The organism is Deinococcus marmoris (genome assembly GCF_001949125.1).
Taxonomy (GTDB): domain Bacteria; phylum Deinococcota; class Deinococci; order Deinococcales; family Deinococcaceae; genus Deinococcus; species Deinococcus marmoris_A.
In genome coordinates, this window is record NZ_MSTI01000065.1 from 1 (window position 1) to 40,404 (window position 40,404).

The window sequence follows — 40,404 nt, forward strand, 5'->3', positions numbered from 1 at the left end:
CCTGCTCAGCACCGTGGTCATGAAGAACCCATGTCGGTCATGATTCCAGCCTTCTACCTAGCGGTCTGGCCGGGTATTTTTCCAAATAAGGATTCCGCTTGCACAGTGGTGAAAGAACTGGGAAGCCCGACTGAATGGAGAAGGAAAGACGGTGACGGAGAGGAGTGGAGGCGCTGGAGCGAACGGAACGGATGGGCCGGAACCCGTTTTTCTCCTGCTCACTGCCTTGTCCAGAGCAGCGCCCATGACTGGTACAGCTCGCAGAGAGGACGCTATTCCTCTGCGGCGCAGCTCTGCGAGTCCCGTTCGTATTTCCAGGTGTTTCCAACATTTTTCAATCGGAGTCCATATGAGATGCCAGATGACCTGATGTTGAACGGCCCCTCGCCCGCAGAAGGGGGAAGGGGCCGTTCAGTCAGCTCTGCCGCTCAATACCGGTTGAAGTAGTCCTGAATCTTGTTCAGATCAGATGTTTTGGTCAGTGCCAGCATCAGCAGGATTCGGGCCTTCTGCGGATTCAGCGAATCGGTGGAGACATACCCGTTCTTGAAATCGTCTGGAGAGGGAGCCACGGTCCCGCTGCCCGTGCGGGTGGAGCGCGCGATGACCACGCCCTTGGCGACGGCGCTAGCGATGCTGGGCTTGGAGGCCGTCGAGATGGTGCCGTCCCCGGTTCCCGCCACAACGATGCCCCGGTCTCCCGCTGCGACGGCGGCGTCGTACATTGCGCCGCCGTTGCTCTGGTAGCCGTAGACGATTTCCACCGGGGGCAGGCTGGTCAGGTTGGTCACGTCAAATTCGGAATCTTTGGTGTGGACACGGGCAGGCTGGTTGTAGAAGTACGCCTTGCCGCCCACAAAGGCCCCCAGATACCCCTGCTCTGCCGACTTGAAGGTGTCCAGGGCAGTGGTGTTGGTTTTGGTGATAAACCGCGCCGCGCCGATGCGGTCATTGAGCAGCACCATCACGCCCTTGCCGCTGGCGTTGGGATCGGCGGCGAGTTGCACCGCCTCGTACAGGTTGAACGGGCCGTCGGCGCTGAGGGCCGATGACGGACGCATCGAGCCGACGACCACCACGGGTTTATCGCTCTTGACCACCAGATTCAGGAAATAGGCGGTTTCTTCCATCGTATCGGTCCCGTGGGTCACGATCACACCGCTGACGTCGGGCGAGGCCAGCAGCACATTGATACGTTTGGCCAGCGTCAGCAAAATCTCCGGGGTCACGTCCTGACTGCCGGTATTGGCGACCTGTTCACCCGTCACGTTCGCCACGTTGTTGACCTCTGGCACGGCGTTGATCAGGTTGTTGACCGTCTGGCTCAGCGAGTAATTCACCACCTGGGTATTGGACGCTGCCGAGGACGCGATGGTGCCGCCCGTCGCCAGGATCACCACATTGGGCAGGTTGGGCTTGGGCGCAGGTGCGGCAGCTGGGGCCGCTGGCGTCGCGGGCGCGGTCTGCGCCAGTGTGGTCAGCGGAGCGGTCAGAAGCAGCAGGGCGGCAGTGCAGAGCAGGGTGTGGCTGGAACGGGTCATGACACTCCTTGAAGTGGTGGCGCTGAGGTGGAACCGATGAGGGCGGAGGTGAACGGAAAGAAATTGCGTGGCAGACTTCTGAAAATCTCCTAACTTAAAGCTGCGATAGTTCTTTTTTTGCGTCTTGTAAAAATTTCTTTTGACAAAATGTAGACCTGGGGAAATCATAGCCGACGAATCCGGAAGGCTATGGACTCGTGGCCAGGAAACCTATACAGGCTGCGGAACGGCGCGGATGCCTGAGCAGCGCCTTCGCGTTCCGCCCTGCACTGCATTCTCATCAAGGTTGCTTCGGGTATACTCAGGCTAACTTATGGCCTCAGACTCTAAACATCGCCCGGTGTACGTGATCTCGGTGGCGGCGGAACTGGTGGACATGCACCCGCAGACGCTGCGCCTGTATGAGCGCAAGGGCCTGATCCGTCCGGGCCGCAGCACTGGCAAAACCCGCCTGTATTCCGAGCGCGACATCGAACACCTGCGTGAGATCCGGCGGCTCACCCAGGAACTGGGCGTCAATCTGGCAGGCGTCGAGGAAGTGATGCGCCTCCAGCACGAGCTGGATGACCTTCAGGGGGAATTCGAGGCCGAGATCACGCGCATCGAGGACGAGTTGCGGGACCGCGCCCTCGCGCTGCCCAGCAGCGAGGGTGGGCGCACCGATCCCCGGGACCGCCCGGTGTACGTCATCTCCATCGCCGCCGAACTGGTGGATATGCACCCGCAAACGCTGCGCCTGTACGAGCGCAAGCAACTGATCAGCCCAGGCCGCAGCAGCGGCAAGACGCGCCTGTACTCCGAGCGCGACATCGAACATCTGCGCGAGATCCGGCGGCTCACGCAGGAACTGGGCGTCAATCTGGCAGGCGTCGAGGAAATCATGCGCCTGCGCCACGAACTGGACGGCGCACGCTCGAATCTGGAGGGCAATGTGCGCCGCATCCAGGACGATCTGAGTGAGCGCATGACCAGACTGCGGACCCTGCCCTCCCCGGAAGACGGAGAAAGGGAAGACTGATCGGCTGGGAATCGTCTCTGTCCTGCGAGAGGGTACGGGCGGCGTGCAGAGTGGCGGGAATTGAATGAGGAGCCGGGTCTGGACGTTAGAAACGTTACACTTCTGAATGTGTTCAGCGGTCCTGCCCACCCAGAGACGTCTCCCGATGGCAACGTGCCAAGCTGGGGCGCGGCGCTGTCTCTGACCCGTGATTTCATGGGGATACCCACTGCGGGAGACGCTACCGGGGTGCGCTGTTGGCCGCCTTCTAGGGCCGTTTTCCCTATAACAGTTACCTGTTTTTCCACCCTGCAAGCCTGCTCTGAGGCCACGCCTTGAGGGAACTGTGGGTCATCGGGGACGTTCACGGCGCATATGGCAAGTTGCGGGCCATGCTGCTGCGCGCGGGGCTGATCGACTTCGATGGCGGCTGGACGGCTGGGGACGCGCATCTGGTCTTTCTGGGCGATTACGTGGACCGGGGGCCGAAGGGCATCGAGGTCATCCGCCTGATCCGCAGCCTGGAAGTGCAGGCCGCCGAATTCGGGGGCGCGGTGACGGCGCTGCTGGGCAACCATGAGGTCATGTTCATGGCGGCGCTGCTGTTCCGCCGCAGCGATCCCAAAGACGCGCTGGGTTTCCACGAATACTGGCAGAACAACGGCGGTCAGGAGCGCGATCTGACGCTGCTGGACCCCGGCGATCTGGCATGGCTGGAAGCCCGGCCTGCGGTGGCCCGGATCGATTCCTGGCTGCTGGTCCATGCCGACAGCCCGATGTACCTGCGCCTGGGCGAGAGCGTCGCAGAGGTCAACGATCATGTTCATGCCCTGATCCTCAAACGAGACGCCGACGCCTGGGGTGCGTTTCTGAATACCTTTGCAGACCGTTTCGCCTTCGCGCTGGGGGGCGGCGAGAAGGCAGCCCGCCGGATGCTGAAAACATTTGGCGGGGACCATCTGGCGCATGGACACACCCCCGTCTACGTGCTGCTCGACGAATACCTGCACGGCCCGACGCTGGGGGCAGGCGCGCCCATTCCCTACGCTGAAAGGCTGTGTGTGGCGATGGACAGTGGCATGGCCTACCGCGACGACGCTGGATTCATCGCCCGGCTGGATGAGGGAGGGATTGCCGAGGTGATCTCGAATCCGGGTGGGAATCCGCCGTACTGAGAATCAGCCGCACTGGGGTGGACTTCGCCCAGAACGCAGCCTCTACGTCTGGTGGTCCGCGTGATCGCGGCACAGGAAGGTGCCCAGCAGGTACTGTTCGCCGCCTTCCCGGTTCAGGTACGGCGTGATCAGGGCCATCAGGCCGCGCTGGAGGGCACGCGCCTCCTGCGGCGTGGCGCGGATCAGGTTCCAGCCGGAGAGGATCAGCGTGGCGTCGTCTGCCAGCGGGTCCCAGATCTGCCCGTCCGGCGAGGCGATCTCGTAGTACGTCTCACCCGAGGGCAGCGCGCCAGTGAGTGCCCCCCAGTCCGGGGCAAAGCCGTGCCGCACCGAGGCCGCGAAGCTGCGCTCGAAGCGGTGCAGTTGCGTCAGGCGGTTGCGCTCGCCGATCTCCTCCAGTCCCAGAACATGGAAGGGCACGAAGAATGTCGCGGGGGCGCGGTAATACCGGATCGCCCGGCCCGCCCGCCGCTGCTGCCGGGTTTCTTCCAGGAGACCCAGCGCCACGAAACGCGCGACGATTTTGTAGGTGGCCGTGATTCCCAGTCCCAGTCGGTGCGCGGCTTCCGAAATGCATGCCTCGTGGCCCATGAACGGCGCGAGGCGGCGCAATTCGTCACGGCTGGTAACCACCTCTGCCTGTCGCCGGTCCGTGATCAGGGTGTATGCCGGGCTGCTTCCCTGCTGGGCTTTCATGGCAAGCAGCCTAGCTCCTAGCCTGGAGGCATGAAACGCCTGCTGCTGTCTGCTGCCCTGAGCCTGGGTTCCGCTTTTGCTGGAGGAAACGAACCCGGCCCGGTCACCCAGGCATTGACCCTCGATTTTGGGGGTCAGGCCACCCACGCCGAACTGCTGCGCCCAGATGGGAAGGGGGCGGCCCCGCTGGTGCTGCTCGTGCAGGGCACCGGCCCCGAGGACCTGAACGGCAGCTTCCAGAGTTACGGCGGCAGGGTCCAGGGATCGCTGGGCACGCTGGCGCAGACGCTGGTCCGGCAGGGCTTCGCGGTGATGCGTTTCGACAAGAGGTACGCGGCAGCCACCTTCGATCCGAAAACCGCCCAGGCCGCGCAGGAAAGTTACGCCAAGCTGACCATGAAAGACCTGCTGGCCGACGCGGGGACGGCTCTGGAAACGGCGAAAAAGCAGCCGGGCATTGACGCGAAACAGGTGTTCATCTACGGCTGGAGCGAGGGCAGCGTGGTGGCGGCGTCGCTGGCGCAGGCGGTGGGCGCGCAGGGCCTGATCGTGCAGGGGCCGGTGGTGAATTCCTTTGCCGACGCCTTTACCCGCCAGTTCGAGCGGGTGGGACTGGCCTACCTGAAACCCTATGCCCCGGATGGCAAGATCAATCTGAAGGGTGTGGTGGCCTCGCTCTATGGCCCCGGCTCGGCCCTGGCGAGAACGCAGGGACAATTCCTGTTGGCCCGCGACAGCACCCCGGATGTGCCTAAACTTGCCGCCGTGCTGGACACCAACGGCGACGGCGGGATCGATCTGCGTGCCGAGGCATTGCCGATGGTCCGGGCGTTCTATGCCCAGAGCGTCACGCAGTCGCCCCTGTATGCGCCCGCCACGACGCTGCCCACGCTGGGTGAACTGGCCCCCACACTCAAAATTCCGGTGCTGATCTTGCAAGGCGAGAATGACGGCAACATCGATCCAGCCAGCACCCGGCAGTTGAACAGCGCGCTGGCCGCCGCTGGCAACACCAATCACACCCTCAAGCTGTATCCGGGGCTGGGCCACAGCCTCGGCCCGGCGAAGGACCTCACGCTGGACGACTTTGCCCCGATGGCGCGCGGGCCGATGAACGACATGGCGGCGTGGCTGCGGGCGAAGGTGCGCTGAACATTCTGGGCAACGGGTAAAACTTCCGCTGCACAGGGTTCCGGGGTGGTGACGGCGTCAATTGCCGCACGACTCCTGAACCTTGTGCCGGCAAAGGGAGATGCGGCGGTAGGCGACGGACACTGCCGCGTTCATCTGGTGTCCATGCCTCCAGACCCCTGTTCCCGGAAAGCAGAAGAAGAATAAGGGCTTGACAAATGCTCTGGGAGACCGCACACTGGCTGCATCTCAATGTAATCGTTTGCAATCAGTTTCCGCCGTAGGGAGCTGCCAATTTGATCTACCTCGTTCCCATAAAGGTGTAATCGTTTGCTATGTCGAGCATCCAGGATGTCGCTGCCCTTGCCAAAGTCTCCACGGCCACCGCCTCGCGCGCGCTGAGCCGCCCGGAGATGGTGGCCGACGGCACACGCAAACGGGTCATGAAGGCCGCGCAGCAACTGGGGTATCAGCCCAATGTGCTGGCCCGCAGCCTGCGCCAGCGCGAGACCCGCACGATTGGCCTGATCGTGGCCGACATCCTGAACCCCTTTCACGCGCTGCTGGCCAAGGGCGTACAGGATACCGCCGAGGAGCAGGGCTACGTGACGTTCCTGTTCAACAGTGACGAACAGCCGGAAAAGGAGGCGCGGGCCATCGATACCCTGCGCGGGCACCTGCCACAGGGCCTGATCGTGGTTCCTACCAGCGGCACGCGGGAACACCTGAAAACCCTGCCGAACTTGCCTGTGGTGGAACTGGACCGCGTGAGCGGCAATCCGCAGGCCAGCACCGTGACCGTGGACAATGTCGGCGGCGCGCGGGCGGCCACGGACCACCTGATCGGGCTGGGCCACCGCCGGATCGGCCTGATCGTGGGCCAGCAGGACATCAGCACCGCCGTGGAGCGTCAGGCGGGCTATCACGACGCCCTGAAAGCGGCGGGCCTGTCGCCGTGCCCAGAACTGATGCGCTCCGGGCAGCACCGCGAGGACGACGGCTCACGCGCCGCCACGGAACTGCTGTCCATGCCAGCCGGGCAGCGGCCCACTGCCCTGTTCGTGGGCAACAACGAGATGACCGTGGGCGCGGTCCTGGCCGCCCGCGAACTGGGCCTGCGGATTCCAGAAGACCTGTCCATCGTGGGTTTCGACGATTCGCGCTGGGCGCAGACCATGTTGCCGCCGCTGACCGTGATCGCGCAGCCCGCCTACGAGCTGGGCGTCCACGCCTGCGAGCAGCTTTTTGGCCTGCTGCGCGGGGCAGGCCGTCCAGCGCATCTGCAACTGTCCACCGAACTGATCATCCGCCACTCCACCGGGCCACCGCACCGTTCCTGACGCGGCCCGATTCGCAACGCTTCACGTCCGCCCTCCGGTTCCTTCGCCCCCATTCAACAAAGGAGATCCACCATGCGCTCAGTTCAAATCAAGAAGGCCAAGTTCGTTTTTGCTGCCGTTGCCACCGCCGCCGTCACCGTCACCGCCGCACTGGCCCAGAGCAGCCAGCCGGTCATCGGCCTGATCACCAAGACCGACACCAATCCCTTTTTCGTCAAGATGAAGGAAGGGGCGGGCGCGGAGGCCAAGAAGCTGGGGGCCAAGCTGCTGACCGGCGCGGGCAAATCCGACGGCGACAACGCCGGACAGGTCACAGCCATTGAGAACATGGTGGCCGCCGGGGCCAAGACCATCCTGATCACGCCCAGCGATTCCAAGGCCATCGTGCCTGCCATCGCCAAGGCCCGCGCCGCAGGCGTGATGGTCATCGCGCTGGACAGCCCCACCGAACCCGCCAGCGCCGTGGACGGCCTGTTCGCCACCAACAACTATCAGGCGGGCATCCTGATCGGGCAGTGGGCCAAGAAGACGATGGGCAGCAAGAAGGCCGTGATCGCCACCCTCGACCTGTTCCCTGGGCAGCCCGTGGGCATCGCGCGCCACAACGGCTTTCTGGAAGGCTTCGGCATGAAGGGCGTGACCAGCAAGACCACCGCGCAGATCAATGCGGGCGTGGCCTGCGCGCAGGACTCCTTCGGGGATCAGGCCAAGGGCCAGACCGCGATGGAAAACTGCCTCCAGAAGAATCCCGACATCAATCTGGTCTACACCATCAACGAACCCGCCGCCGCCGGGGCGTATCAGGCCCTCAAGGCCATCGGCAAGGAGAAGGACGTGCTGATCGTGTCGGTGGACGGCGGCTGCGCGGGCATTCGCAACGTCGAGGCCGGCGTCATCGGCGCAACCAGCCAGCAGTACCCCCTCAAGATGGCCTCGATGGGCGTCACGGCAGGCGTCAACTACGCCAAGACTGGCAAGAAGGTCAGCGGCTACACCGATACCGGCGTCACCCTGATCACCAACAAGCCCGTCAGCGGCGTCAAGAGCCAGGACGGCAAGTTCGGTCTGGCGAACTGCTGGGGCAAGTAAGGTTGAGCCGACCCTGACCTGTCACTCTCTCTGACCTGATCTCTGACCTGATTTCCCAACTTCTCCGGGCTACGGCACGCGGCCTCTCTGCCGCCGTGCGCCGTGGCTTTATGCCTTCCCATCCCAGGAGAACACCCTTATGACTGCATCTCCCGTTTCTGAAAAAGGTCGGCGCGGCTTCGTCCTCCCCAGCCTGAGCGTGCTGGGGCCACTGATCGCGCTGCTGCTGGCCTGCATCTTCTTTGCCACGCAGTCGGACCGTTTCCTCACCTCCCAGACCCTCTCGCTGGTCCTGAGCCAGATCTCATTCGTGGCCGTGATCGCCATCGGGCAGACGCTGATCATCCTGACGGCTGGGATCGACCTGTCGTGCGGGTTCATCATGGCCCTGGGCAGCATCGTGATGACCAAATTTGCCGTGGACTACGGCGTGCCACCCGCGCTGGCAATTCTGTGCGGCCTGGCCGCGACCACTGCGATTGGGGCGCTGAACGGCCTGCTGATCACCCGCCTCCGGTTGCCGCCGTTTATTGCCACACTGGGGATGCTGGGCATCGTGCAGGCCATCACCCTGATCTACTCCAACTCGCAGACGGTCAGCGGCTTGCCCAATGCCCTGAACTTCCTGGGCAGTACCTTCAAAATTGGGGGGACGCCCTTTACCTTCGGCGCGGTGCTGATGCTCGTTCTGTTCAGCGTGGCGTGGTTCTTCCTGACCCAGACCTCGCCGGGCCGTCACCTCTACGCGCTGGGCAACAACCCCGAAGCCGCCCGCCTGAGCGGGATCGCCACGACCCGTCTGCTGATCAGCGTGTACGCCACCGCCGGGTTGCTGTACGGCGTCGCCGCTTTGATTCTGGTGGGGCGTGTCGGTGCGGGCGACCCCAACGCCGGGCAGACCGAGAACCTGGAAAGCATCACCGCCGTTGTGCTGGGCGGCACCAGCCTGTTCGGCGGGCGCGGCAACGTGATGGGAACGCTGCTGGGCGCGGTCATCGTAGGCGTTTTCCGGGTGGGCCTCACACTCTCGGGCGTCAACAGCATCTATCAGGTCCTGATCACCGGCATCCTGATCATCCTGGCCGTCGCCACCGATCAATTCTCCAGAAGGAAGGCCTGATATGACCGCCGCACAGCATCAACAGCCCGGCCTGCAACCCTCCGTTTCCGCTCAGCCGCTGGTCATGGAGGCGCGTGGGCTGATCAAGCGCTACGGCAGCGTGACCGCCATCAACGGGGCAGACTTTCAGTTGCGCGCGGGCGAGATTCTGGCCGTGATCGGCGATAACGGCGCGGGCAAATCCAGCCTGATCAAGGCACTGTCGGGCGCAGTGGTTCCCGACGAGGGCGAGATTTTTCTGGACGGCCAACCCGTATCGTTCCGCAGCCCCATCGACGCCCGAAAGCAGGGCATCGAGACGGTGTATCAGGATCTGGCCGTGGCTCCCGCCATGACCATCGCTGAGAACCTGTTCCTGGGCCGCGAGATCCTGCGCCCTGGCCCCATCGCCCGCCTGCTGAAGATCATCGACAAGAAACGCATGTTCGAGGAAGCCACCGCCTACATGTCAGACCTGCAATTCGCCATCAAGAGCATGTCCCAGCCCGTCGAAACGCTGTCGGGTGGGCAGCGGCAGGGCGTGGCGGTGGCCCGCAGTGCGGCCTTTGCGCGCCATGTGGTGATCATGGACGAGCCGACGGCGGCGCTGGGCGTCAAGGAAGGCAACATGGTGCTGGACCTGATCCGCAAGGTGCGCGACAAGGGCCTGCCCGTGATCCTGATCAGCCACAATATGCCGCACGTCTTCGAGGTGGCAGACCGCATCCACGTCCATCGCATGGGCAAACGCGCCGCCGTGCTGAATCCCAAGAACATCAGCATGGCCGACACCGTTTCGGTGATGACTGGAGCGCTGCGGCCAGAGGATTTGAGCGCAGAGATGCTGGATCACTGAGCGATAAGCATCCCCTCTGACCCGCGCCGCCTGGACTGGGGCGCGGGTAAACTGTAGTTATGACCGAACCCGCTTACCGCACCTATACCGAGGAGGAATACCTGAACCATTCCGGCCCGGAAAAGGTGCGCTGGGAGTACGTGGACGGCTTCGTCTATGCGCAGGCGGGCGCGAGTTTGCCGCACAACCGCATCTCCACCAATATTCAAAGGGTGTTCGCAGCATCTTCATTGGACGGTTCGTGCTGGAGCTACGTGAGTGACCTCAAAGTTCGTGTCGTCCGCGACGGCAACCGCCGTTATTACCTTCCCGAGATCGTGGTGGTCTGCAACTCGAACATGGTGGGCGACGTGGAAACGCAGCCCTGCCTGATCGTCGAGATTCTCGGCGCCAGCACGCGCAATATTGATCTGACCTTCAAGGTCAGCGACTACCAGCGCATCGAGGGTTTGCAGGGCTACCTGACGGTAGACAGCGAGGCGCGCGGCGTGATCTTCTACCGCCGCACGCCGGAAGGCTGGCAATTTGAAACTGTGGACGAGTCGGTGGAGCTGCCCTGCCTGGGCCTCACGCTTTCAGTGCCCGAGACTTACCGCAACGTGGGTCTCTGACCCGCATCGATATCGCAGGCCCGCGCCATCTTCCTCAGTCGCCGGACCCCTGGTACGCCCGCCGCAACACTTCCGCCACTTCCGGGCGCGTGAATTCGGGCGGCAGGTTCTCGCCCGCGCGCAGTTTCTCGCGCACTTTAGTCCCACTCAAAACGAGGTGATGTGACGCGTCGTGCGGGCAGGTGCGGGGGCTGACCAGTTGGGCGCAGGACTGGCAATAGAAGGTGTGTTCAAACTTCAGGATGCGGATGCCCAGTTCCTCAGCGGAATAGGCGCTGAAGATGTCCTGCGCGTCGTAGGTGCCGTAGTAGCTGCCCACGCCCGCATGATCGCGCCCGACGATGAAATGCGTGGCCCCGTAGTTGCGCCGCGACAGCGCATGGGTGATCGCCTCGCGTGGCCCGGCGTAACGCATGGCGGCGGGGTAAACGCTCAGCAGGGTGCGGGCCTGCGGGTAATAGCGGTCCAGCAGCACCTCGTAGGCTTCCACGCGCACGTCGGCGGGCACGTCGTCGTTCTTGGTGGTGCCCACCAGCGGGTGCAGCAGCAGACCGTCCACCAGTTCCAGCGCCACCTTATGCAGGTATTCGTGTGCCCGGTGGATCGGGTTGCGGGTCTGGAAGGCCACCGTGGTGCGCCAGCCACGCGCCTCGATGACGGCGCGGACCTCGGCGGGCGTGCGGTGGTGCTGGGGAAACGCGCCGCGCGGCACTTCAAACAGCGTGACCGGTCCGGCCAGATTGATCTCGCCCTGCGCGTACAGCGCCGCCACGCCGGGATGGGCGGCTTCCTCGGTGCGGTAGACCTCGCGGGCCTCCCACTGCTTGCGGGCCTCGAATTGCTCCTGAACGTCAATCAGGCCCACCGCCGTGCCGTCGCGGGTCAGGACCACGCGGCCCCGCAGGTCACGGGCCTCGGCGCGGCCCACCGGCAGCGTGATGGGCAGGCTCCAGGGTGTGCCGTCCGCGAGGCGCAGGTGTTCCACCACGTTCAGGTAATCGGCCTCGCCCAGAAAACCCGTCAGCGGCGAGTACGCGCCCGTCGCCAGCAACTCCAGATCGGCGGCGCTGCGCTCCGACAGTTCCAGCCGGGGCAGACCTTTGAGTTCAGCTTCTGAAACGCGGTTCACCTGATGGACCAGCGTACCGCCCAGCGGCGTGGGAAGGGTGGTGACAGGGAAGGGCAGGGTGGGCATGATGGTCTCCTGGGCAGATCAGAAAGTGGATGAAAGAGGTCAACTGTTGGCCGAAAAAAAGGGATCAGAGCTTGCCGTCGCCAGCCCACAGCCCGCATTCGGTCTTGCCCTGTCCGGCCCAGCGTCCGGCGCGGGCGTCCTCGCCGGGGCGCACGGCGCGGGTGCAGGGCCAGCAGCCCACCGAGAGGAAACCATCGGCGTACAGCGGGTTGACGGGCAGATCGTGTTCGGCGGCGTAGGCTTCCAGCTCCTGCCGCGTCCACTGGGCCAGCGGATTGATCTTGATTCGCGAGCTGCCTTCCTCGACAGACGGAATCTTGGCGCGGGTGGCGGCCTGATCGCGGCTGCGGGCATTCAGCAACGCAGAGGGATTCTTGCGCCGCAGATACTCCTGAAGCGGCGCAACTTTGCGGGCCGCGCAGCAGGCGTCGGGATTGGCGGCGTACAGCTCCGGCGGGGTGCGCCCGTCCTGCGCCGAAGCGCCCGCGTTCAGCGTCACGAATTCCAGCTCGGAATACCGCGCCGCCAGTCGGTCACGTGTCTGCAAGGTTTCGGGGAAGTGGTAGCCGGTGTCCACGAACACCACCTGCCCCCGGTAGCCCGCTCGCACCGCCAGATCGATCAGGACGACGCCATTTAAGTTAAAGGCGCTGGGCATCAGCAGATCGGGGTGGGTCTGGATGGCCCAGTCGATCAGGGCGAGCGTTTCTGACGTCTTCCCGCCTGTGGAAGAGGCTGACAGAGGGCGCAACTCAGCGGCGAACCTGCCCACGCCCGCCGTCATCCTTCCCCCAGCGCCTGCAACAGCCTCCGCAACCCTTCTTCCACGCTGATCTCATCGGTTCGCAGATGCAGGTCCGGCGTCTGGGGGGCCTCGTAGGGATCGCTGACCCCAGTGAAGTGTTTGATCTCGCCCGCGATGGCTTTCAGATACAGGCCCTTCACATCCCGCGCCGTGACCACTTCCAGCGGCGCATCCACGAACACTTCCAGCGTGTTGGGCAATTCCGCCAGCACCTCGCGGCGGGTGTCGGCGTAGGGGCTGATGGCGCTGACCAGCACGGTGACGCCGTGTTTTGCCAGCAGTCCCGCCACGAAAGCGATGCGCCGAACATTGGTATCGCGGTCCTCGCGCGAGAAGCCCAGGCCCTTGCTCAGGTTCTCGCGCACGGCGTCGCCGTCCAGCAGTTCCACCGCCACCCCGCGTGCCGCCAGTTCGGTGTGCAGCGCGGCGGCCAGCGTACTTTTCCCCGCCCCGCTGAGGCCAGTGAACCAGACCACGCGCCCCGTCTTCACTTCTTCAGCGTAGAGCGTGCGCTCCAGCGTGGCGGTCATGCGCCCACCAGTTCGCGCTCATTCAATCCGGCGTTCTGCTCGGCCAGCACGGTATCCGGCAGGAAGTGTTCGTTGCCCCGGCGGTCTGCATATTCCACGAAGCTCTCGCCCTCAGACTTGTTGGCCTTGAAGTCGCTCAGCACCTTGTCGGTGTACTCGGTCAGACGGACGGCGGGAACGATGCCCTTGAGCTTGGCCCCCGTCCGCTGCGCCTGCCCGATGCTGCCCGCCAGATGCACGTTGTAGACCTCTTCCTCTCCACGCAGCGCACCCATGAACCCGAGATCGGCCACCTGGTAGCGCGTGCAGGCGTTGGAGCAGCCCGTCAGGTTGATCACGAACGGCACGTCCAGATCGCTGTGCAGCGGCTCCAGCGTGTCGATCATGCCTGCCACCCGCGCCTTGGTCTCGGTGTGCGCCAGTCGGCAGAACTGCGTGCCGGTGCAAGCAATGGTGGTTCCGCGCAGCGTCGCTTTGGGCGCGAGGTCCAGCCGTTCCAGCTCGGTCACCAGCGCGTCCACGTCTTCTGTCTTTACGTGCGGAATCATCATGTTCTGGAAGGCGGTGGTGCGGACTACGCCCTTGCCGTAGCGCTCGCTCAGGTCCGCCAGCGCCCGCGCTTTGGCCGGATCGATGCGCCCCACAGTGGTGGTCAGAACCACGTAATTCAGACCGTCGTGCTGCGGGTTGACGCCCAGCACGTCGCTGCCGCCGAAGCGGGCCACCGGGGCAGAGGGGCCGTCGCGCAACGGGCGGCCCAGGTACTCGGTCTCCACGATCTCGCGGAACTTCTCCACGCCCAGGTCCTTGATCAGGTACTTCAGGCGGGCCTTCTTGCGGTTCAGGCGGTAGCCGTGATCGCGGTACGCCCCAGCAATCGCGCGGCCCACCTCCACCACTTCATCGGGGCGGACAAAGACACCCAGCCGTTTGGACAGGTGCGCCACCGCGCCCAGGCCGCCGCCCACCCACACGTCGAAACCCACCTCGCCCTCAACCGTATGGGCCAGAAAGCCGATGTCGTTGACCAGATGGATGCCTTCCAGCTCCGGGGTGCCCGTCAGGCTGATCTTGAATTTGCGGGGCAGGTCTTCAAAATCGGTGTTGCCGCTCAGGGTGCCTTCCATCGCCAGGGCCAGCGGGCGCACGTCAATACGTTCGCGGGCGTCCAGCCCGGCCAGCGGCGAGGCGATCACGGCGCGCACGGTGTCGCCGCAGGCCCCGCGCGTGTGCAGGCCCACGGTGTCCAGCCGGTCCAGAATCGCAGGAATGTCCTGAATCCGCAGCCAGTGAAACTGGAACGCCTGCCGGTCCGTCACGTCCAGCAATCCGCGCCCGTAGTCCTCGGCAATGCCAGCTACCACGCGCAGGGCGCCCGCACTCAGCTCGGCGGTGGGCACCTTGACGCGCATCATCAGGAAGCCGTCCTCCTGTGGGCGCTGCGGGTAGACCCCGGCCCACTTCAGCAGATCGACTTTCTCCGGGTCAATCGCTCCGGCGGCGGCGTACTGCGGGATCAGGTCAAAGATCTGGAAGGGCGGCAGCTCTTTTTTCAGGGTTTCGATGTCGGACATGGGGAGACCTCGGCGGTGGAGAGAGGGTGAACTGGGCACGACGGCGGGGACGGACTTCGGCGGTGAAGTCCGGGCTGAGAAAAGCTGGAGGCTTTAGGGGTTTTAGCGGCTCAGGACGGCGTAGCGCAGGCGGCGGTACTGGAAGTACATCAGGCAACCCACACAGATTTTCTGGCTCAGGTTCAGGCCCGCCAGGGCGATGACCATCAGGCCCAGGCCCAGGCCCAGCAGCGGCAATCCGGCCAGCCCGCTCAGGCCGGAGGCCAGCAGAAACACGCCGCCCACGCCCTGCGCGAAGTGGTGGGCGCGGGGGTCTTCCTCGACGACTTCAGGGCGCAGCCCCAGCCGCCGCCCGAACATTCGGTAGGCTGCCCGCAGCGGCGAGAGGTCCGGGCGCACGGCCCCCAGCAACATGGCCGTGCCCAGCAGCAGCGTCAGCACGCTCAGGCCGGAAATCAGGGCCACTAGCGTCACACCGATCACGCTGTACTGGTTGAATTTCAGCGCACTCAGGTCCGTCTGGGCAGGCGTGAAAGGGGCGCGGACGGGGGGCGAGGTCATCATCGATCAAAAAGGTAATCTTTTATTGATGATAAAACAAGTCAACTGGTGCCGGGTGAACTAGACGGGGCGAAATTCTGTGCCAGTTGGGTGGCTGGTGTGACCACGAAGACAGGCGCTGCATCCGGCCAGTCCACCTTCTAGCCCAGGCTCTCGCTGCCGGGCGTGCGGTTCATCAGCAATTCGTGCAGCCGGTTGGAGTTGTGGCGGCGACGGTGCCGCTCGTCTGGACCTGTGGCGTCTGATCTGTGGCGTCTGGACCTGCGGGGGCCTGCGGGCATTACACTCGGTCCCGTGAAGACGCACACCGTACAGGTCGGGGACGTGACCCGTGAACTGCCCATCGTGGAGGTCGCCCCCGGCGTCCATGTGGCGCTGTTCAACATGCTGGGCGACACCGAGGTCACCGAGGCCGCCGGCAAAGAACTGGCGAAGTTGCTGCCCGCAGACATTGACGTGCTGGTCACGCCGGAGGTCAAGGCGCTGTCGCTGGCGCATGTCATCAGCCGCGAGACGGGCAAGCCGTACATCGTGATCCGCAAGACCCAGAAGCCGTACATGGTGGACCCGGTGGCGCGCGAGGTGGTCAGCATCACCACCGGCATTCCGCAGTTGCTGGTGCTGGACGGTTTCGACGTGCCCAAGGTCCGGGGCCGCAAGGTGGCCATCGTGGACGACGTGGTATCCAGCGGCGGCACCCTGCACTCGCTGCGCCAGATCATCGACGAGGTGGGCGGCGAGGTGGCCGCCGTGCTGGCCGTCTTTACCGAGGGCGAGGAGCGCGAAGAGGTCACGGCGCTGGGCCACCTGCCGCTGTTTCCGTCCGAGTGACCAGTCGAGGCTGACGGGCTAAGCTGGGGCCATGACCCAGGCCAGACAGGAAGTGACGGTGAAGATCGGCGGCGTGACACGCACCCTGCCCAGCGCGCGGGCGGGCGGCATGGGCCGCGTGCCGCTGGTGGAATTTATCGGCGACAGCGAATTTACCAAGGCGGTGGCCGAGGAAATGGTGGTCATGATCCCGCCCGGCACCGAGGTGCTGCTCACCGTGGTGACCAACGCCCTGCCGCTGGCCCACGAGCTGAGCCACCTGAGCGGCCTGCCCTACGAGTGCGTGCGAAAAAAGCGCCGCCCCTACATGCAGGACCCGATCATTCAGGACGCCCCCAGCATGACCCTGGGCGTGGCCGAGACCTTCTGGCTGGACAGCCCGCACGCCGCACGTCTGAACGGCAAGAAAGTGGCCATCGTGCAGGACGTGATTTCCAGCGGCGGCACCGCCCAGACGCTGGCCCGTATCGTCGAACGTTCGGGCGGCACCGTCAGCGGCTATCTGGCGGCTTTTCGCCAGGGCGAGAGCGCGCTGAGCCTGCCTTTCAAGTATCTGGAAAAGCTGCCCGCCCGTATCTGAGGGTTAGGCCCATCCAGGCCAGCGCTGGCCCCCGACTTTCGGCTGACGCGCCACTGACCCTCTGCCGCTAGTCTGCCGGGCAGATGGTGGACTGGATTCAGAATCTGATGGACAGCCTGGGTTATCTGGGCATCGTGCTGCTGATGGTGCTGGAGAACGTGTTCCCGCCGATTCCCAGCGAGCTGATCCTGCCCTCGGCGGGCTTCGCGGCCTCGCGCGGTGACCTCAGCTTCGTGGGTGTGGTGCTGGCCGCGACGCTGGGCAGCGTGATCGGCACCCTGCCGCTGTATTACGTCGGGCGGGTCTTCAGCGAGGAACGGCTGGTGGAGTGGGCTGACAGACACGGCAGATGGCTGGGCCTGCGCGGCAAGGACGTCCGCAAAGCCGACGCGTGGTTTGACAGACACGGCCCGAAAGCGGTGCTGTTCGGGCGCATGGTCCCCGGCATCCGCAGCTTGCTGAGCCTCCCGGCGGGCATGAGCGGCATGGCACTGCCCACCTTCGTGCTGTACAGCGCCATCGGCTCGGCGCTGTGGGGCGCCCTGCTGACCGGCGCGGGCTACCTGCTGGGGGACCATTACGAGAAGGTGGGCGAGTACATGGCCCCGGCCTCCAAGATCATCCTGGCAGGGCTGCTGATCGCCGCTGCCGTATGGTTCGTCCGGCGCAGGCAGGCGGCCCGCAGCGGCGCGCAGCCGGAGCGTCAGACCGCCCTGAAAGAAGGGTAATCAGCCGTTCGTCCAGTAGCGCCACTGGTGCCCGCCCGCACACGCCGCCGTGAACTGCGCCCCGCTCTTGCTCAGGCGGGCGGATTGAGAGCAGGTGGGGCAGACGGGCTTGGCCGGGGTGTTGGCGTCACAGGCCGCGCACTTGAAGTAATAGCCGTATTTGCCGTACTGGATAGAGAGTTTGTCGGAGTGGCACTGGCGGCAGTTGGGCGTCTGGGCTGGTTCGGGCAGGGCAGGCGCGGCCACGGGTAGGCTGTGGGGTGGGGAGACCACGCCCGCCAGTCCTCTGGGGGCTGAAGGGCGAATGCTCGGCGGTTGGGGATGGGCGGGTGCCTGTTCCGGCGCATCTGCATGAGCGTCACGGCTGGCAACGTGCCGGTTGCGAAGAAAAGCCACGATGCGGGTCATCTCGGCGTCGCTGAAGCTGAATGAGGTCAGGCGTCCCTGCATCTCCCTGATGATCTGCTGCACCCGCTCCGGCACCTGATCGGCCTTGACCACTTCCGGCACTTCCGTCTTGCGGGTGATTCGCCCACCATCCGACACGGCCACCAGCACATCGCGGCGCATGGGGGTAAAGGTGCGCTGCTTCAATCCGAACAGCCCCCGGTCCAGCAGTTCGGTGGTGTGATCGTCCAGCAGGGCGCACAGCAGATCAAGCTGTCTGCGCCCCTGAAGGACGGGCGACGGCATGCCCCGGCCCTGGCGGTTCCACCAGCGGGTCCATTCGCCCTGCTCGTTCACGCTGAGCTGCCCGGCCACGCTCTTGCTTTCCACCACCAGCAGGCCAAAGCGCAGCACGACCAGATGATCGACCTGGGCCACCTCGCCCCGGCGCTCCACCCGCAGATTGTTCAAGACAAATTTGTATGGGTCCTCGCCATAAGCCCGTTTCAGATAGTGCGCCATCTGCCGCTCGGCCTCGTACCCGGCGCGGCGCAGCGGATCAGTGTGGGTCTGCACTTCCAGCTCTTTGATGATCATGATTCCAGAGTTTAGGAACCGGCGTCTGACACGGCTCTCACCGCCTGAGTGCCTCGCCCCCGGCAAAGGCCCGATACCCACTGGGCGTCAGCCCTACCGCACCCTTAAACGCGCGGGCAAAGGCGCTGTGGTCAAAGTACCCGCAGTCCACGGCAATCTGCGCCACCGAGAGTTCGGTCTGGGCCAGCAGGCGGGTGGCGGCCTCGATGCGCGTGCGGGTCAGCAGTTGCGTGGGGGTCAGGCCGTACACGCGCCGGATCTGCCGCTCGAAGGTGGTCACGCTCAGGCGGGCGCTGCGGGCCAGTTCCGGCACGGTGGGGGGCGCGGCGAACTCGCTTTCTATCCGGGCGGTGGCGGCGGCCAGCCCGGACCCCAGCCCAGAATCGTGGCGTGGCAGGTGCAGATCGCGCGACAGGCCCAGCAGTCCGGCGGGGGCCGCTCCATGACCCAGCCGCCGTTTGGTGGTCAGGCACCAGCCTGCCGCGCCGCCGGAATACAGATGCAGTTCCAGATGCTCGGTCAGGTTCTTGCCCGCCAGCACCGCCGCGTCCTGCCGGGTGTAGGCGGCCCCCAGCGTCGGCGGAAAGACCTCGCTGGCCTGCAAGCCCGCCACACTCGAACGCCCCAGCCGTTCCAGCAGCGTGCGGTTGGCGTACAGGTAGCGCCCCTGTGCATCTTTCACGAAAGCCACGGTGTCTGGCAGGTAGTTCAGCACCTCCAGCAGTGCGTCCAGCCCTAGCCGCTGGACGGCCTCCGGTAAGTCCTGAAGCGGGTTCTGAGAGATGGGATGCAGGGGAAAAGGCGACACGCCCTATTGTGCCGAATTCGGCAGGCTGGCTGCCCAGGATATCCAAGACAATCCGCCCCGATCTGGCGTAACGTGAGGCATGTCCCCCGTCGCCCCGTCCATCCCCAGGGTCACGCACTGCCTCTCCTTTGTGGATTCGCACTCGGCGGGCGAGCCGACGCGCGTGGTGCTGGACGGCTTTCCAGAATTGCCGGGCGAAACGCTGGCGCAGCAGCGAGAAGCCCTGGGCCGCGACTTTGACCGCTGGCGCACCCTGGTCAATCTGGAGCCGCGCGGCAACGACGTGCTGGTCAGTGCGCTGCTGCTGCCACCGAAACAGCCGGACTGCGTGGCAGGCGTCATCTACTTCAACAACGCCGGGCCGCTGGGCATGTGCGGCCACGGCACGATGGGGCTGGTGTCCACCCTGGCCTACCTGGGGCGCATCGGCCCCGGCGATCATCGGATTGACACTCCCGTGGGCGTGGTCACGGCCACCCTGCACGACGATGGCCGCGTCAGCGTGGCGAACGTTCCCGCGTATCGCCACCTTCAAAACGTGTCCGTGAATGTGGAAGGGCTGGGCGAAATCAGGGGAGATGTGGCCTGGGGCGGCAACTGGTTCTTTCTGGTGGATGTGGGGGAGCGGGTTCTTAGCCTTGAGGATGTTGCCGGGCTGGGCGACGAAACGCTGCGGATTCGTCAGGCGCTGTCCGATGCGGAGATCACTGGAGAAGATGGCGCGGAAATTGACCACATTGAACTGTTCAGCCATGCGGGCGGCGTCAACCGCAATTTTGTGATGTGTCCCGGCGGCGCGTATGACCGCAGCCCGTGTGGCACGGGAACCAGCGCCAAACTGGCCTGTCTTGCGGCAGACGGCCAGTTGCAGCCGGGGCAGGTCTGGCGGCAGGAAAGCGTGATCGGCAGCGTATTTGAAGGCGTGTACTCGCTGGAGGGCGATCAGGTGCGTCCCGTCATCACTGGGCAGGCGTTCATCACCATGCAGGGCGAGTTGATCGTGCAGGACGGCGATCCCTTCGCCTGGGGCATCCGGCCAGAGCCAGAAACGGCATGAAGGCCATCGTGATCGGCGGCGGTCTGGTGGGTGCGGCCTGTGCGGACGCTCTGGCGCGGCACAGTGCTTTGAATGGGCAGGCTGCGCGGGTGACTGTACTGGAGCCGGGTCCGGTGGGCGGCGGCGCGACGGCGGCGGGCATGGGTCATCTGGTGGTCATGGACGACAGCCCCGCGCAACTGGCCCTGACCGCCCGCAGCCTGGAATTGTGGGAGGCGCTGGCCCCCGCCCTGCCGTCCCAGGCCGACTACCACGGCTGCGGCACGCTCTGGGTGGCAAGCGACGAGGAAGAACTGGCGGCGGTGGAACCCAAACGGCGGGCTTATCTGGCAGCGGGCCGCGAGGCCACCCTGCTGGACGCCGCCGAACTGGCCCGCGCCGAACCAAACCTGCGCCCCGGACTGGCCGGAGCCTTGCGTGTTCCCGGCGACAGCGTCGTGTACGCCCCGGTGGTGGCCCAGTTTCTGCTGGAGCGTGCGGGGGCCACTGTGCGGCGTGAGGCGGTGGCGGAACTGAGAGACGGCGGCGTGCGGCTGGAAAGTGGCGAAATGCTGCGCGCCGATGTCGTGGTGGTGGCAAACGGCATCGGGGCGGTGTCGCTGCTGCCCGGCTTGCCGCTGCGTCAGCGCAAAGGCCACCTGCTGATCACCGAGCGCGGCCCCATTCATGTCCACCACCAACTCGTGGAACTGGGTTACCTGAAAAGCGCCCACGGAAACGACGAGGACAGCGTGGCTTTTAACGTCCAGCCGCGCCCCACCGGGCAACTGCTGATCGGTTCCAGCCGCCAGTTTGAGCAGCCGGACCGCGAAATAGACTGGCCGTTGCTGAGGCGAATGCTGCGCCGCGCCGCCGAATTTCTGCCCGCTCTGGAGAACATCTCCGCTCTGAGAATCTGGACCGGGCAGCGTTGTGCCTCCCCAGACCATTTGCCGCTGGTTGGGCCGCATCCGCATCTGGACGGCGTTTTCCTTGCCACCGGGCATGAGGGACTGGGCATCACCACGGCGCTGGGAACGGCGGAACTGCTGGCGGCGCAGGTGTTCGGAGTGCCGTCCGAATTGCTGGCCCACGACTTTACCCCCGCCCGCTTTGACCGCCTGCCGGAAGTAGCCCATGCCTGAGCGGACGCTGGCGGTGCTGACGCTGGAAGGCGTGCGGGTCACGGTTCCGGCTGGAACCACCGTACTGGCCGCCCTCCAGAACGCAGGACTGTCGCCGCTGCGCCGCAGCCTGAGCGGCGAGGCACGCGGGGCGCTGTGTGGCATGGGCAGTTGCTCCGAATGCCGGGCGGTGGTGGACGGATTGACGGTGCGGACCTGTCTGACCCCCGTGCATGACGGTCAGAGCGTGCAGCGTTTGGGGATAGTGAACCGTGAAGTCTGATCTCTGGGACGCTGTGGTGGTGGGCGCTGGTCCCGCCGGATTGATGGCTGCGCTGACTGCCGCCCAGGGCGGCTTGCGGGTGCTGCTGCTGGACGCCCAGCCGACAGCAGGCGGCCAGATCTGGCGCGGCGCGGCAGCGGGGCAGAAGGGGGCGGCGGGCGACTTGCTGCGAGATGTGGCCTCTCACCCTGGAATCACCGTGCTGAGCGGCGCAGAAGTGATTGCGGCGGAGGCTGGAAAGCCCCACGTCCTGACTGTGACCTCCCCGGCAGGTCTGACGCATGTTCACGCCGCCCGCGTGATCCTCTGCACCGGGGCCACCGAGCGGTTTCTCCCCTTTGACGGCTGGACCCTACCCGGAGTCGTTGGTGCAGGCGGCTTGCAGGCCATGAGCAAGGGCGGATTGGACGTGCGCGGCAAACGCGTGGTGGTGGCCGGGTCCGGGCCATTGCTGCTGGCGGTGGCGGCGGGTCTGCGCCAGAAAGGGGCGCGGGTGCTGGCGGTGGCGGAGCAGGCGGGTTTGCCGGGTGTGGCCGCGTTCGGCGTGACGGCGGCTCGGCTTCCCGGCAAGGCGACTGAGGCGCTGGAACTCGCCGCCGGGTTGCGAGGCGTGCCGTACTGGGCCGACTGCGCCGTGGTGCGGGCCAGCGGGCAGGATCAGCTCCAGACCGTGACCCTGCGGCGTGGACGACGTGAAGTTACGCTGGCTTGCGACTATCTGGCCGTGGGCTTCGGCCTGATGCCGGAAACCCGCGTGGCGGCGCTGCTGGGCTGCTCTCTTGATGCTCAGGGCGCGGTTGATGTCAACGTCTGGCAGGCCACGGGCGTCTCAGGCATTTACGCTGCTGGAGAAGTCTGCGGCATCGGCGGCGTGGACGGGGCCTTGCTGGAAGGCTTCGTGGCCGGGTGCGCCGCCAGCGGTCAGATTAATCGCCTGCACGATGCCCCCCGCCGGGCCGAGATCCAGCGCCGCTTTCAAACCGTCCTAGAACGCTCGTTCGCCCTGCGCCCGGACCGCCTGCCCATCCCATCACCCCACACCATCGTCTGCCGCTGCGAGGACGTTCGCCACGGCGATTTGCAGGGCTTCACGAACTGGACCGCCGCCAAGCTCCAGACCCGCTGCGGCATGGGCGCGTGCCAGGGCCGGGTGTGTGGTCCCGTCACAGAAACGCTGTATGGCTGGCGCTTCGGCGGCGTCCGCGCCCCACTCGCGCCGCTGCCGCTGTCGCAGTTGCTGGCGGAACCGACTGTGCTGGGACCCCCGTAAACGCCGATAAAAAACCCTTGGACCCTCAGACCTTTAGACTCTTAGACCTTCAGCCCTCTCACCCAAAGGAGCCACCCATGACCCTTTCTTCCTCCCATCCCTTTCGCGGCGTTTTCCCCGCCATCACTACCCCCTTCAATGCCGATGGCAGCGTGGATCACGGCTTTCTGCGCGAACACGCCCGCTGGATGATGGCCGCCGGGTGCGACGGCATGATTCCGCTGGGTTCGCTGGGCGAGACCAACACCCTGGAGATGGACGAGAAAATGGCCGTGCTGGAAACCCTGGTGGACGCGCTGGACGGCAAGCCTGTGATTCCCGGCATCGCCAGCCTCAGCACGGCGGGCGGGGTGCGGTTGGCCCAGGCGGCGCGTGACGTGGGCTGCGGCGGCCTGATGGCCCTGCCGCCCTACGTGTACACCAGCGACTGGCGCGAGATGAAGGCGCACATGGCGGCCCTGGTGGCAGCCACCGAACTGCCCGTGATCCTGTACAACAACCCTGGCGCGTACCGCACCGATTTCCTGGCCCCGCAGATTGCTGAACTGGCCGGGGAACACGCCAACCTGCGTGGCGTGAAGGAATCCAGCGGAGACGTGCGCCGCGTGACCGCCCTGCGCGCCGTGCTGCCCGAATCGGTGGACATTCTGGTGGGGCTGGACGACGCCATCGTGGAGGGCGTGGCGGCAGGGGCAACCGGCTGGATCGCGGGCCTGATCAACGCCTATCCCGCCGAGAGCGTGCGCCTGTTTGAACTGGCCCGCGACGGCAAAACGCAGGAAGCCGCCGAACTGTACCGCTGGTTTTTGCCGCTGCTGAGGCTGGACGTGGTAAACAAGTTCGTGCAACTCATTAAATTCGTGCAGGAAGAAACCGGGCATGGCAGCGCCCGCGTCCGCGCCCCCCGCCTGGAGCTGACCGACGCCGAGAAGGCCGAGGCCCGCGCCGTGATTGAGGCCGCTTCCGGGCGCGTTCCTGCGGGAATGGGCGTATGACCGCCCGCACCTTTCAGGCGACGAATCCGGCGACGGGGCAGCCTCTGGCCCCAGCGTTTGAAGTCACCACGCCGCAGCAACTGGAAACGCTGGTGGCGGCAGCGAAGGACGCGGCGCGCGGTTTTGCGGCCAGTTCTCCGCAGCAGCGCGCCGACTTCCTGAACGCCGCCGCTGCCGGAATAGAAGCGCGGGCGGACGCCTTCGTGGAAGCCGCGATGGCCGAGGCTGGGCTGCCCGAAGCCCGTCTGCGCGGCGAGGTGGGCCGCACCGCCAACCAACTGCGCCTGTTCGCGGGGGTGGCGGCGGATGGTTCGTGGGTGGACGCCCGCATTGACCATGGTGACCCGGCCCGCAAGCCCGCCAAACCCGATGTCCGCAGCATGCGCGTTCCGCTGGGGCCGGTGGCGGTCTTCGGGGCCAGCAACTTTCCGCTGGCCTTCAGCGTGGCGGGCGGAGACACCGCTTCCGCGCTGGCGGCGGGCTGCCCGGTGGTGGTCAAGGCGCATCCGGCGCATCCAGCGACTTCCAAGCTGGCCGCCGAAGCGATCAGCGAGGCAGCGGCGCAGGTGGGTCTGCCCGCAGGCGTCTTCGGCATCGTCTATGAGGACAGCTATGAGCTGGGCGTGCAACTGGTGGGGCATCCCGACATCCACGCCGTCGGCTTCACCGGCTCGCGCGCGGGTGGGCTGGCGCTGGTGGCGGTGGCCCAGGCCCGTGAAGTTCCGATTCCCGTTTACGCCGAGATGAGCAGCGTCAATCCCAGTGTGTTCACGGCAGCGGCGCTGGAAGCGAACGGCGCGGCGCTGGCGAAAGGGCTGGCTGTCAGCATCAGCGGCTCCGGCGGCCAGCTCTGCACCCAGCCGGGCCTGCTGTTCGTGCCAGTCGGGGAGGCGGGGGATGCGTTCCTGAACGACGTCGCCGCCAAACTGGACGCGACTCCAGCCTGCACGCTGCTCACGGGCGGCATCCTGAACGCCTTCCAGAAAGGGGCGGCGGGGCATCTGAAGGCGGCGGGTGTGCAGCCTCTGACACAGGCTTCGGCCCCGGAGCAGGGCGCGCAGCCCCAGCTTCTGAACGTGCCTATTGCCAGCTTTACCCCCGATCTGGCCGACGAGGTCTTCGGCCCCCTCAGCGTGGCGGTGCGCTATGACCGTCTGGAAGAGGTCACGCCCATTCTGGCCGGGCTGGAAGGCCAGTTGACCGCCACCCTGCACGCCACCGACGCTGAGCTGGACGGCCTCGCGGACCTGTTGCACGTCATGGGCCAGCGGGCCGGGCGACTGGTGCTGAACGGCTTCCCGACTGGGGTGGAGGTGGGGCACGCGATGGTCCACGGCGGACCGTTCCCGGCCACCAGCGACGGCGGGCGCAGCACCAGCGTGGGCAGCCTCGCCATAGAGCGCTTTGCCCGCCTGCGCGCGTATCAGGACTTCCCGGACCGCGCCCTGCCCCCGGAATTGCAGGACGCCAACCCCTGCGGCATCTGGCGACTGGTGGACGGCGAGCGCACACGCTGAGGCGCTGAATTTAAAACAGGGCATTTAAAACGTGGCGCGTTCTGGGGGGGATACCTCCCCCAACGCGCCCGTTTTGCCCTTCCCACACGGCGGTCATGCGGGGTTAAGATGCCGCATGCGAAAAACGATTCTCCTGGGTCTGCTCCTCGGGGCGGCAGGAGCGGCGGCCCAGGGCAACATGCCGCTGTCCTCCTTCGAGGGGCAGGTGGTCTATCAGGTCATGCCGGACCGCTTCTTCGACGGCAATGCGGCCAACGACGCGGGCGTCAACAAAGGTGATCCGCGCGCGTGGCACGGCGGCGATCTGGCAGGCCTGACCGCGAAGCTGCCGTACATCCAGAAGCTGGGGGCCACCGCCGTCTGGTTGACGCCCATCTACCAGCAGCAGGCGCAGAATTCCTTCGACACCGCGCCTTACCACGGCTACTGGCCTGCCGATTTCCGCAAGGTGGACCCCTACTTCGGAACGCTGAACGATTTCTTGGCGTTTATCGGGGCGACGCAGAAGGGCGGCATGCGGGTGGTTCTCGATCAGGTCATCAACCACTACGGCTATCTGGCCCCTGCCGTGAAGGAACATCCCACGTGGTTCAACGGCAAGGCTGAGTGCGACGCCTCGCGCCAGAAGGATATCGACTGCCCGCTGGCTGGGCTACCGGACCTGAACCAGGGCAACCCCCAGGTGCGCGATCTACTGCTGGGCAACGCCGGATTCTGGCGCGATCAGGGCGTGTCTGCGTTCCGTTACGACGCCATCAAGAATGTGGACGGGCCGTTTCTGGGCGATCTGCTGGCGGGTGACCGCGCCGCCGGGATCTGGACCCTGGGCGAGTGGTACAACGCCGACACGGGCACGGTGGCCGAGTGGCAGCGCCGGGGCTTCGACAGCCTGTTTCTGTTCAGCCTCCAGACCGCCATGAAGGGCAGCATCATGGCCGGGCAGGGGCTGGACGGGGTGGCCGCCGTGTTGTCGCGGCAGGGGGAATTGCCGCGCCCCGGCGAGGTGGCGCTGTTTCTGGACAACCACGACGTGCCGCGTTTCGCGCAGGGTTCGCTGTTCGAGGACGTGGGGCAGGCCCGCACCAAGTATGGCCTGCGCGCGCTGATGACCCTGCGCGGCGTGCCCGTGATCTGGCAGGGCACCGAGATCGCCATGCGCGGCGGCGCGGACCCCGACAACCGCCGTGACATGCGTTTTGAAGACAAATGGACGCCCCAGGAAAAGGGCGTGTTCGAGGTGGCCCAGAACGCTATTGCCGTCCGGCAGGCCAGTCCGGCCCTGAGCCGGGGGGCGTTGACGCTGCTGAAAACGCCGCCCGGCCTCGCGGACCGGCTGCTGATTTTTACCCGCGAGCAGGAAGGGCAAAGGGTCCTGGTCGTCTGGCACGGCGGCAAGACGCGGCAAAGCTACTCGGTCCGGCTGGGCAGCCTGGGCCTGAGCAGCGGGGATCTGCCCGTGATCCAGTCGCTGTTTGCCGGACAGAACGCCAAAATCAAGGTCAGCAGTGGCTATCTGCATCTCAGCCTGCCCCCGGAGGATGCGGCGGCGTTCAAGCTGAACTGACTGGAGTTGATTTCAGCCACACTCAGCTCCGAAGTGACGCTGATGGCACTCAGGCATGTCCTGACTTGAATCTCGCCTGAGCTGAAGCTGAGCAATTCACCTTTCTCCCACCGGAATTTGCTGGGGGCGGTAACGGTCAATCGGTGTTGCGTTCCCCCGATTCTGACCCCTTGACACTCACGTTGCGTCAGCCTTTACGCTGCTGTGTATGGAGGCCAGGACCGCGACAAATGAACAGACCTGGACGGTGGGCGAGGTGGCGCTGCTGACCCGCCTGAGCGTCCGCACGCTGCACCATTACGACGACATCGGGCTGCTGCGCCCCGGCGCACGGACAGAAGCGGGGTATCGGCTGTACACCCCCGCCGATCTGGCGCGGCTGTGGCGCGTGCTGAGCTACCGCGAACTGGGCTTCCCGCTGGCCGAAATCGCCCGCGTGCTGGATGCCGCACCGGGCGGCGAGGTGGAAGCTTTGCGAACCCAGGTTGCTTTGCTGCAAGAAAAACAGCGCCGTATCCAGTCCACCCTGGACGCCGCCCTGGCCTACCTGACTGCCGCCGAACGCGGCGAAGGAGTTCCCAAGATGACCAACGCAGAACTGAAAGAAATCTTCGACGGCTTCGATCCCACCGAACACGAGGCCGAGGCCCGGGAACGCTGGGGCGACAGTGAGCCTTACAAGCAGAGCGCCCGTCGCATGGGCAGCTACACGAAAGCCGACTGGGAAGCGGTCAAGGCCGAGATGAATACCATCTATGCCCGCTATCTGGCCCTGATGGCTGCTGGAACGCCCCCCGATTCCGCTGAGACAAAAGCCGTGGCCGCCGATCACCGCGCCCATATCTCCGCCCGCTATTACGCTGCATCGCCCGAAATGATGCGCGGTCTGGCGCAGATGTGGGTGGCCGACGAACGCTTCACGAAGAATATCGACAGCGTGGGCGAGGGGCTGGCGGCGTATTCCAGCGCGGCGGTGCTGGCGTGGGCGGCTGAGGCTGAGGGGTAAACAGCCCCGGTGACTTGCTGAGGGTGTGGCCTGTCTGGTGGCCCCACACCCCACACCCCACACCCCACAACCCCTAAAGCACCCGCCGTTCAATGCCCGCCTGTCCCCGTCCCAGCCGACGCTCCAGCGCCCGCACCACACGGGTCATGGTGAAGGTCAGCAGGAAATAGACCAGCGCCAGCACGGCGTAGACCTCGAACTGACGGTACGTGACGCCTGTGATGTACTTGCCCTGCGCGAACAGTTCCTGCAAGGTCACGGCGCTGGCGAGGCTGCTGCCCAGGATCAGGGAAATAAATTCGTTGCCCAGCGCAGGCAGCGCCACCCGCCACGCCTGCGGTAGCACCACGAAGCGCACCGCCTGGGCGCGGCTGAGGCCCAGGCTGCGGCCCGCCTCTATCTGGCCCACGGGCACGCTGTTCAGCCCGCCGCGCACGATCTCAGAAGTGTACGCCGCCGAGTACAGGCCCAGCGCCAGCACCGCCGCCGGAAAGCCGTCCAGCGTGACCCCCAGCGCGGGCAGGCCGTAATACACCACGCTCAGCAGCACGATCAGGGGAATGCCGCGCACCACCTCCACATAGGCGTTGCCCAGCGGGGCCAGCAGCGGCACCCGGAACACCCGCACGATGCCCAGCAATGTGCCCAGCACCACCGACACGCCCAGCGCACACAGGCTGACCGCCAGCGTGAGGCCCAGCCCCGACAGCAGCAGGCGCGGATAGTCGCCTGACAAAATGGTGCGGAATCCCGTGACAAGATCGGCCATGCGGGGGACAGTGTAAACCGTGGGACCAGCCTCGACAGACCGCAAAGTCTGAAAACCACCGCTCCATGCCATTACGTCCTGCACAGAACGCGCTATCCTGGCGGCGATGTCTCTTGTCCAGCCGCACCCTGCCCAATCTCCTGCCGAAACCGACGCCCGCGCCCTGGAAGTTCTGAGCCGGGTCTGGGGCTATGGGGCATTCCGGGACGTGCAGGCCGACATCGTGCGGACGGTGGTGGAGGGCAACAACGCGCTGGTGCTGATGCCCACGGGCGGCGGCAAGAGCCTGTGCTATCAGGTGCCCAGTCTGCTGCGTCCCGGCACCGGGATTGTGGTCTCGCCCCTGATCGCGCTGATGAAGGATCAGGTGGATGCGCTGCGGCAATTTGGGGTGCGGGCCGCTTTCCTCAATTCCAGCCTGCCAATGGAAAGCGTGCGCGAGGTAGAGGCCGCGCTGCTGGCCGGGGAACTGGACATGCTCTACGTCGCTCCCGAACGCCTGTTGCTACCGCGCACGCTGGAGCTGCTGGAACGCGCCCCAGTGGCCCTGTTCGCCATCGATGAGGCGCACTGTGTCTCGCAGTGGGGCCACGATTTCAGGCCGGAATACGGGCAACTGGGCGTGCTGCCCCGGCGTTTCCCCGATATTCCCCGCGTGGCCCTGACCGCTACCGCCGATGACCGCACGCGCGCTGACATCCTGAACGTGCTGGAACTGCGCGGCGCGGCGCAGTTCATCTCCAGCTTTGACCGCCCGAATATCCAGTACCGCGTGGCGAACAAGGAAGGCCCCAAGACCCAACTGCTGGACTTTATCCACGCCGAACACCGGGGAGACGCGGGCATCGTGTACTGCCTGTCGCGCAAATCGGTGGAACAGACCGCGCAGTGGCTGGCGACGCAGGGCGTGGACGCGGTGCCTTACCACGCGGGCCTCTCGCCGCGCGAGCGCAACCACGCACAGGAACGCTTTCTGAATGACGAGGGCGTGGTGGTGGTGGCGACGGTGGCCTTTGGCATGGGCATCGACAAGCCCAATGTGCGTTTCGTGGCCCATCTGGACCTGCCCAAGAGCATGGAGGGCTACTACCAGGAAACGGGCCGCGCCGGGCGCGACGGCCTGCCCAGCACCGCCTGGATGGTCTACGGTCTGGCCGACGTGGTGAACGTGAAGCGGATGCTCTCGCAGAGTGACGCACCTGAGGACGTGAAGCGTGTGGAGGCCGCCAAGCTGGACGCCCTGCTGACCTACTGCGAGGCCGCCACCTGCCGCCGCCAGTTGTTGCTGGCCTATTTTGGAGAGGAGAGAAACGAACCCTGCGGCAACTGCGACATCTGCCTGAATCCGCCCAGGGTGCGTGACGCCACCCGCGAGGCGCAGATGGCCCTGAGCGCGGCCATTCGCACGGGGAACCGCTTCGGCGCGGCCCACCTGACCGACATTCTGCTGGGCGAGCCTACCGAGAAAGTCGTGAGTATGGGCCACCACCTGCTGCCCACCTTCGGCGTTGGCAAGGGCCACGATGAGAAGATGTGGCGCGGGCTGATTCGTCAACTGGTCAGCCTGGGGCATCTGGCGGCGGGCGAACATTACGGCCTGAGTGCCACCAGTAAATCTCGCCCGCTTCTGAAGGGCGAGACGACGCTGATGCTGCGCGAGGACAGTCTGGTGCCGCGCGAGAAGGTCCGCAAGCGGGACCGCGACGCTTCCCGTGGTGGCCGCGCCCCGGTGGATTCACAGGACGCCCCGCTGTTCGAGGCTCTGCGTGCCTGGAGGCTGCAACTGGCCCGGCAGAAAGCCGTGCCGCCTTACGCCATTTTCAGTGACGCCACCCTCAAGGCCGTCTGCGAGTTGCGCCCCGGCAGCGCGGCCACGCTGGGCACGGTCAGCGGCGTGGGCCAGCGCAAGTTGGCCGATTACGGCGAGGCAGTGCTGGACATCGTGCGCGAACATTCCGGGAGTGAGAGGGCGCGGCCCGCTTCACCCGCTGAGCGTGGAGTGCGGGAAAACAGCGCGGTGCTGGGGCTGCTGCGTGGGCGAGAGGAAGCACAGCCGTCGCCATACACTTCCCAGTCCCTCTTCTCTGCCCCGGCCAGAGCAAAGCAAACCCCGCCCGCCTCCGCCAATCCAGATGTTGCCGAAGCCCTGCGCGAACTGCGCCGCGAGTTGACCCGTGAGACCGGACATAGCGCTTTCGTGATCTTTCCGAATGCCACGCTGGAAGCCTTGGCCTCCGCCTCCCCGCGCAGCCTGAATGACCTTCAGGGGTTGCCCGGCATGGGGCCGAAACGCATTGAAAATTACGGCGAACGCATCGTGGAGGCGGTTCTGACGGTGCTGGACGGGTGATCTTCCTGGCTCCCTTTAAGGCTGGGTGATGCAGACAAGTCTCTCATGTTTGGCTTTGCGCTGGTTTTCGCAAGATGCCATTTTTCTCTGACCGCGCTGGGACGGCGTCTGCGGTTCCCCCTCCCAGCCTCCCCCGCAAGGGGGGAGGAGCTAAAAACGCCGTGTTTATCGGTGTCGTCACTTTTATGAGAGAGATGTCTGCATCATCCAGCCCTTAAAGGGGAGCTGGCCGCGTAGCGGACTGAGGGGTCAGGTTGGGACCCACTCCTTTACCGCGAATTCAACCGTTCTCTACAGTCCCGTCCACTTTCAACTTCCCCTTCTCCCGATTATTCGCATCAATCTCACGCTCCAGAAAGTAGTTCAGCGCCGTGCGAATCAGTGCAATGGCCCCCAGTTTGCCGATGTCTTCCCAGGTGGGGGCGATGGCGGTCAGGAGAATGTCGGCGGCCAGCAGGAATTCCAGGGCAATGGCCAGCCAGCGGCCCAGTTGCAGGCGCAGGTTCTGCTTGGCCTCGTCGTTGGCCCCACGTCGCGCGGCAGGAACAGGGCGTACAGCGAACGCCACAGCGCCTGCACAATCGCGGCGGCAATGACCAGCGCCGCTGCGAACTCGGCCAGCGAGGCAATCGCCCGCGCCCCCACCTGCACGATGTTTTCGACATTCCCCAGCATGGCCCTCGACTGTAGGCGCTTACAGCGTCAGCGCCAACTGCACGGCCTCTATCAAGCCTCCATCGTCTACATGGCCCACCGTGTACTTTGCGGCGGCGTGGGCGGGCGGGTCCGCGTTGCCCATCGCCACCGGATGACCCACCACGCGCATGGCACTCACGTCGTTCTCGCCGTCGCCCACCATCATCACGCGGTCCATGCCCAGGCCGTATTCCGCCGCGATTCGCCGCACTGCGCTGCCCTTGCTGATGCCCGCGCGGGTGATGCTGATGAACATGGTGTCCGGCATGGCCGGGCTGCCCGCCGGGTGCAGGTCCAGCCCCGGATGAGGCTCGGCGGTGACCACCGTTTCCTGCTCGCGCGGCACCACCCACTGCGCCCGCACGCGCGTTCCCACCAGCGATTCGGGGGTGCGCGGATCATACGGCACGCCCAGCAGCGCGGCATGGCGCTCGGCCAGCGAACCGGGTTTGGTCACGCCGAATTCGGTGTCGGTGTAGACCTCCAGCAGGCGGTCCTCGGCGTGGGCACGCTCCATCAACATGGGCAGCACATTGTCTGGCAGCGCTTCGGAGAGGCTTTCCCCGGAGTCCACCCGGACCACGCTGGCCCCGTTCTGAAAGACGTGCCAGCCGTCCGCGTCCAGCCGCCGCGCGTAGCCCAGCGCGTTGCCGATGGCGGGCCGTCCGCTGCACAGCGCGATCCGCACGCCCTTCGCCCTGGCGTCGGCCAGTGCCGCCCACACGTCGTCCCGCACAGTGTTGTCCGTGCCGATCAGGGTTCCGTCTACATCCACACAAATCAGTCCCAGCATGGGCCGAAGTCTAGGGGCTGGGGATGCGGGAGGCGTGTGGCGAGATAGACGGCAGGGAAGAAACGGTCAGGGTTTGACGGCTCCCTGTCGCACGCGGCGCAATCCCACTGTCAATACCGCCGATGCCAGCGGCACCAGTCCGCGCACGCCTCCGCCGCCCAGCCCCAGCGCCAGAGAGACCACGGCGGCCTGCCGGGCACGCTGGACTTCCTGTGCTTTCACTGTCCGGGGGGCGCGGTCACATGGACTGCTCACGGGTTCGGGGGCCGTGAACGCGGGCGTCAGGGCCACGGCTCCCAGCCCCAGCAGGGCGGCGGGTACGGTGGTCAGGCCCGCTGCATGGTCCCGCCAAAGCCGGGGCATCAGCACGCCCAGCGCGGGCAACCACGAGTGGGAACCGGGAGTCAGGAGCGGCGCTGCCGAGGCGAGGAGCGCCGCCGAACGGTTGCCCGTGGCCGCAGCCAGCGCCGATTGCACCAGCAGCCCCTGATGATCCACGGGGGTGGCGTCCTCTCCGGTGGTTCCGGCGATCAGGCGCAGGCCACTCAGCGCGGCGAAGGCAGCCAGCGGGTTGCCCGGCTCGCCTATCAGTGCGGCGGCGGCGGCCACGGGCAACGCCGCGTTGGCGGTCTCCGGTGAATCCGGGTCCAGTTCGCGCGCAATGGCCCAGGCGCTGAAGGCCGCTCCGCCCACGCCCAGCGCCTGCCACCAGTTGCCGCGCACCACGCGCCCCAGCAGCACCGCCCCCACCATCCCCGCCGCCGCGATCCGGTTGGACGAAAACGAGAAATCCAGGGGCCGGGCCAGCGCGGGCTGTGGGGCAGGAGCTTTGTTCATGCTGGCAGCGTAGGCCACGGCTGCGGATTGAAGGCGGGTTCTGAAGGTTGGCTCAAGTGGGGGAGGACAGGCTTGTGTGTACCTGCCCGCTCAGGTCGTGTAGTCCGCGTTGATGCTCACGTACTCGGCACTCAGATCACAGCCCCACGCCTCACCGGACGCGCCGCCCACGCCGAGATCTATCTCAAAGATAACTTCCTCGGCTTTCATGCTTGCGCTCACCGCCGCGTCGTCGTAGGGCAGCGGCTTTCCGGCAAAGACTGGGTTGCCCTGCACGGCCACGGTCATGCCCTCAATATTCACGGACGCGCCGCTGCGGCCCACCGCCATGATCACGCGGCCCCAGTTGGGATCGTTGCCGTGGACCGCACTTTTCAGCAGCGGGCTGACACAGCAGGTGCGGGCGGCGGTTAGCGCCTCAGCCTCGGTCAGTGCGCCGGAGACGCGCACCGTCAGCAGACGGGTGGCCCCCTCGCCGTCGCGGGCGATCTGGCGGGCCAGGTCACGCATCACGGTTTCCAGCGCGGGCAGGAAGTCGGTCAGGGCCACCTCTCCGGCCTGCCCGTTTGCCAGCACCATCGCCATGTCGTTGGTGCTGGTGTCGCCGTCCACGGTCACGGCATTGAAGGTGCGGGCCACCACAGCAGAGAAGGCCGCGCGCAGGCCGGGGCCGTCTACCGCCGCGTCGGTAAAGACGAAGGCGAACATGGTGGCCATGTCCGGGTGGATCATGCCGCTGCCCTTGGCGACGCCCACGATGCGCGCCCCGCCGGGCAGGTCCGCCGAGGCGGTCTTGGGCCGCAGATCGGTGGTCATGATCGCGCCCGCAAAGGCGGCTGCATCGGTCCCCAGGTCCTCTGGCAGGTGTTCCACGCCGCTCAGCACGCGGTCCATCGGCAGCGGGTGGCCGATGATGCCGGTGCTGGCGGTCAATACGCTGTCCATCTCCACATTCAGCACGCTGCCCAGCGCGTCGGCAATGTCGGCGTTGTCGCGCGCGCCGCGTTTTCCAGTGGCGGCGTTGGCATTTCCAGCGTTGACCACCAGCGCCCGCACCGGGCCGCCTGCCGCGTAGACCTCGCGGTTGCGCGTCACGCAGGCGGCGGCAGTGGTGCTGCGCGTTCCGGCAAAGGCCCACACGCAGTCGGTCTCGGAGACCACGGTACTCAGATCGGTCTTGCCGCTGGGCTTGATGCCAGCGGCCAGCGCGGCGGTCTGAAAGCCTTTGGGCAGCGGCAGGGGAGTGGAGGTGGGGGCGCTCATAGCATGAGTTTAGAGCGGCGCAGTTGGTCCGGGGGAGCGAACGATAGGCAGATGGACCGCCCCGCCTACCCCGGCAGATCAAGCCCCGGCCAAGACTGCCCGTAAGCCGCCGCACCATCCCCTTTCTGCACGCAGAGCAGCATGAGCGGATGCGTCTGCCCCATCTTCTTCTGCTTTCCGTTCTGCTGTCCGCCTGCGCCCCGGCCACCCAGACGGTACGCCCGTCCGCGCCCGCCGCCGTGACCACGCCCAGCGACGCGGTCCTGGCACGGGTTCCCGCCGTGCGCGTGGTGCGCCCCAGCTTCGTGGTTCCGGGCACGCCTCCCGAACTGAACGCCAGCATCACCATTCGTTACGGCCCCGCGAAACCCACAACCATCCTGCTGCTGATGCCAGGATTTCTGGGGGGTGCGGGCAGTTTTGACCGACTGGCGCGGCAGATCGTGGCCCTGCAACCGGGGACAGCGGTCTGGACGGTGGACCGCCGCAGCAACCTGCTGGAACCCCAGGCCCAGATCGCGGCAGCCAGTCCGGCTGAACTGGCCCGGATCGTGCAGAACGGTCTGCCCCCACGGTCCAAGGAAAGCCTGTCGTACATGCGCGATTGGGGTCTGGATGTGACCCTGCGCGACTGGCGCGTGGCGATCAGGGAGGCCCGTACCCTGACGCCCGAGGTGTTCATCGGCGGCCACTCTATGGGCGGCAGCCTGACCGGGCTGTATGCGGCCTACGACTTTGATGGACCTCCCGGCACCACTGGGCGCGGCTCGGACGATGTGCGCGGCATGGTCATGCTGGACGGTGCGCCGGGCCTGCTGAGCAACCAGCCCCTGACCGTCCAGAATTACGATGACGGCACCGAGGGCGTGCTGGGGCCGTTGACTGGCCTGAACAAACTGCCGGAAGACCCGTATGTGGATGCAATTTATTTTGGCCCTAAGCTGGCCAGCCGCGCCGCCGCCCAGGCCCGACTGGCCGCCGCCCAGCCGAATGCCCTGGCCCCATCGGGCGGTCTGGTGAACTACCCGGCCACCAATCTGGCGGCGGCGATGGTGCAGCTTGAGCAGCGGTATGCCCTGCTGCCCTTCCTGGCCCTGAGAACTGGGCGGGCCACCAATGCGGTGGAGGGCAACAACCTGATCGCCGCCGTGCTGGGCGGCAAGGACAGTTACTGGGTGGCCGGACAGCAGGACCGCAACAAACCCGTTGGCTGGCAGGCGGACCCGGCAGACCCCACCAATCCGCAGGACTTCGTGAAACGCTTCTGGACCCCCCTGAGCGATTTCAGCGAGTGGTACTTTCCCAACCGCCTGTCGCTGGACCTCGCCGCCGTGCGCCAGGGAACAAAGGGGACGCCCTTTGAGAAAGACCTGCGTGTGTGGCACAAAGTGTCCCTGCCCGCCCTGGGCATCGTGGCCGGAGAGGGCGTCTCAACCGCCGGGGAGTACCAGAAATACGCCGCGCTGACGGGGGCGAACATGACCGTCCGCACCTTCAAGGAGGCCGCGCATCTGGACATCATCTCGGCCCGCAGTGATCAGGTGGCCCGCTGGATTCTGGCGTGGATGGCTGGGGTGGAGGCGAAGAAGTAAGGGCTACTCGGTCTCCGGTTTCTCCAGATATTTGTTTTCCAGATAACGTCCATGCGCCTTCAGAACACGGCCCTGCTGGGCGTTGCGGTCCCGGATGACGGCGGACATGCGCTCTTCAATTAAAGCCAGTTGGCGCTGCAATTCCGCCTCGTTGGCGGGGGTGGGCGGCACGGTGCGGTAGGTTTCCAGCAGTTCGGGAATGTCCTCGCGGGCCGCCTGCCGCACATCAAAGGCGTCGCGGTTCAGCATCGGGTCACCCGCCGAGACGCGCAGGGCGTCGCGGGTGGCGATCACGGTGGCGTGAAAGGCCACGCGGCTGGCCGGGGGCAGGGCACGCTCGTGTGTCCGTAGCGTTCCCAGCAGACTGGTTTCATCGGCCCTGAGATCGGCGGGCAGAGCAGCGGTTGAAGTGTTCGCCAGAGCATCTTCATCCGGCGCGTTCATCAGGCGCGTGGCGCGGACCGCCGTGCGGATCAGTCCCAGCAGCCCCAGCAGCAGCGTGATACCCAGCAGCCAGCCCGCAGGTTCAAATCCCAGCGCCAGCAGCACGCCGAAAATCAGCAGCAGTGGAAAGATCACGAACGCGCCCAGCACGCCTTGCAGGGTCAGTTTACCCAGGCCCACGCCGCGCCGTGCCAGCCGGGTGGCCTGACGCCGCAACTCATCCGGCCTGCCTGTTCCCGGCTGCGGGGTCAGCCAGGGATCGTGGCCCAACTGGTTCACGTCTCCTGGCCCCCTGTGCGCGGGCCGGATCAGATACCGCACCACGCGCGAGCCGGTGCGGGCCACAGTCAGGATGGTGGTGACAGAGGGGGCCATACAAACCCAGAATACGGCGCGAGGCTGAGGAAAGTTCCCGTGCAGTGCTGTGCGACGTTCAGTCTTCCCTCAGCTTCTGCCGCAGCTCATCTACCCGCGCCGCCAGCGCCTGCCACGGCCCAAGCTGAAAATAGTTGTGGCCCAGCGGACTGGTGCTGGGGAGAACCCAGACCTCCGCGCCTTCCAGCGTCTCGGTCTGGAGGCCGTATGGCAGCTTGCCCGTCGGCTTCCCCAGCGTTTCCGACGCGCCGCGCTTGCTGGTGAAGGCGACGATCTGCGGGCGATACGTCCTGATCTTTTCCAGCACTTCGTCCGGCTGCCACGCCTCGCCGGGCAGGGCCGAATCCACGCCGCTGTGCCGTTTCGCCACGTCCGTCAGGCCGATGCTGTAATCCAGCACCTGCGGGTACTCCTGCGGCGCGAGTTGCCGGGGTGTCAGTCCCACCGTATGCAGCGTGCGCCAGAACTTGTTGACCGGATTGGCGTAATACGCCCGCTTCGCCGCGCTGATCTTGCTGGGTGCGGTGCCGACAAGCACGAGTGCGAGGCCGGGTTTCAAAACATCCGGGACAAGGTAGCCTTCAATGGCGGGCGTTTGATCTGTTCCCACAACCTACAACCCACACCCCACAACCCATTCAGTCATCGTCGTAGCGCTGTTCCTTGAAAGGATCGCCGCGCATGTGGTAGCCGTTGACTTCCCAGAAGCCCGGCTTGTCGGCGGCCATGAATTCCAGCCCGGTCAGCCACTTGGCACTTTTCCAGAAGTACAGGTGCGGCACCACCAGCCGCAGCGGGCCGCCGTGTTCCGCCGTCAGGGGTTCGCCGCCAAAGGTGTGCGCCAGCAGGTTCTCCGGGCGCGTGAAATCCTCCAGCGAGAGGTTGGTGGTGTAGCCCCCGACGCTGTGCTGCATGACGTGCGTGGCCGCCGGGTCCAGCTTGAGGTGTTCCATCAGGTCCGTGACGCGCACGCCGGTCCATTCGGTGTCCAGCTTGCTCCAGTGCGTGACGCAGTGGATGTCGTAGGTCAGCGTGGTCTGCGGCAGCGCCATCAGCTCTGCCCAGGTCAGGGTCTTCTCGCCTGCCAGCCCGCTGATGCGAATAACCACTTCCGAGGCGTCGTAATGCTGCGCGGGGCCGTAGGTCAGCACTGGGAAGCGGGCCGTCAGGCTCTGGCCGGGGGGAACGCGCCCGCCCATGTCATCCGCCGGTTTCTTGAAGAATTTTCCAAGCATGACCGTATTTAAGCGCGTCGGCAGTGGTTATGACACGGGTAGGGATACGTTTTGGGCTTCAGGAAAGCCCCACAAAAAAGCTGTGGAGGAAGCTTGTTCGCCTCCTCCACAGCCTTGTCAGTCCTGCGCTCAGTTCGGTTGAGATTTCCCCTCGGCCAGCTCGCGCTTGTTGGCGCGCACGCTGGACCAGATGGCCGCCCCGATGAAGGCCACCCCGATCAGGCCCGTGACCAGTTCGGGAATATGCACGTTGCGGTTGGTGCTACTGAGCATGATGATCGCCAGCGCCAGGATGCCGTAGTGCGCGCCGTGTTCCAGGAAGCGGTACTGCGCCAGCGTCCCCTGATGCACCAGGAACAGCGTCAGCGAACGCACGAACACCGCACCAATCGCCAGTCCCGCCGAGATGATCACAATTTCCTTGGTCACGGCGAAGGCCCCGATCACGCCGTCCAGCGAGAACGAGGCGTCCAGCACTTCCAGGTACAGGAAGGCCGTCAGACCCGCCGCGCCCGCCTTGGCCGCCATGTCATTGGGGTCAAACAGGCCGCCGATAGCGTTCATCGCCAGATAAACCAGCAGACCTACCATGCCCGCCGTGACCGCCGAGAGTTGCTCGGCAGGGGCCACGAAAAAGTGCGTGATCGACAGCAGCACCACGCCTGCGATCAGCGCCTGAATGGTGTCCAGCTTGCCCAGCCCGGCCAGACGGCGCTCAAAGCCAGCCAGCCAGTGTTCGTCCTTTTCGGGGTCCATCAGGTAATTCAGGGCCACCATCAGCAGAAAGATGCCGCCGAAGGCACTGATGACCACCTCGGCCTGCTCCAGATACTCGCCGTAACGGGTGGAATCGTTCAGGGCCAGACTGGCCACCTCGCCGAAGCCCAAGCCAGCCGTGATGGCGACGATGGCGATGGGAAAGACCAGGCGCATCCCCACTACAGCGATCAGAATGCCCCAGATTAGGAAACGGCGCTGCCACTTCTCGGTCATGTTCTTGAGAACCGAGGCGTTGACCACCGCGTTATCGAAGCTGAGGGACACTTCCATAACGCCCAGCACCACGGCAATGACCAGGAAATTCAGGGCGGTGCTGATGCCGCCGACGCTGAAGCCGTACCACGTCGCCAGCACCAGGGCAATGGCCGTCACGCCGAAGGCAAAACCAAACTCTCTTTGAATCACTAATGTTCTCCTTGCTGGCTGCCCTCTCTGTGGAAGGCAGGCCAACCGTTCCATGCTATGACGCTCTCGTCACTGCAAAAACACCCGGCCTCTGGAGATCGGGTGTCCGCTGGAGTTCCCAGTTTAAACGTTGACGCCGTAGTTGCGCGCCAGTGGTCCCAGGCCGCCGGTATAGCCCTGGCCCACCGCGCGGAATTTCCACTCGCCGCCGTGGCGGTAGATCTCGCCGAAGATCACGGCGGTCTCGGTGCTGAAATCCTCGCCCAGATCGAAGCGGGTCAGTTCCTGATTGTTGTCCTCGTTGACCACGCGGATAAACGCGCCGCCCACCTGACCGAAGTTCTGGCGGCGTGCCTCGGCCTCGTCGATGGTCACGCTGACGGCAATCCTCTCGATCTCGGCGGGCACTTTGGTCAGGTTGATCTTGATGGCCTCGTCGTCGCCGTCACCCTCGCCCGTGCGGTTGTCGCCGGTATGCTCCACGCTGCCGTCCGTGCTGCGGAGCTGATTGTAGAAGATGAAATCGTGATCGCCACGCACCTTGCCGCTGCTGCCCAGCAGGAAGGCGCAGGCGTCCAGATCGAATGCCTGACCGTCGGTGGGACGAGGGTCCCAGCCCAGGCCCACGATGATGCGTTGCAGGTTGGCGTCCTGCTTGCTCAAGGAAATGTTGCCGCCTTTTTGAAGTGAAAGTGCCATGTTGACCGTCCTTTGTGGTGACCTCTGAACCGGAGGCTCAGGGGGAATACGGGGGTGAAGGGGTGTGGGTTCCCAGATGGAGGGATGAGGATGGTGGTTCGGGTTTTGTTGGGGGCGGCTTGCGGTTTAACCCCTCAGTCTGCTTCGCAGCCAGCTCCCCTCAAAGGGAGCCAAGAGTCGCAGTCAATCTCGCCACGGAGAAATCCACTTGCCTCCCCTTGAGGGGAGGTGCCCCGAAGG

General features: G+C 65.6%; 40 protein-coding genes. 21 read left to right on the forward strand and 19 right to left on the reverse strand.

Annotated features, from left to right (window positions below; genetic code table 11):
• Positions 1 to 428: 428 nt before the first annotated feature.
• Positions 429 to 1,541 (reverse strand): asparaginase, encoded by a 1,113-nt coding sequence (locus tag BOO71_RS09140; RefSeq protein WP_075831629.1) that lies wholly within the window; start codon positions 1,539 to 1,541, stop codon positions 429 to 431.
• Positions 1,542 to 1,854: 313 nt separating this feature from the next.
• Between BOO71_RS09140 and hspR the strand changes: the two genes are divergently transcribed.
• Both hspR and BOO71_RS09150 read left to right on the forward strand, forming a co-directional pair.
• Positions 1,855 to 2,559: a heat shock protein transcriptional repressor HspR, fused homodimer type gene (hspR, locus tag BOO71_RS09145; protein ID WP_075831630.1), complete on the forward strand. Its 705-nt coding sequence runs from the start codon at positions 1,855 to 1,857 to the stop codon at positions 2,557 to 2,559.
• A gap of 314 nt (positions 2,560 to 2,873) precedes the next feature.
• On the forward strand, positions 2,874 to 3,713 hold the full coding sequence (locus BOO71_RS09150; RefSeq protein ID WP_075831631.1) for a metallophosphoesterase: 840 nt from the start codon (positions 2,874 to 2,876) through the stop codon (positions 3,711 to 3,713).
• A gap of 42 nt (positions 3,714 to 3,755) precedes the next feature.
• Here BOO71_RS09150 and BOO71_RS09155 read toward each other — a convergent pair whose 3' ends face one another.
• Entirely contained in the window at positions 3,756 to 4,409 is a 654-nt protein-coding gene (locus tag BOO71_RS09155; RefSeq protein WP_254843099.1) for a hypothetical protein, read from the reverse strand.
• A gap of 30 nt (positions 4,410 to 4,439) precedes the next feature.
• Between BOO71_RS09155 and BOO71_RS09160 the strand changes: the two genes are divergently transcribed.
• From BOO71_RS09160 to BOO71_RS09185, 6 genes are all read left to right on the forward strand, one after another.
• A complete protein-coding gene (locus BOO71_RS09160) occupies positions 4,440 to 5,561 on the forward strand; it encodes an alpha/beta hydrolase family protein (protein WP_075831632.1) in 1,122 nt (373 codons plus the stop codon).
• A 314-nt stretch (positions 5,562 to 5,875) separates the two neighbouring features.
• Positions 5,876 to 6,880: a LacI family DNA-binding transcriptional regulator gene (locus tag BOO71_RS09165; RefSeq protein WP_075831633.1), complete on the forward strand. Its 1,005-nt coding sequence runs from the start codon at positions 5,876 to 5,878 to the stop codon at positions 6,878 to 6,880.
• A gap of 72 nt (positions 6,881 to 6,952) precedes the next feature.
• Complete coding sequence (locus tag BOO71_RS09170) at positions 6,953 to 7,969, forward strand: sugar ABC transporter substrate-binding protein (RefSeq protein ID WP_083653290.1); 1,017 nt, start codon at positions 6,953 to 6,955, stop codon at positions 7,967 to 7,969.
• Between the two features lie 139 nt (positions 7,970 to 8,108).
• Entirely contained in the window at positions 8,109 to 9,089 is a 981-nt protein-coding gene (locus BOO71_RS09175; RefSeq protein ID WP_075831634.1) for an ABC transporter permease, read from the forward strand.
• 1 nt (position 9,090) lies between these two features.
• Complete coding sequence (locus tag BOO71_RS09180) at positions 9,091 to 9,924, forward strand: ATP-binding cassette domain-containing protein (RefSeq protein ID WP_075831635.1); 834 nt, start codon at positions 9,091 to 9,093, stop codon at positions 9,922 to 9,924.
• Positions 9,925 to 9,983: 59 nt separating this feature from the next.
• Positions 9,984 to 10,535 carry a Uma2 family endonuclease gene (locus tag BOO71_RS09185; protein WP_075831636.1) on the forward strand — a complete coding sequence of 184 codons (552 nt, stop codon included), beginning with the start codon at positions 9,984 to 9,986 and terminating at the stop codon, positions 10,533 to 10,535.
• A gap of 34 nt (positions 10,536 to 10,569) precedes the next feature.
• Here BOO71_RS09185 and sat read toward each other — a convergent pair whose 3' ends face one another.
• The 5 genes from sat to BOO71_RS09210 all read right to left on the reverse strand — a co-directional run bounded on the left by sat (position 10,570) and on the right by BOO71_RS09210 (position 15,200).
• Positions 10,570 to 11,730, reverse strand: a complete 1,161-nt coding sequence (gene sat, locus BOO71_RS09190) for a sulfate adenylyltransferase (RefSeq protein WP_075831637.1) — start codon at positions 11,728 to 11,730, stop codon at positions 10,570 to 10,572.
• 64 nt (positions 11,731 to 11,794) lie between these two features.
• Positions 11,795 to 12,514, reverse strand: a complete 720-nt coding sequence (locus BOO71_RS09195) for a phosphoadenylyl-sulfate reductase (RefSeq protein ID WP_083653293.1) — start codon at positions 12,512 to 12,514, stop codon at positions 11,795 to 11,797.
• Positions 12,511 to 13,065, reverse strand: coding sequence for an adenylyl-sulfate kinase (gene cysC / locus BOO71_RS09200; RefSeq protein ID WP_075831638.1), 555 nt, complete (start codon positions 13,063 to 13,065; stop codon positions 12,511 to 12,513). Before cysC ends, BOO71_RS09195 begins: the two co-directional genes overlap by 4 nt.
• Entirely contained in the window at positions 13,062 to 14,639 is a 1,578-nt protein-coding gene (locus tag BOO71_RS09205; protein WP_075831639.1) for a nitrite/sulfite reductase, read from the reverse strand. Before BOO71_RS09205 ends, cysC begins: the two co-directional genes overlap by 4 nt.
• Before the next feature lie 102 nt (positions 14,640 to 14,741).
• On the reverse strand, positions 14,742 to 15,200 hold the full coding sequence (locus tag BOO71_RS09210; RefSeq protein WP_254843100.1) for a DUF4395 domain-containing protein: 459 nt from the start codon (positions 15,198 to 15,200) through the stop codon (positions 14,742 to 14,744).
• 294 nt (positions 15,201 to 15,494) lie between these two features.
• On the opposite strand from BOO71_RS09210, the gene BOO71_RS09215 reads away from it, so the two are divergent.
• The 3 genes from BOO71_RS09215 (at position 15,495) to BOO71_RS09225 (ending at position 17,339) form a co-directional block, all read left to right on the forward strand.
• Positions 15,495 to 16,031 carry a phosphoribosyltransferase family protein gene (locus tag BOO71_RS09215; RefSeq protein WP_075831663.1) on the forward strand — a complete coding sequence of 179 codons (537 nt, stop codon included), beginning with the start codon at positions 15,495 to 15,497 and terminating at the stop codon, positions 16,029 to 16,031.
• Between the two features lie 31 nt (positions 16,032 to 16,062).
• Complete coding sequence (locus BOO71_RS09220; protein WP_075831641.1) at positions 16,063 to 16,611, forward strand: adenine phosphoribosyltransferase; 549 nt, start codon at positions 16,063 to 16,065, stop codon at positions 16,609 to 16,611.
• Between the two features lie 83 nt (positions 16,612 to 16,694).
• Positions 16,695 to 17,339, forward strand: a complete 645-nt coding sequence (locus tag BOO71_RS09225) for a DedA family protein (protein ID WP_075831642.1) — start codon at positions 16,695 to 16,697, stop codon at positions 17,337 to 17,339.
• On the opposite strand, the gene BOO71_RS09230 is transcribed toward BOO71_RS09225, so the two are convergent.
• Together BOO71_RS09230 and BOO71_RS09235 are read right to left on the reverse strand one after the other, a co-directional pair.
• Positions 17,340 to 18,323: a nuclease-related domain-containing protein gene (locus BOO71_RS09230; RefSeq protein ID WP_075831643.1), complete on the reverse strand. Its 984-nt coding sequence runs from the start codon at positions 18,321 to 18,323 to the stop codon at positions 17,340 to 17,342.
• 37 nt (positions 18,324 to 18,360) lie between these two features.
• Positions 18,361 to 19,131, reverse strand: coding sequence for an AraC family transcriptional regulator (locus tag BOO71_RS09235; protein WP_083653295.1), 771 nt, complete (start codon positions 19,129 to 19,131; stop codon positions 18,361 to 18,363).
• Positions 19,132 to 19,210: 79 nt separating this feature from the next.
• Here BOO71_RS09235 and BOO71_RS09240 point away from each other — a divergent pair, with 79 nt between their 5' ends.
• The 8 genes from BOO71_RS09240 to BOO71_RS09275 all read left to right on the forward strand — a co-directional run bounded on the left by BOO71_RS09240 (position 19,211) and on the right by BOO71_RS09275 (position 27,926).
• Positions 19,211 to 20,188 (forward strand): proline racemase family protein, encoded by a 978-nt coding sequence (locus BOO71_RS09240; protein WP_075831644.1) that lies wholly within the window; start codon positions 19,211 to 19,213, stop codon positions 20,186 to 20,188.
• Entirely contained in the window at positions 20,185 to 21,312 is a 1,128-nt protein-coding gene (locus BOO71_RS09245) for an NAD(P)/FAD-dependent oxidoreductase (RefSeq protein ID WP_075831645.1), read from the forward strand. Before BOO71_RS09240 ends, BOO71_RS09245 begins: the two co-directional genes overlap by 4 nt.
• On the forward strand, positions 21,305 to 21,574 hold the full coding sequence (locus tag BOO71_RS09250) for a (2Fe-2S)-binding protein (RefSeq protein WP_075831646.1): 270 nt from the start codon (positions 21,305 to 21,307) through the stop codon (positions 21,572 to 21,574). Before BOO71_RS09245 ends, BOO71_RS09250 begins: the two co-directional genes overlap by 8 nt.
• Complete coding sequence (locus BOO71_RS09255) at positions 21,564 to 22,844, forward strand: FAD-dependent oxidoreductase (RefSeq protein ID WP_075831647.1); 1,281 nt, start codon at positions 21,564 to 21,566, stop codon at positions 22,842 to 22,844. The genes BOO71_RS09250 and BOO71_RS09255 overlap by 11 nt, the downstream gene beginning before the upstream one ends.
• A 77-nt stretch (positions 22,845 to 22,921) precedes the next feature.
• Entirely contained in the window at positions 22,922 to 23,839 is a 918-nt protein-coding gene (locus BOO71_RS09260) for a dihydrodipicolinate synthase family protein (protein ID WP_075831648.1), read from the forward strand.
• Positions 23,836 to 25,356 (forward strand): aldehyde dehydrogenase (NADP(+)), encoded by a 1,521-nt coding sequence (locus BOO71_RS09265; protein ID WP_075831649.1) that lies wholly within the window; start codon positions 23,836 to 23,838, stop codon positions 25,354 to 25,356. Before BOO71_RS09260 ends, BOO71_RS09265 begins: the two co-directional genes overlap by 4 nt.
• 115 nt (positions 25,357 to 25,471) lie before the next feature.
• A complete protein-coding gene (locus BOO71_RS09270) occupies positions 25,472 to 26,920 on the forward strand; it encodes an alpha-amylase family glycosyl hydrolase (RefSeq protein ID WP_075831650.1) in 1,449 nt (482 codons plus the stop codon).
• Positions 26,921 to 27,128: 208 nt separating this feature from the next.
• Positions 27,129 to 27,926, forward strand: coding sequence for a MerR family transcriptional regulator (locus BOO71_RS09275; protein ID WP_075831651.1), 798 nt, complete (start codon positions 27,129 to 27,131; stop codon positions 27,924 to 27,926).
• 73 nt (positions 27,927 to 27,999) lie between these two features.
• Here the strand turns inward: BOO71_RS09275 and BOO71_RS09280 are convergent, their stop codons facing one another.
• On the reverse strand, positions 28,000 to 28,695 hold the full coding sequence (locus BOO71_RS09280; protein ID WP_075831652.1) for an amino acid ABC transporter permease: 696 nt from the start codon (positions 28,693 to 28,695) through the stop codon (positions 28,000 to 28,002).
• Positions 28,696 to 28,801: 106 nt separating this feature from the next.
• On the opposite strand from BOO71_RS09280, the gene recQ reads away from it, so the two are divergent.
• Complete coding sequence (recQ, locus tag BOO71_RS09285) at positions 28,802 to 31,045, forward strand: DNA helicase RecQ (RefSeq protein WP_075831653.1); 2,244 nt, start codon at positions 28,802 to 28,804, stop codon at positions 31,043 to 31,045.
• 280 nt (positions 31,046 to 31,325) lie between these two features.
• Here the strand turns inward: recQ and BOO71_RS09290 are convergent, their stop codons facing one another.
• From BOO71_RS09290 to argJ, 4 genes are all read right to left on the reverse strand, one after another.
• Entirely contained in the window at positions 31,326 to 31,613 is a 288-nt protein-coding gene (locus tag BOO71_RS09290) for a DUF1622 domain-containing protein (protein ID WP_139322857.1), read from the reverse strand.
• A 126-nt stretch (positions 31,614 to 31,739) separates the two neighbouring features.
• Positions 31,740 to 32,534, reverse strand: coding sequence for a Cof-type HAD-IIB family hydrolase (locus BOO71_RS09295; RefSeq protein ID WP_075831654.1), 795 nt, complete (start codon positions 32,532 to 32,534; stop codon positions 31,740 to 31,742).
• Positions 32,535 to 32,600: 66 nt separating this feature from the next.
• Positions 32,601 to 33,371: a hypothetical protein gene (locus BOO71_RS09300; protein WP_075831665.1), complete on the reverse strand. Its 771-nt coding sequence runs from the start codon at positions 33,369 to 33,371 to the stop codon at positions 32,601 to 32,603.
• Between the two features lie 90 nt (positions 33,372 to 33,461).
• On the reverse strand, positions 33,462 to 34,634 hold the full coding sequence (argJ, locus tag BOO71_RS09305) for a bifunctional glutamate N-acetyltransferase/amino-acid acetyltransferase ArgJ (protein WP_075831655.1): 1,173 nt from the start codon (positions 34,632 to 34,634) through the stop codon (positions 33,462 to 33,464).
• 149 nt (positions 34,635 to 34,783) lie between these two features.
• Between argJ and BOO71_RS09310 the strand changes: the two genes are divergently transcribed.
• Positions 34,784 to 36,226 (forward strand): alpha/beta hydrolase, encoded by a 1,443-nt coding sequence (locus BOO71_RS09310; RefSeq protein WP_083653297.1) that lies wholly within the window; start codon positions 34,784 to 34,786, stop codon positions 36,224 to 36,226.
• A gap of 3 nt (positions 36,227 to 36,229) precedes the next feature.
• Here BOO71_RS09310 and BOO71_RS09315 read toward each other — a convergent pair whose 3' ends face one another.
• The 5 genes from BOO71_RS09315 to BOO71_RS09335 all read right to left on the reverse strand — a co-directional run bounded on the left by BOO71_RS09315 (position 36,230) and on the right by BOO71_RS09335 (position 40,164).
• Positions 36,230 to 37,045, reverse strand: a complete 816-nt coding sequence (locus BOO71_RS09315) for a hypothetical protein (protein ID WP_075831656.1) — start codon at positions 37,043 to 37,045, stop codon at positions 36,230 to 36,232.
• A 58-nt stretch (positions 37,046 to 37,103) separates the two neighbouring features.
• Positions 37,104 to 37,655 (reverse strand): mismatch-specific DNA-glycosylase, encoded by a 552-nt coding sequence (locus BOO71_RS09320; RefSeq protein ID WP_075831657.1) that lies wholly within the window; start codon positions 37,653 to 37,655, stop codon positions 37,104 to 37,106.
• A gap of 28 nt (positions 37,656 to 37,683) precedes the next feature.
• Positions 37,684 to 38,280 (reverse strand): sulfite oxidase-like oxidoreductase, encoded by a 597-nt coding sequence (locus BOO71_RS09325; RefSeq protein WP_075831658.1) that lies wholly within the window; start codon positions 38,278 to 38,280, stop codon positions 37,684 to 37,686.
• Between the two features lie 129 nt (positions 38,281 to 38,409).
• The gene (locus BOO71_RS09330) at positions 38,410 to 39,465 is read right to left on the reverse strand and encodes a DUF475 domain-containing protein (protein ID WP_139322858.1); all 1,056 of its coding nucleotides are present in this window, start codon (positions 39,463 to 39,465) and stop codon (positions 38,410 to 38,412) included.
• Between the two features lie 123 nt (positions 39,466 to 39,588).
• The gene (locus tag BOO71_RS09335; RefSeq protein WP_075831659.1) at positions 39,589 to 40,164 is read right to left on the reverse strand and encodes a TerD family protein; all 576 of its coding nucleotides are present in this window, start codon (positions 40,162 to 40,164) and stop codon (positions 39,589 to 39,591) included.
• Positions 40,165 to 40,404: the final 240 nt, after the last annotated feature.

Bases quoted from the DNA above. Each gene is read 5' to 3' on its own strand.
- BOO71_RS09220 (WP_075831641.1), top strand. From the start codon at position 16,063: ATGACCCAGGCCAGACAGGAAGTGACGGTGAAGATCGGCGGCGTGACA.
- BOO71_RS09270 (WP_075831650.1), top strand. From the start codon at position 25,472: ATGCGAAAAACGATTCTCCTGGGTCTGCTCCTCGGGGCGGCAGGAGCG.
- BOO71_RS09155 (WP_254843099.1), bottom strand. From the start codon at position 4,409: ATGAAAGCCCAGCAGGGAAGCAGCCCGGCATACACCCTGATCACGGAC.
- BOO71_RS09335 (WP_075831659.1), bottom strand. From the start codon at position 40,164: ATGGCACTTTCACTTCAAAAAGGCGGCAACATTTCCTTGAGCAAGCAG.
- BOO71_RS09170 (WP_083653290.1), top strand. From the start codon at position 6,953: ATGCGCTCAGTTCAAATCAAGAAGGCCAAGTTCGTTTTTGCTGCCGTT.
- BOO71_RS09185 (WP_075831636.1), top strand. From the start codon at position 9,984: ATGACCGAACCCGCTTACCGCACCTATACCGAGGAGGAATACCTGAAC.
- BOO71_RS09240 (WP_075831644.1), top strand. From the start codon at position 19,211: ATGTCCCCCGTCGCCCCGTCCATCCCCAGGGTCACGCACTGCCTCTCC.
- BOO71_RS09250 (WP_075831646.1), top strand. From the start codon at position 21,305: ATGCCTGAGCGGACGCTGGCGGTGCTGACGCTGGAAGGCGTGCGGGTC.
- BOO71_RS09230 (WP_075831643.1), bottom strand. From the start codon at position 18,323: ATGATCATCAAAGAGCTGGAAGTGCAGACCCACACTGATCCGCTGCGC.
- hspR (WP_075831630.1), top strand. From the start codon at position 1,855: ATGGCCTCAGACTCTAAACATCGCCCGGTGTACGTGATCTCGGTGGCG.
- BOO71_RS09160 (WP_075831632.1), top strand. From the start codon at position 4,440: ATGAAACGCCTGCTGCTGTCTGCTGCCCTGAGCCTGGGTTCCGCTTTT.
- BOO71_RS09165 (WP_075831633.1), top strand. From the start codon at position 5,876: ATGTCGAGCATCCAGGATGTCGCTGCCCTTGCCAAAGTCTCCACGGCC.
- BOO71_RS09325 (WP_075831658.1), bottom strand. From the start codon at position 38,280: ATGCTTGGAAAATTCTTCAAGAAACCGGCGGATGACATGGGCGGGCGC.
- BOO71_RS09195 (WP_083653293.1), bottom strand. From the start codon at position 12,514: ATGACGGCGGGCGTGGGCAGGTTCGCCGCTGAGTTGCGCCCTCTGTCA.
- BOO71_RS09295 (WP_075831654.1), bottom strand. From the start codon at position 32,534: ATGCTGGGACTGATTTGTGTGGATGTAGACGGAACCCTGATCGGCACG.
- BOO71_RS09315 (WP_075831656.1), bottom strand. From the start codon at position 37,045: ATGGCCCCCTCTGTCACCACCATCCTGACTGTGGCCCGCACCGGCTCG.
- BOO71_RS09205 (WP_075831639.1), bottom strand. From the start codon at position 14,639: ATGTCCGACATCGAAACCCTGAAAAAAGAGCTGCCGCCCTTCCAGATC.
- BOO71_RS09140 (WP_075831629.1), bottom strand. From the start codon at position 1,541: ATGACCCGTTCCAGCCACACCCTGCTCTGCACTGCCGCCCTGCTGCTT.
- BOO71_RS09210 (WP_254843100.1), bottom strand. From the start codon at position 15,200: ATGACCTCGCCCCCCGTCCGCGCCCCTTTCACGCCTGCCCAGACGGAC.
- BOO71_RS09245 (WP_075831645.1), top strand. From the start codon at position 20,185: ATGAAGGCCATCGTGATCGGCGGCGGTCTGGTGGGTGCGGCCTGTGCG.
- argJ (WP_075831655.1), bottom strand. From the start codon at position 34,634: ATGAGCGCCCCCACCTCCACTCCCCTGCCGCTGCCCAAAGGCTTTCAG.
- BOO71_RS09260 (WP_075831648.1), top strand. From the start codon at position 22,922: ATGACCCTTTCTTCCTCCCATCCCTTTCGCGGCGTTTTCCCCGCCATC.
- recQ (WP_075831653.1), top strand. From the start codon at position 28,802: ATGTCTCTTGTCCAGCCGCACCCTGCCCAATCTCCTGCCGAAACCGAC.
- sat (WP_075831637.1), bottom strand. From the start codon at position 11,730: ATGCCCACCCTGCCCTTCCCTGTCACCACCCTTCCCACGCCGCTGGGC.
- BOO71_RS09300 (WP_075831665.1), bottom strand. From the start codon at position 33,371: ATGAACAAAGCTCCTGCCCCACAGCCCGCGCTGGCCCGGCCCCTGGAT.
- cysC (WP_075831638.1), bottom strand. From the start codon at position 13,065: ATGACCGCCACGCTGGAGCGCACGCTCTACGCTGAAGAAGTGAAGACG.
- BOO71_RS09275 (WP_075831651.1), top strand. From the start codon at position 27,129: ATGGAGGCCAGGACCGCGACAAATGAACAGACCTGGACGGTGGGCGAG.
- BOO71_RS09180 (WP_075831635.1), top strand. From the start codon at position 9,091: ATGACCGCCGCACAGCATCAACAGCCCGGCCTGCAACCCTCCGTTTCC.
- BOO71_RS09265 (WP_075831649.1), top strand. From the start codon at position 23,836: ATGACCGCCCGCACCTTTCAGGCGACGAATCCGGCGACGGGGCAGCCT.
- BOO71_RS09225 (WP_075831642.1), top strand. From the start codon at position 16,695: ATGGTGGACTGGATTCAGAATCTGATGGACAGCCTGGGTTATCTGGGC.
- BOO71_RS09310 (WP_083653297.1), top strand. From the start codon at position 34,784: ATGCGTCTGCCCCATCTTCTTCTGCTTTCCGTTCTGCTGTCCGCCTGC.
- BOO71_RS09280 (WP_075831652.1), bottom strand. From the start codon at position 28,695: ATGGCCGATCTTGTCACGGGATTCCGCACCATTTTGTCAGGCGACTAT.
- BOO71_RS09175 (WP_075831634.1), top strand. From the start codon at position 8,109: ATGACTGCATCTCCCGTTTCTGAAAAAGGTCGGCGCGGCTTCGTCCTC.